We start from the raw sequence: 55081 nt of genomic DNA on the forward strand, positions 1-55081 counted from the left end.
GGACTACCCGAGCGGGTAGTCCGAAATCCCGCTTTCCGTGACTAGCCTTCTCGGCATGATCACTACCAAGGCCGGAAAGCCGGTTACGGACGCCGAGATATTCGCCGCACACGAGGGCGGAAAACTCGGCATCGAGATCACCACCGCATTCGAGGACGCGCGTTCCCTCGCCACCGCCTACACCCCCGGTGTGGCCAGGGTGAGCCGGGCCATCGCCGCCGATCCCGCGCTCGCCGCGCACTACACCTGGGCCGGACGGCTGGTCGCCGTGGTCACCGACGGCACCGCCGTGCTGGGCCTGGGCGACATCGGCCCGCAGGCCGCGCTGCCGGTGATGGAGGGCAAGGCCATGGCGCTCAAGAAGTTCGCCGGACTGGACGCCGTACCCCTGGTGCTCTCCACCACCGATGTCGACGAGATCGTGGAGACCGTCGTCAGACTGCGCCACTCCTTCGGTGCGGTGAGTCTGGAGGACATCTCCGCACCCCGGTGCTTCGAGGTCGAGGCCCGGCTGGCCGAGGCGCTCGACTGCCCGGTCATGCACGACGACCAGCACGGCACTGCCATCGCGGTCCTGGCCGCGCTGCGCGGCGCGTGCGCCGTTCTGGGCCGGTCCCTGCGGAGCCGCCGCGTGGTGGTGCACGGGGCCGGGGCTGCGGGCGTGGCCTGCGCCGCCATCCTGCTCGCCGCGGGCGTCCGCGACGTGACCGTGCTCGATTCCCGGGGCATCCTGGTGCCCGGACGCGCGGGCATGAACCCGGTCAAGGCCGCTCTCGCGGAGCGGACCAACCCCCGGCGGCTGCACGGCGGGGCCGCCGTCGCCCTGCGCGACGCCGACGTGTTCGTCGGCGTGTCCGGTTCGCGCGTGCCCCCCGAGCTGATCACCGGCATGGCTCCGGACCCCGTCGTGTTCGCCCTGTCCAGCCCGGACCCGGAGGTCGATCCGGATGCGTTGGGCGGGTACGCCGCGGTGACCGGGACGGGCGCGGCCGACCGGCCCAACCAGGTCATCAACACACTCGCCTCGCCCGGCGTCTACCTCGGCGCGCTGGACGCGGGCGCCCGGCGCATCACCGAATCCATGAAGATCGCCGCGGCCGACGCGATAGCCGAGGTGGCCGCCCCGGACCTCGCCCCGGACCGGGTGGTGCCCCATTCGCTCGACCCCCGGGTGACCCCTGCCGTCGCCCGCGCCGTGCGGGCCGCGGCCCTCCAGGAATCCCCGGAACCGGAATGGAACTTCAGGTGAACGAGATACGGAATTCGATATCCGCCCTGCCCGCACTGCAGCAGCCGCAATGGCGTGATCACCCCGTCCTCGCGGGTGTGCTGCGTGAACTGGAGAATTCCGCCCCGCTGGTCACGGCGGCCGATACCGCGGAACTGGCGCACCACCTCGCCGGGGCCGCCACGGGCCGGCTCCACGTGGTGCAGGCCGGGGACTGCGCCGAGGACCTCGCCGAGAGCAGCCCGTACGACGTCGCGCGCAAGGCGGGCCTGCTGGACGCCCTCGCGGGGACCATGGCGATGGCCTCGGGCCGTCCCGTCCTGCGCGTGGGGCGGCTGGCCGGCCAGTACGGCAAGCCCCGCTCGCGGCCCACCGAGACGGTGAACGGGCTGGAACTGCCGGTCTACCGGGGTCCCGCCGTCAACTCGGCCGAGCCCGACCCCGTCCTGCGGCGTCCGGACCCCGCCCGGCTGCTGCACGCCAACCGGGCGGCCCGCCGGGTCGTGGACGCGCTGGGCTGGAGCGGCCCGTCGGCCGCCCGGCGGAGGGTCTCGTCCCCGGTGTGGACCAGCCACGAGGCGCTGCTGCTCGACTACGAACTGCCGCTGCTGCGGACGCAGTCGGACGGCTCCCTGCACCTCGGTTCGACCCACTGGCCGTGGATCGGCGAGCGCACCCGGCAGATCGACGGCCCTCACGTGGCCCTGCTGTCCCTCGTCTCCAATCCCGTGGCCTGCAAGGTGGGTCCGGGCATGACACCGGCCGAACTGCTGGCGCTGTGCGAGCGTCTGGACCCCCGGCGGACCCCCGGGCGGCTCACCCTGATCGCCCGGATGGGCGCGGGCACCGCCGCGGACCGGCTGCCCGCCCTGGTCCGCGCCGTACGGGCGGCCGGCCACCCGGTGCTGTGGCTGTGCGATCCGATGCACGGCAATACCGTCAGCGGGCCCGACGGCCTCAAGACCCGTCTGGTGGGCACGGTGGTGCGTGAGGTCGAGGAGTTCCAGGACGCGGTCCCGGCGGCCGGCGGTGTGGCCGCCGGGCTGCACCTGGAGACCACGCCCGACGAGGTGACCGAGTGCGTGTGGGGCACCCAGGACATCTCCGTGGCCAAGACCAAGTACACGAGCCTGTGCGATCCGCGCCTCAATCCGGCGCAGGCCGCGGCGGTCGCCGCGGCCTGGCGCGGCTGACGCCCGGCGGCCCCGCCGGACACGCGCGCCCCGCCGCCCGCCCGCTCGGGCCGCCGCCCGCTCGCCCGTTCCCCCTTCCAGTCTCCTGCCCCCTGCCCCCTGCCCCCTGCCCCCTGCCTTCCGCGCACGGCTGCCAGCGCCGTGCGCGCCCTCCGTACGGAAAGAAACCGAGGACGACCATGCCGGGAATCCCCGCCATCGAGCCCTACCCCATGCCCACCGCGGACGATCTGCCCGCCAACACCGCCGCCTGGGAGCCGGATCCGGCCCGGGCCGTCCTGCTCGTCCACGACATGCAGCGCTACTTCCTCGAGCCGTTCCGGTCCGGCGGCTCCCCCGGCACCGAGCTGGTCTCCAACGCCGCCCTGCTCCGCCGCCGGTGCGCCGACCTGGCCATCCCCGTGGCCTACACCGCCCAGCCCGGCGGCATGAGCGAGAGCGAGCGCGGACTGCTCGCGGACTTCTGGGGACCGGGGATGCGCGTGGCCCCCGAGGACCGCGAGGTCGTCCCCGAGCTCGCCCCCGCCCCGCAGGACTGGCTGCTCACCAAGTGGCGCTACAGCGCCTTCTTCGCCTCCGACCTGCTCGCGCGGATGCGGGAGGCCGGCCGCGACCAGCTGATCCTGTGCGGGGTCTACGCCCACGTCGGCGTACTGATGACCGCGGTGGACGCCTTCACCCACGACATCCGCCCCTTCCTCGTCGCCGACGCCGTCGCGGACTTCGACGCCGCCTCCCACCGCCTGGCGCTCGAATACGCCGCGGCCCGTTGCGCGGTGGTCACCACCACCGGCGCCCTCGTGGCCGACCTCCGCACGGAAAGGGCAGCCCGGTGACCCCCGACCTCCTGGAGCACGTACTGCAGGGGCGCCGGCCCGCCTACGCACTGCTGCGCCGGCCCGATTGGACGGACGACCGACTGGAGGTACTGGCGGGGCCGTTCACCAGCGTCGCCGCGCTCGCCGACCTCCCGGTCCCGGATACCGCCGCGCCGCAGCCGGCGGCCCCCGGGCCGGCGGCCCCCTCCGGCGCCCGGCACGAACTCCTCGCCCTCATCCCCTACCGGCAGATCACCGAGCGCGGCTACGCCTGCACCGACGACGGCGAACCGCTCATCGCCCTGTCCGTGACCGAACAGGACTCCCTGCCGCTCCACGAGGCCCTGCGCAGGCTCCCCGACGAGCCGGTGGCACTGACCGGAGGCGGTTTCGACGTACCCGACGAGGAGTACGCGGAACTCGTGCGCCGGGTCGTCACGGACGAGATCGGCCGGGGCGAGGGCGCCAACTTCGTCATCCAGCGCTCCTTCACGGCCGACGTCACGGACTACACCTTCCGCAGCGCCCTGTCCTTCTTCCGGCGCCTGCTCCAGCGCGAGTCGGGCGCGTACTGGACCTACCTGGTGCGGGCCGGGGAGCGCACCTTCGTCGGCGCCAGTCCGGAGCGGCACATCAGCGTGTCGGACGGCACCGCGGTGATGAACCCGATCAGCGGCACCTACCGCTACCCCGCGTCCGGCCCCACCCTCTCGGGCGTCCTCGACTTCCTCGCCGACCGCAAGGAGACCGACGAGCTGTACATGGTCGTCGACGAGGAACTCAAGATGATGGCCCGGATCTGCGAGACCGGCGGGCGCGTCACCGGCCCGCACCTGCGGGAGATGGCCCGGCTCGCCCACACCGAGTACTACATCGAGGGGCGGACGGACCGGGACCCGCGGGACATCCTGAGGGAGACGATGTTCGCGCCCACCGTCACGGGCAGCCCGCTGGAGAGCGCCTGCAAGGTCGTCCGGCGGTACGAGCGGCACGGCCGGGGCTACTACAGCGGAGTGGTCGCCCTCATCGGCCGGGACGGGGCGGGCCGGCACAGTCTGGATTCGGCCATCATGATCCGTACGGCGGACCTGGCCGGTGACGGACGGGTCCGCATCGGCGTGGGCGCCACCCTCGTGCGCCATTCCGACCCGGACTCCGAGGTCGCCGAGACCCGGGCGAAGGCGGCGGGGCTCCTCGCCGCCCTGGAGAGCGGGCCGACGCGCTTCTCCGCGCACCCGCTCGTACGGGAGGAGCTGCGCCGGCGCAACGACGGCATCGCCGGCTTCTGGCTGCGCCCGGCCGCCGACCGGGCACGGCCCCTGCCCGACCTGGCCGGCCGTACCGCGCTGGTCGTCGACGCCGAGGACACCTTCACCTCCATGATCGGGCACCAACTCGCCTCTCTCGGACTGGTCGTGACCGTCCGCCGGCACGACGAGCCGTACGGCCTGGACGGCCAGGACCTGGTGGTCATGGGCCCCGGTCCCGGCGATCCGCGCGAGGCCGCGCACCCGAAGATCGGGCACCTGCGGGAGGCGACCGGCCGACTGCTGCGCGAGGGGCGGCCGTTCCTCGCGGTGTGCCTCAGCCATCAGGTGCTCGCCACGCACCTGGGGCTGCCGCTGGTCCGGCGGCCCGTCCCGAACCAGGGTCTGCAGCGGGACATCGACCTGTTCGGCGCCGGGGCCCGGGTGGGGTTCTACAACACGTACGCCGCCCGGAGCGACGCCGACGAGCTCGACCATCCGGAGTTCGGCCGGATCCGCATCAGCCGGGACCCCGCCACGGGCGAGGTGCACGCACTGCGCGGACCCGGCTTCGCCTCCGTGCAGTTCCACCCCGAGTCCGTCCTGACCGAGGACGGGGAGCGCATCATGGGCGGGCTCGTGGCCGGGATGTTTCGTACGCGTATCGGCTGACCGGTCTCGTTCCGCGCGGGCCGGGTCCGCATGGTTATGGTGGTGCGGAATGGAAACCGCCGGTCGGCCGAGGGGGCGGTTGCGAGGGCGGGAGGCACACGGATGGCTGCGGTGACGACCCTGTACGGGCGCGAGAAGGAGCAGCGCCGCCTCCTCCAGTTCCTGGACAGGGCAGCACACGGCCGTCCCGAACTCGTCGTCGTCGGAGGGCAGACGGGCATCGGCAAGAGCCGCCTGCTCCTCGACACCGCCGGCCACGCCCGCAGGCGGGGGTTCACGGTCCACGCGCTCGGCGACGCGGACCTGCACGCGCCGGCGCCGTCCCGGGCCCTGCGCGCGGCCCTTGGCGCCGAGCGGCCCCTCTTCGTGATCGACGACGCGGGCGCCAAGTCGGCCGAGGCACTGTTGTCGCTGGTGTGGGAGGGGCGCCCCGCCTCCGCGCGGCCCGTGCCCCTCCTCCTGGCGCGCAGCGCCAACGCGGCGGGACCGGACCTGGCCGCCTTCCCCGTCTGGGAGGACCCGCGCGCCGAGCAGGCCGTACCGCACACCGGGCTGGAGCTGGAGCCGCTCGGCGAGCAGGCGGTGCGCGAACTCGTCGGCGGACAGCTCGGGGTGGCGCCCCAGCCGGCCCTCCTGGACGTGATGGCCTGCGCCAACGGCAATCCGCGGCTGATCGTCGAGTTCCTCGAGGGACTGCGCGAGGAGGGGCGCATCGGGCCCGACGGCGACCTGGTCCGCCTCACTCCCGGCCGGCTGCCCGAGCGGGTCCGGGCCGCCGTCGGGGGCCTGTTGCGGGACATGTCCCCGGAGTCCGTCCAGCTCTTGCGGGTGGGCACCCTGCTCGGCCGTACCTTCCAGCTCTCACAGGCCGTGGCGATGCTGAACACGAGCACCGCCGCGCTGCTGCCCGCACTGGAAGAGACCCTGGCCATGGGGGTGTTGCGGCTCGCGGACGACGGGATCACCTTCGAGCACCCGCTCCTGTGGCGAGCCGTGTACGAGGCGATCCCCGCCGGGCTGCGCGGGGCCCTGCTGGAGGAGGCGCGGGTCCTGGCCCTCCGGTCGGCGCTGCCGCCGCAGGATCTCGCCGTGCTGGGACGCGGGGGCGCCGCGCGGCGCGAGCGGCCGGGCCCGGCCGGCGGGGGTCCGGCGAGCGGGGGCCCGGCGGGCACGGGCGGCCCGGGCGGCGGTGCGGGCGGCCCGGGCGGCGGTGCGGGGCTGCCGGGCGCGTTGGACACGCTCCTGGCTTCGGGCTACGTGGCCTCCGCTCTGGTGCTCGCCCGCAACGCCCTCGACCGCCCGCTGCCCGACCACGAGGCGGCGGCGCTGCGGCGCGTGCTCCTGGACCTGGTCATGGTCGGCGTCGGCCGCAGTGACCCGCTCCGCGGGGACACCGACCCCGCGGCCGGTCCGGCGCCCGACCTCGTCGAGGACGGCACCCAGGAGGCGCAGCGCGCGGCCGCCACGGCCTTGGCCCGCATCCGGTGGACGCAGGGCGACGCCGCCGGCGCCCTGCGCAGCGGTGCGGAGGCCGCCGAGCAGACCCTCACCCCGGACACCGCGGCGTCCCGGGCCTACCCGCGCATCGCGCACGCCCGTCGGCTGATCGCCGTGGGCGAGGTCCCGGCGGCCCGCGCCCTGGTCGGCCGGCTGCTGCGCGAGACGTCCGAGCGGGACCTGGCCACCTTCCGGCCGGCCGCGGATCTGGCGCTCGCCGAAGCCCACCTGCGGGCGGGTGAACTGGACGAGGCGGACGCCGCGGCGCGTGCCGCGCTGGCCGCCGCGGACCCGCAGGGCCTGCACACCCTGGCCGCCTGGGCGTCCGCCACCCTGGGCCGGGTGGCGCTGCGGCGTGCGGACACCGCCCGCGCCGCGGAGCACCTGGAGCGGCTGCGCGGGCTCCCGCCGCACATCACTCCCCTGGCGGCGGTCCCGGTGGCATGGCTGCGGCTGCTGCTGCTCGCCGCCGAGGACGAGCCCCGGGCCGCCCTGGAGCTGCTGCGCGGTGCCGACCGGGCCCTGCCGTCGCTGCGTACGCTCCACTTCTCGGAGCCCGGCGCCGCAGCCTGGTTCGTACGGCTGTCCCGGACGGCCGGGGATCCCGCTCCCGGCCGGCAGGCACTGCGTACGGTGGAGCACCTGGCCGCCGCCAACCCGGGCGTCGCCGGGCTGCAGGCCGCCGCCCTGCACGCCCGGGGGCTCTTCGAGTGCGATCCGGAAAGTCTGCGCCGGGCCGCGGCGGAGCACACGGACGCCTGGGGGGCCGCCACCGCTGCCGAGGACCTGCGGGCGCTGCTCGACGCGCGGGGCAGGGCGGACGAGCCCGCGGATGCCGCCGCGGCCGGCCGCTCCTGGTTGATCCGGGAGCACCCGGGCCGCTGCGTCCTGGTGACCTCGCCGTCCATGGTGGTCCCGGCCGCAGACCCCGCTCCGGGCTGGGAGAGCCTGGGCGAGACGGAGCGCACCATCGCCCGGCGCGTCGCGGACGGCCTGACGAACCGTCAAGTCTCCCGCGAGGTACAGCTGTCACCGCACACCGTCAACTACTACCTGCGGCGCATCTACGGAAAGCTGGGCATCCGCTCGCGCGTGGAGCTCACCCGGCTGGTGCTGGCCGAGTCCGAGCAGGAGCCGCGCCCCTGACCGCAGGGGGCGGAGCAGGGCCGATCCCTCGGCGCTCCGGCCACCGGGCCGGTGTGGCGGCTCCGCTCGGATACGGGCGTCGACCGACGCCCGACGACCGGTACCCGGAGAGGGCGCCCGTCCCGCCTCCTCCGGCTCACCGGCCCGATCCACCGCAGTCCGGCCCCGGGCATCGGCTACGGTCCTTGGCGTGAACCGTACCGAGCGTCTGTACGCCCTCGTGGAGGAGTTGCGCGCGGTCTCCCCCCGGCCGCGCAGCGCCCGGTGGCTCGCCGAGCGCTTCGGCGTCAGCACCCGCACCGTCGAGCGCGACCTCAGCGCCCTGCAGCAATCCGGCGTGCCGCTCTACGCCGAACCGGGCCGCAGCGGCGGTTACGTGGTGGACAAGGACCACACCCTGCCGCCCCTGACCATCACCCCCGCCGAGGCCGCGGCCCTGGCCGTCGCCCTGCACGGACTGTCCGGGACGCCGTTCGACGCCGATGCCCGATCCGCGCTGCACAAGGTGTTCGCCGTCATGCCGCTGCGCGACCGTCAGGTCGCGCGCGAACTCGCCGCCCGGGTGCGGCTCGCCGAGGAGCCCGTCCGGCCGTCAGCGCTCCCGCACACCCTGCGCGAGGCGCTGTCGGGCCGCCGTCTGCTGCACCTGCGCTACGCCGACGCGCAGGGCGAGGTCACCGACCGCACCGTCGAACCCCTGGGCTTCCTCGGCGGCGACCCCTGGCACCTCGTCGGATGGTGCCGGCTGCGCTCCGCCGTGCGGGGTTTCCGCATCGACCGCATACGCGAGGCGCGGGCACTGGAGGAGACGGTGGAGCCGCGTCCGGTGGACCTGTCCGAACTGGACCTCCCCGGACGGGATTTCGTCGCACTCGACGAGCTCTACAGTTTCGCTTGAGCCGCCGTCCGGAGGGTTAAACACCGACAGGGGGGTGTCGCCCCCGGCCCGGAGGCTGGGTGGCACGAACCGACCACGGAAGGCACCCATGTCTGTGACGACGACCCCCACCACCGACTCCGCACCGCTGACCCGGGAGGCCGGCACCCGGCTGGTGGAGGGCTGGACGGCGCTCTGGAACGGTGACGTCGCCCTCGCCGAGCAGATCCTCGCCCCCGGCTTCCGGCTGCACTTCGCGGACGACTTCGACGGCACCGGCTCCGCCAAGGCCTTCGGCCAGGACGAACTGACGGCGTTCATCTCGGTCAACAGCCTCGCCCTCACCGGCCTGACGTTCGCCGCCGACGCCCCGCCGCTGGTCGACTCCGAGCGCGGTGAGATGGCCTGCCGGTGGATCGAGAAGCACACCGACGGCGGCGGCGATGTCCTCGTCAAGAGCGGCATCGACATGTTCGCGGTCACGGACGGCAAGATCTCCGCCGTGTGGTCGCTCACCGGCAACCGCCGCTTCGCCGCCTGAGCGGTACCCGGCGCCGCCTGAGCGGCACTGGGCCGGTGCCGGGCGTCGGCGTGGGACGGCGCCCGAGCCTTCGAACGGGTTGCGGAACCGCTCCCGTCGGCGGCGGTCCTCGCACCGCCGCCCCCGGCCCCGTCCGGCGGTCCGGGGGCTCCGCGGGCCGCCTCACCCGTTCTCTTCCAGGAACGGGACGATCGCGTCGAGGAAGTGCTCGTTCCGATCGCCCGCCACCGTGTGGCCCGCGCCGGCCACATCGACCCGGCGCGCCCGCGGGACCCCGTCGCAGAACTGGTCGGCGACGTCCTCGCGCACCACGTCGCTGATCCCGCCGCGGACCAGCAGGATCGGCACGTCCGCGCGGCGCGCGGCGTCCAGGAGCCGCACCGCCATCCCCGGCGGGTCCATCCGGCCCTCGAAGCTGTCCAGCATCCGGGGGTCCCAGTGCCACACCCAGCGGTCGCCGCGGCGCCGCAGGTTGGCCCGCAGCCCGCCGGGGTCGGACGGTTCCGGGCGACGCGGCAGCTGCGCGGACACCACCGCTGCCGCCTCCCCCACATCGGCGAACCCGTCCGGGTCGCGGCGCATGAACGCGACGATCCGCTGGAACCCGCGGGGATCGGGTCGGTGGGCGACATCGACGAGCACCATGGCGCGGACCGACGCCTGTGGCGCCTCTCCGGCGGCGAGCAGGGATGCCAGACCCCCGAGCGAGGCACCGATGAGCACCGGCCGGTCGCCGAGCTCGGCGACGATCGCCCGGACGTCCTCGGCGAACACGTCGAGCGAGTAGTCCCCGTCGGCCGGCCACGCGCTGGCGCCGTGCCCCCGCAGATCCGGGGCGACGACCCGCCATCCCCGCGCCGCCATCCTGGGTCCGGTCCGGCCCCAGGCGTGCCGTGTCTGGCCGCCGCCGTGCAGCAGGACGAGAGGGGGCGAGGACGCCTCGCCCCACACGTCCGCGGCGAGCCGGAGCCCGCCGTGGCCCACGAAGCCGCGGGGTTGTGGCGGTACGGGGGCCGTCATGCCGTGCCGCGGGATCGCAGCGGCGCCAACAGCTCGTCCCGGTGGGAGTCCGCTGCCGCAGCGGCGAGCGCGACGTCCACCGCGAACAGGGCGCGTGCGAGGAACCGGTCGTCATCGATCAGGGCGGCGACCCACTGGTGCAGCGCACCCGCGCACGAGGCGCTGACCACGGCGGCCAGCGCATCGGTGTCGACGTCCGCGCGCAGGAGGCCTCCCGCCCGTGCGTCCGCCATCGCCCGGCGGAGGTGGACGAGCGGACCGCGGTCGAGCACGAGGCCGCTCTCCTGCCAGCCGCGCACCATGCGGCGGGACACGACCGGGTCGCCGACGAAGAGCTGGACGGTCGACCTGACGACCTCCCGCGGGCCGCCCGCTCGCCGCGCCGCCAGGCGCCCTTCGAGTTCTTCCGTGAAGGCGACGGCGAGGGCCTCCCAGATCTTCTCGCGCGGTCCGATCAGGTTGTACACGGTGGCCGGGGAGACCTCCGCCCGCTCGGCGATCCGCTCGGTACTGATCACCGATTCCGGGCTCTCCCGCAGGAGTTCACGCGTCGCGTCGAGAATCCGGGACCGCCTGCGGGCCTTGTGCCGCTCACGCAGCCCTCCTGTGGCGGTGTGCACGCCCTCGGGCTCCATGCGCCCGCCCTCCCCACAATATGGAGACTCTTCCAAACTTAGAGATGCCTCCAGATGTGGTGGGGCAAACCCGTGCACGGGTCAAACCGGTGCGCGACGCTTCGGGTACGGGACGCTTCGGGTACGCGACGCTTCAGGGAGCGGCGCCCTCCGGCCGGCCCGCCCTGAGCTCGTCGGCGGACGTCACCTTGGCGAGTCCGGCTCGCACCAGGGCGGCCGCCAGCTTCGGCAGGTCGTCGGCGGGGACGAGGCGCGCCAGGGCTTCGGGGGTCCTGGGGAGCCCCAGGTCACCGGCCGCGTCGCGGGCCCGGCGGTCGAACGAGGGGCGCAGCTCCGGCCATACGCCTTGGGCCTCGCGGCAGTAGATGTCGGCTCCCACCGGTCCGATTCGCGGGACTTCGCGGAGCAGTTCTCGTACCCGCCGCGGCTCCCCGCCCGCTTCCTCGCGCAACCGGCGCAGGTCACCGCGGTACCGGTCGAGGACGAATCGGGCGCCGGCGCCCAGTGCGGTGGCCGTGGTCTCGTCGTAGCGGCGGTAGTGCGCGCGGCCCAGCGCGTCCACCCTCAGCTGCCAGGGGGAAGCCGACATGGCCTGCGGCGTCAACAGCCCGGCCCCGGACAACTCGCGGGCCGCGGCGACCGCGATGTCCGCTTTGATGCGCACCGAGAACAGCACGCACAGGACGAGCAGTCGGTACAGCGGCGCGGGCGTGTCGCGCAGCGCGATACCGGCTTCCTCGGCATGGGTGCGCCCGTACCTCTCCATGAGGAGTTCCACCGTCGTGCCGGACGTGGTCATGGTCACCTCGGGCTGCGTCTGCTCAGTTCGGCGGGAAGGTGCCCGCGCTCGGAGCCGGGCCGCTGCCGGCACCGGCAGGCCCGCTCCCTCGCGGCGGGTGCGCTCAGGGTCTGCGCCAGCGGTCGTGGTCCAGGTGGGAACCCGCCATGGGGCCCATCCGGAGCATGCCGCCGTCCACCGCCCAGGACGCCCCGGTCACGTAGGAGGCCGCCGGGCCGGCGAGGAAGGCGACGACTTCGGCCACCTCGCGGGCGTCTCCCGGCCGGCCGAGCGGGATACCGGGCCGCTCGGCTCCGCGTACGTCCTGGTCCTCCTGACCGGTCATGGGGGTGGCGATCTCGCCCGGGGCCACGGCGTTCACGGTGATCCGGTGCTCGGCCAGTTCCAGGGCCATCACCTGGGTGAGCAGCCCCAGCCCGGCCTTGGCCGCGCAGTACGGGCCCGCCCCGACCCGCGGCTGGTGCTCGTGGACGGAGGTGATGTTGACGATCCTGCCGCCCCGGCCGCGCGCGATCATCCGGCGGGCGGCGCGCTGCCCGCAGAGCAACGGCCCCACGAGGTCGACGTCGAGGACCTCTCGTACCGTCGCGAGGTCCAGGTCGACGAAGGGGGTCGCCGTGCCGGTGCCCGCGTTGTTCACGAGGACGTCGATGCCGCCGAGTTCATCCGCCAGGTGGTCAACGACGTCCGCGGCGGCGGGCAGCGCCGTGAGGTCGAGGCGGGACACCACGGCACGTCGGCCGTGGGCCCGCACCTCCTCGGCCGTCTGCTGCGCCCCGCGCTCGTCCGAGTGCCAGGTGACACCCACGTCGATACCTGCCTGGGCCAGGCGGACCGCCACGGCTCTGCCGATCCCCGAGTCCGAGCCGGTGACCACCGCGGTCGCCGGCGTGAAGCCTGCTGGGCTGGTCATGTCTGCCACCTCGTGTCGTGCCGGCGATGGGACGCGTACGGGCCGACCGGTGCGGCGCTGCGGGGCACGGGCGGCCGGGTCGTCGGTCTGGCGCCTGCCCGCCGCCTTCCGGGGAAAACGCCCCGGATGGCGCCACCCCCCTCCGCAGCGGGTTCGAGCGCTCGGAGAGGGGGCGCAGGCCGATGCCGGCACTAGTCGACGGAGAGGGCCTGGAGGAGGTCTGCCACCTGCGGGTCGGGCAGGGCGCGTGCCACGTCGGCCTGGGCGACGATGCCGACGAGGCGGTGGCCGTCGATGACGGGCAGGCGCCGTACCTGGTGCTCGCTCATCGTCCGCAGGATCTCGGCGGCGTCGTCGTCGGCGCCGATGGTGACCGCTTCGCCCTGGGCGAGTTCGCCGGCCGTGACCCGGGCGGGGTCCTTGCCCGCTCCGAGGACCTTCACGACGATGTCACGGTCGGTGAGCATGCCCTTGAGCTTGTCGTCGGTGCCGCAGATCGGCAGGGCACCGACCTCCAGCCGCGTCATCTTCTTCGCGGCCTCGAGGACCGTCTCCTCGGCGCCGATGCACTCGGCGCCCTCCGTCATGATCTCGCGTGCCGTGGTCATCCGGCCGCTCCTTTCGGTGGGTGGCCGGGCGCAGGAGCGCGCCCGGCGTGGGGACACGAGGGGCGGGGGCCCGCCCCGTACCGGTCTGGATCAGGTGTGGAGGCGGCTGTTGGTGCCGTCGTGGCCATCGGCGTGGTCCTCGTCGAACCAGTAGTCGCCCGCGGCCAGGTAGCGGAAGGAGTGCACGCTCTTGCCGGGCAGGGCAACGGTGACCGCGCGCGTGCCGTCCTTGCGCGGCTCCAGGGTGTGCGTACCGGGCTGCCAGTCGTTGAAGTCGCCGACCACGCTGACGGGGCCGGGAGGGGCATCGGCCGGAAGGACGAACGTGACGTCGATGCGGTCCTTGAGCTGCTTGCGTTCCAGCACAGAGACTCCTGGTGACAGGGACGGATGGTCGCGCCATCCTCCAGCCGGCCGCCGCCGCGCGATGCCCGGACACGGCCGGGCAGCGTGAGCTTCACCCGCCCAGCACTGTCCGGGGGCTAGCGCGGGAGCGGTGCGGGCGCCACCGCACCGGAACGTCCGGGCGCACCAGCCGCGGGTGCGCATCACAGGGCCGCTCCGTGGGCAGTCGCGAAGCATGAAGCGACGATCCGATTCGAGCGACTCCTACTGGCTGCAGACGGTCGACATGCCCGCCTTCCCCGCGCTCACGTCGAGCGCCGAAGTGGACGTAGCCGTGGTCGGCGCGGGCATCGCCGGTCTCAGCACCGCGTGGGAGCTCTCCCGCGCGGGCCTGCGCGTCGCCGTTCTCGAAGCCGGCCGGATCGCGGCGGGCGTGACGGGTCACACGACGGGAAAACTCACCGCTCTGCACAGCGCCGTCTACAGCCGCCTGACGTCGCAACACGGCGAGGAGGCCGCCCGCCTCTACGCGACCTCGCAGAGCGCGGCGCTTCGCCACGTGGTCGAAGTGGCCGAGGAACTCGGTGTCGACTGCTCGTGGGAGCGTCGCCCCGCCTACACCTACTGCGAGGATCCCGACGGTGTACCGGCGCTGCTGGCGGAGGCGAAGGCGGCACGGGAGGCGGGTCTGAGCGCTTCCTTCGTCACCGAAACCGGCCTGCCCTACCCGGTGGCGGGCGCCGTCAGGGTCGATGACCAAGCGCAGTTCCACCCCTTGAGGTATCTGCGCGGACTCGTCGACGACGTCGTCGCGCGCGGTGGCCGGATCTTCGAGAACACCCGCGTCATCGGCCTCGACGAGGGTGATCCGTGCCGCCTGACCACCGTGACGGGGGCAGCCGTCACCGCCCGTCACGTGGTCCTGGCCGCCCACCACCCCGTCTTCGACCACGCGCTGCTGGCCGCACGCCTCACCCAGCACCGCGACCTCGTCATCGCCGGCCCCGTCTCCGCGGGTTCCGACCCGAACGGCATGTACATCACCAGCGAGAGCGGCAAGCGGTCCGTACGCACCGCACCGCTCGACAGCGGCAACGGCAACGGCAACGGCAACGAGCGCATGCTGATCATCACCGGCGAGGCCTTCACGCCGGGTACCGGTGAGGACACCGAGGCCCGGTACGCCCGGCTGCAGGCGTGGGCCGAACAGCGCTTCCCCGGCTTCGAGGTCACCCACCGCTGGGCGGCCCAGGACAACAGCGCCACCGACACCGTCCCCCTCATCGGGCCCCTGCGTCCCGGGACCGAAAACGTCTACACCGCCACCGGCTTCGCGGGCTGGGGGATGACCGGCGGTGTCCTGGCCGGGCAGCTCCTCACCTCCCTGATCACCGGGAACCCGCAGCCGTGGGCCGAGTTCTACGATCCCCGCCGCCTCGCATCGGGGCTGCGGGCGGCCCCGGAACTCCTCAAGGCGCAGTGGGACACGGGCAGGCACTTCGTGAAGGACCGCCTCGACGCCCTGGGAGACGGGTCCAACGGCCCGGCCGCCGACCTGCGCCCCGGCGAGGGCACGGTGGTGCGCGCCGACGGCAAGCCCTGCGCCGTCCACCGCGACGACCGGGGCGAGCTGCACGCGGTATCAGCCGTCTGCACCCACCTCGGATGTCTCGTCGCCTTCAACAACGCCGAGCGGACCTGGGAATGCCCGTGCCACGGCTCCCGGTTCGGCATCGACGGCGAGATCCTGCAGGGCCCTGCCCTGCACCCGCTGGAACAGCGGGACACCGACACGCTCTGACCGCTGCCGCGCGGGGATCAGGCAGGGCGCTGTGCGACGGCCTCGATGCGAGCTCGGAGGAGGGGCCCGTCGTAGGGTGAGAGGCGGCCGGAGGAGGCCGACGGCCAAGGGAGCCATGTATGCCTCGGTACCTGATCTCGTTCGACGACGGCGCGATGACCTTCCCCGAGGAGGAGTTGCCCGAGGTGGCCGAGGCCTCTTACGCGGTGGTGCGGGAGGCTCGGGAAGCCGCTGTATGGGTCTTCGGTGGTGGACTGGAGAGGCAGCGGGCGAGCGTCGTGGCCACCGACGGGACCGTCACCGACGGACCGTACCCGGAGACCAAGGCGGTCCTCGGCGGGTTTGCGGTCATCGATGTGCCCTCACGCGAGGACGCGCTGGAGTGGGCTGCCAAGATCGCCGCCGCATGTCGCTGTGCGCAGGAGGTCCGGGAGATCATGCACGACCCGACCGTCTGAACGAACCTGACAGCTCGGCCGTTCTGCCCGGGACCCCGGGTGCGGTGCGGGTTCAGTCGTCGCTTCCGACGCCGCGGTCGGGTGCGCTCATGTCCCCCGTCGCGGGAATGCCTCCGGCGAGCCCGTAGCGCAGGTACACGGCGCCCTTCGGGCCGGCCACCGGGGGCGCGAGGAGCGTGAGGTTGGCGGGCACCGCGCCGTCGTCGAAAACCTTCTTCCCGACGCCGAGCACGATCGGGTGCACCCAGAGGTCGAGGCGGTCGAAGAGCTTCTCGCGCAGAAGGGTCTGCACGAGGTTCAGGCTCCCGACGACCTTGACGTGCTCGTGCCGGTCACGGACCTCACGCACCGCGTCGGCGAGGTCCGGGCCGAGGTGCGTGGATCCGGCCCAGGAGAGGTCGGGCCTGCCGCGCGAGGCCACGTACTTCGGGACGCCGTTGAAGAGCGTGGCGATCTCGTTGTCCGCTCCTCCCTCCTGATGGGGCCAGTGGGCGGCGAAGATGTCGTACGTCCGCCGGCCGAGCAGGAGGGCGTCGGTCCCCTCGTACGCGGCGCCGATCTGCGCTCCGGCGACCTCGTCCAGCAGGGGCGCCTGCCAGCCCCCGAACGGGAACCCCACCGGGTCCTCGTCGGGTCCGCCGGGCGCCTGCCCGACGAGGTCGAGGGTCGCGAAAAGCTCGATGTGGATGAGTCCCATGGCTTACTCCCGGTGCAGCGGTTGTCCCCGTCAAGAGATAGACCTGCCAGCGTCGACGGAATCATCGCCACGACGGAACCCGGCTTCACCCGGTCGGGCGCAGTGGCCACCGCTCGCCTCACCGCAGCCGCGCCGACTCCTCACGGCAACCTGGGGTCCAGCCAAGATAAGCCCGAAAGGGGCAATGGGGTGATCTTGAGATCCGAGCCGCTGCACTTGCGGATCTACCACTGAGGGCCTGACCCTGTTGCCCATTCTGCGGTTCTGATCTTCCCCGGTTCGATTCCCCCGATGATCCGGCACGTGGACGCGTCCGTCCAGTGATGGGCCTCGGGTGGGTGGGATGACTTCGATCGAGCGGACCGCGTATCCGCGGTTCAAGCGGCTGATCACCGCGCGCGAGCTGCATGTGTTCTTCACTCCGGGCGAGGAGGAGCGGGCCTGGGCCGAGGAGGTCACGGACTCCGACGAGCATCAGCTCGCGTTGCTGCTGGCTCTGAAGTCGTATCAGCGGATGGGCTTCTTCCCGAAGCAGGAGGACGTGCCGGAGCAGGTCGTGGAGTTCGTACAGCGCGTGATGGAGCTGTCGGAGACCACCTTGCCGGTGTACGCCTCCCAGCGGACCGCCAAGAGCCACCGAAGCGTGGTGCGCGAGCGGTGCGGCATGCGCTACGACGGGCCAGCGGCGCGCAAGGTGGCTGAGCGAGGTCGGCCGGGTGATCCGCACGGTCCAGCTGCTGCGCTACCTTTCCGATGCCCCGCTGCGCGGCCGGGTGACGGCCGCGACCAACAAGGTCGAGGCGTTCAAAGGCTGCTCAGACTGGGTCCGCTTCGGACAGCGCGGCACCGTGAGGGCGAACGACCCGGTCGAGCAGGAGAAGGACGTGAAGTTCACCTCTCTGCCGGCCAATCTTGTGATCTTCCACAACACCCTGGACATCGCGGACGTGGTCCGCGAGCTGCAGGCTGAGGGCGAGGTCATCGACCCGCTCGACCTGGCCCAGATCTCCCCGTACCTGACCGAGCACATCATGCGTTTCGGCGAGTACTCCACCCACGAACTCGGCATCACCCCGGACGCCTACGACGCCCACCTCGACGTCGACTTCAGTGCGCTGGGCAAAGACGTGGCGGAGGCCGCCCGTTGAGTCGGCCTCAGACATCCCGGCGCCGCACGACCATCACGGCGACGGTCACCGAGACGAGCGCCCAGGCCGCGAGCGCGATCCAGGAACCCGTGATCGTGGCCGGATATTCGCCCAGGCTGGTGTGGCCGTCGGGGTTCAGCGCCAGCCGGGCCTGCGCGGCCAGCGGCAGGTGGTTGCCGATCTCCTTCAAGAGCCTGTACCTCTCGCCCCCGAAGAGCATGGGCAGGATGAAGAGCATCCCCACGACGGCGACGATCGAGGCCGTGGCGTGTCGCAGGACGGCGCCGAACGCCAGGCCGATCAGCGCGCAGACCGGGATGACCAGCGCGTATGCCGCGACGGCCCGCAGGCAGCCCGGGTCGTGAATGGAGAGTCCGACGTGGCGGGAGGCGAGCATCGCGTTGGTGGTGAAGAACGACGTCACGGAGACGATCACACCAAGGACGAGCGTGATCGCCGTGACGAGGGCCACCTTCGCCGTGATCACCGCGCGCCGGTCAGGGACGGCGGCGAGCGTGGTGCGGATCATTCCGGTGGCGTACTCGCCGAAGACCGTGATGGCGCCGAAGCTGGCCGCAGCCAGTGCCATGACATCGGCCGCGATGCTGCTCAGACCGTGGAAAAGCGGGTCGTACTTGTAGGGAGGGAGGCCGGGTAGTGGGGGATGCGGCTGGTCGATGTACGTCAGGTCGGAGTGAACGGCGTTCACGTTGATCGCGATGGCGACGACGGCGCTGAGCGCGAGCACCCAGTAGGTCGACCGTAGGGACCGCATCTTGATCCACTCGGAGGAGAGCAGGTCGACGAACCTAACCACCGGTTCGGCGGCGCTCTCGGACGGCCGGGTGCCGGAGAACATGGTGGTGCTCATCGGGCTTCTCCTGCGAGGTATTCGACGCTGTCGGCGGTGAGGGACATGAACGCCGACTCCAGGGACGAGGTGTGGGTGGCGAGCTCGTGCAGCACGATGCGGTGCCGGTGGGCGAGGTTGCCGATCCGGGCTGCGGTCAGGCCGGTGACCCGGCCCGCCTGGTCGCTCTCGCGGCGCACCGACGCGCCCTCGGCGATCACCAGGCTCTCCAGGGCCGCCAGGTCGGGCGTGCGCACGGTCACGCCCAGGGAGGCGTGGCGGGCTGAGAAGTCCTCCAGGCTTTCGTCGGCGATCAGCCGGCCCTGCCCGATGACGATGAGCCGGTCGGCGGTGTGCTCCATCTCGGCCATCATGTGACTGGAGACGAACACGGTGCGGCCCTCGGACGCCAGACGGCGGAAGAGGCCGCGCACCCACAGCACGCCCTCGGGGTCCAGACCGTTCAGGGGCTCGTCGAACAGGAGCACCGGGGGATCGCCGAGCAGGGCGCCCGCGATGCCGAGACGCTGTTTCATCCCGAGGGAGAACCCTCCGATCCGGCGCCGCGCCGCCTTGGCCAGCCCGACCTCTTGGAGGACCTCGTCCACGCGGGCCGGCGGGATGCGGTTGCTGCGCGCCAGGGCGGACAGGTGCGCCTGTGCGCTGCGTCCGCCGTGGACGTCCTGGGCGTTCAACAGCGCGCCGACGTGGCGCAGTCCGCGCGGGCGGTGCGAGAAGGGAACCCCGTCCACGGTGACGGCCCCGCTGGTGGGGGCGTTCAGGCCCAGGATCATCCGCAGTGTGGTGGACTTGCCGGCGCCGTTCGGGCCGAGGAAGCCGGTGACCTTGCCCGGTTCCGCAGTGAAGGTCAGGTCGTCGACGGCGACGGTGTCGCCGTACCGCTTGGTCAGCCGGGTGGATTCGATCATGGGTCCACGCTGCCGGGGAGGGCAAGGAGCCGGCATCGGCCGGTGGTTCACACTCGTGAGCCCTGCTGGTAGCCCGGGGGATTACGCCCGTGGGCCAATGCCCTGGTGGGAGCGCGTCGATAGGATCGGCTGATGATCGCCACTCCTCATCCACCCCTGTTCAAACGCGTGCCACCGGGTGTGTGGGTGGCGGCCTTCTGGTCGGCCCTCATCCTGGTACGCACGTTCCAGCGGCCGGACGAGCTGCAGCGTCTGCTCCGGTACAACGGCAACATCGAGGACGCACCGCTGCTGGTCACCGCCGTCGTCACGACCCTGGGCGCGCTGCTGCTGTTCCGCGCGCCGCTGGCGGCCGTGGCCATCGCGCTCGCGGGCGCCGTGTTCTCGCTCGGGATGCCGGTGCGGGCGACGCCGGTCGTGCTCTTCCTGTTGGCCGACGCGGCCGTGGGCTACACCGCGGCGACCCGCTCACGGCGGGTCTCGGTCTTCGCGGCCGTGCTCCCGGTCGGTGTGCTGGCCGCGTACACGGTCTGGCGGCTGGGACGCGGGTACTTCTTCAACCTCTCCGTGCCGGCCGCCCTCGCGTCGACCGTCGTCATTGCCTGGCTGATCGGCAACACGATCCATCAGGACCGGGCACACGCGGACACGGTACGCACCCAGGCCACGCAGCAGGCGGTCACGGCCGAGCGGCTCCGGATCGCCCGGGAGCTGCACGACATGGTCGCCCACAACATCGGCATCATCGCCATCCAGGCCGGCGTGGGCAGTCTGGTCATGGACACCCAGCCCGCCGAGACGCGCAAAGCGCTGGATGCCATCGAGGCCACCAGCAGAGAGACCCTCGCCGGCCTGCGGCGGATGCTCGGCGCACTGCGCCGCAGTGACCAGGAGTCCGCGCCGCTGGATCCGCTCCCTGGTCTGGCCGCCCTCGGTCAGCTGGTCGGGAAGACCGCGGCCGCCGGTGTCCGGGTCGACGTCCGGTGGCGGGGGGAACGCCGCGACTTGCCCTCCGATGTCGACCTGGCAGCCTTCCGCATCGTCCAGGAGGCGGTCACCAACGTCGTGCGGCATTCCGGCACCCGGGACTGCAGCGTCACGGTCGACTACCGCCCCGACGAACTGGCCGTCGATATCGTCGACCTCGGCGCGGGTGGCACCGTCGCAGAATCCGGATACGGCATCGCCGGAATGCGCGAACGGGTCAGTCTGCTGCACGGCGAGTTCAGCGCCGGGCCGCGTCCGGAAGGCGGCTTCCGCGTGGCGGCTCGGCTTCCGGTGCCTGTGGAGGCAGGCCGATGATCCGTGTCGTTCTGGTCGACGACCAACCCCTGATCCGTTCCGGCCTGCGCGTCCTCATCGCCGACACCCCCGACCTGGAGGTAGCAGGGGAGGCCGGGGACGGTGCCGAGGCGGTGGAACTGGTCCAACGGCTCCGGCCGGACGTCGCCATCATGGACATCCGCATGCCCGGTACGGACGGCATCGAGGCCACCCGCCGGATCAACGCGGATCCGGAGTCGAAGACCCGCGTCCTCGTCCTCACTACCTTCGACGACGACGAGTACGTCTATGGAGCGCTTCGCGCCGGAGCGAGCGGCTTCCTCGTCAAGGACATGCCGCTGAAGACCATCCTCGACGGGGTCAGGGTCGTCGCCGCCGGAGATGCCCTCATAGCTCCGAGAGTCACCCGTCGTCTCATCGAGGAGTTCGCGGCACGGCCCGAACCCGCCGCCACTACCCGCCGGGCGGTGGTCGACGGCATCACCGACCGGGAACGAGAGGTCCTGACCCTCGTCGGCCGCGGCCTGTCCAACGCCGAGATCGCCGAAGAGCTCACCATCAGCGTGGCAACCGCCAAGGCCCACCTCGCACGGCTCTTCACGAAACTCGACGCACGTGATCGGGTGCAGCTCGTCATCCTCGCCTACGAGAGGGGCCTGGTCGCGCCCCCACGGTGAGGTTTGCGCGCGCGATCAGGCCAGCGACGGGCCACCCTAGGCGGCGATGAAGATCGCTGTAGCGGCCGGCTTCGCTCCCCATGCTTCAGCAAAACCAACGCTTATTGAAGATCGCTGGGCGGACCGCCAGGAGACCCCCAGGGCCTTCCCTCGCCCCGGGCGACACCCTGGTGGTCCCCGCCCTCGACCGCTACGGCCGCTCCCTGCAGGACCTGATCGCCATGGTCGGCGAACTACGCAAGCGGGAGATCGGGTTCACCTCGCTGCACGAGAACCTGGACACCACAACCCCCGGCGGCCGACTCGTCTTCCACGTCTTCGCCGCGCTCGCCGAGTTCATCCGCGAGCTGATCGTCTCCGGCACCCGCGAGGGCCTGGCCGCCGCCCGCGCCCGGGGAAAGGTGGGCGGGCGGCCCAGCGTCGTCAACGCCGACATCATCCGGGCCGCCCGCGACATGCTGCCCAACCCCGACCACTCGATCGCCTCGATCGCCAAGCTCCTCGGCGTGAGCCCCGGCACGCTCTACAACCACATCCCCGACCTGCAAGAGCTGCGGGTGGCCGCGTTCCGGCACAGCTCGAAGCGGGCACCCGGTGATCCCCGGACCGCGCCGGACGAAGGGCGGAGCCCTCCAGTTCGGAGCCGGGACCGATCAGGACGGACAGGAAGACGAGCACGACCCGGCCGTGGATGCTTTCGCCGAACCGCACTGGTGATTCGCCAAGATCATCCCACTGCCCCTTCTGGGCTCGCCTTGGCTGAACCCCAACCTCGACCGCAGCCTCGATGTCTCGGGTGACCCGCTCGGCACCGGTGGTGGTAGCGGCTGTAGTCCTCCGCCTCCCGGTCGCCCCGGCAGCCGGGGTCCTCCGCCGGGGGGACTGCAAGGGGTTTGCGCCGACGCGCCCCCCGCACCGGCGGCTTCCGGCCAACCTCCGCCGGCCGCCGCCCCGGCAGCCCGGCGGGAGCCCGGATCGATCAGTGGCCGGGCCGGGGCGGCCCCTGCCGCGAGGTCGGCCAGATCCCGTTCCTCCGGCCTGCGGCCTGCGCTGTACTCACTGCCTCCAGCGACACGACCTCCGGAGGACCTCATGCATCCTGCCGCTGCCGACGACGCAGCCTGGGCCCGCCGTTCGACCCGACCGGTGACGGGGTGGGGGGCATGACGGACGACCAGGAGCCCACCCCCTCGAACACCCCGGCCGCACCGGACACGCCGGATACGCCGGATACGCCGGCCACGCCAGACGTGTCGGACTCCGAGCGGCTCCTCTTCGGCGGGGAGCTGGCGTACGACATCGGCTGGGGGCAGCACGAGGGCGCCTGGCTGAAGCTCGGCCTGTGGACGATGGCGACGGGCCTGCCGCGCCTGGTCGGGATGGGGGTGCGGCTCGCGCACCTCGCCGACGCCCGCGCGCTCCGGGTGGTCGTCGCCGCCGAGTTGGGGCGCGGCATCGCCCAAGCCGTCGGGCTGGTCGCCGTCAACAGCGTCCTGGGCCACGTCCTGGCCGCCGGCCCGACGAACGAACGCCTCACCCGCGCGGTGCCCGCGCTGGCGGTGGTCGCCGTCACCGCGCTGTTCGGCTCGCTGCTGCGGTCCGCGTCGACGGCGGCGACCGGCACGCTGGAGCCCAAGGTGCAGCGGGTCGCGACGGAGCGGTACCTGGGGCTGGTGCACCGGGTGGAGCTCGCGGCGATCGAGGACGACGAGTTCCACCGGCTGCTCGACGCCGCCCGGTACGGAGCCGATTCGGCGCGCCGGATGATCCGCTACTGCACCAACACCCTGAACTCGGCGATCTCCCTGATCGCGGCGGCGGGTGTGCTCACCGTGCTGCACCCGGCGCTGCTGCCCCTCCTGGTCCTGATGACCCTGCCGAGCGCCTGGAGTTCCCTGACGATCTCCAAGCAGCGCTACATCTCCTTCCACACCTTCGTCCAGCACGCCCGGGCCGGACACCTGCTCGGGCAGCTGCTGACGGAGCAGGACGCCGCTGCCGAGGTCCGGGTGCACGAGGTCGGGCCGTTCCTCCTCTCCCACTTCCGGAACATGGCCGAGACCAGCGAACGCGAACAGACCCGCCTGGCCCGCAGGGCCGCCCGGATCGGACTGATCGCCGACGGCGCCGGCGGCCTCGCGACCCTGCTCACGTACGGGGCGTTGGGGCTGCTGCTGTGGAGCGGGTCCATGGAACTGGCGGTCGCGGGCACGGCCGTCCTGGCGATCCGCACCGGTGCGTCCAGCCTCGACTCCCTGGTCCTGCAGATCACCGACCTGCACCAGGAGTCCCTGTTCGTGGCCGACTACGAGCGGCTGTGCACGGAGGCCGAGGCCCGGGCCATTCCGGCCGCGGGCGAAGCGCTGCCGGAGCGGCTGCGGGAGGTGCGCTTCGAGAACGTCACGTTCACCTACCCGGGCAGTGCCGGTCAGACCCCCGAGCCGACCCTGCGCGGAGTGTCCCTCGCCTTCCCGATGGGCAAGGTCATCGCCCTGGTCGGGGAGAACGGCTCGGGCAAGTCCACCCTGATCAAGCTCTTGGCCGGGCTGTACCTGCCCGACGCGGGAGCCGGCACCATCTGGTGGGACGGCGTCGACGCCGCCAGGGCCGACCGCGGGCAGATCTTCACCCGGGTCGCGCTGATGTCCCAGTCCTTCTACCACTGGCCGTTCACCTTCCGGGTGAACGTCGGCATCGGGTGTCCCACCAGCCCGATCGACGACCCGGCTGTGGAGGCGGCGGCCGCCTACTCCGGTGCCGACACCGTCCTCGCGGGTCTGCCGCGAGGCATGGGCACCCTCCTCGCGCGCGGCTACCGGGGCGGGCACCAGATCTCCGGCGGCCAGTGGCAGAAGATCGGGATCAGCCGTGCGAAGTACAAGGACGCGCAGATCCTGATCGTCGACGAGCCGACCAGCGCGCTCGACGCCGTCGCCGAACAGAAGGTCTTCGACCAGATCCGCGCCCTCGCCGCGACCGGTCAGACCATCGTGCTCATCACCCACCGGCTCCACTCCGTCCGGCACGCCGACGTCATCCACGTCCTCAAGGACGGCCGGGTCGCCGAATCCGGGACGTTCGCCGAGTTGATGGACGCGGGGACCGGCACCGGCGCCTTCCGCGACGCGTACCTCGTACAGGCGGCGGCCTTCGCCGACAGCCTCCCCGCCCAGCGCGACGGCGCCGCGGAAGCCAGGGCGGCGGAGCCTTGGTGACCTCCAGGACCGGCGCCGAGGGCGACGGCCGCCTCCGTCGTCCCGAGCGCGCACCAGCACCCCTGCGCGCCCCCGGCGCATCAGTTGAGACGTCGCTCACACACCGCCCTGTCCCGGGCGCACCCTCCGGCGGGGCAACTCGCCTCCTCGCGCCGTGCGGTCAGGCGCCGGGGCGAGGGGCGGGGGCGTTTCGCGACTCCTCGAGACACCTCACAAGCAATGACAAAAGGGACGTACAGGCAATATGACCCATTCAACCTGCTTTGGTTTCATATGCCTCTTGAGGGTGTGTCAGCCACAAACGCGCCGGGCATAATCGCGCCCGGTCGTCTCCGGAGCCAAGTGGAGCCATCGGGGCACCGGCCCACCCCCCTTCGCGGAATTCCGCACCGGACCGATCCCCCAAGGCGTTCTCGATGTCCCTGGCCAGCCGCACCCGTCTCGCGGCCCTGCTCGCCGCGCTCACCGTCGGCGCCGCCGGGGTGACGACCTGGGCCTACGGGAACGAGAACGCACCGCAGCCGAAGGCCTCAGCGGCGGGCCTGAGCCCGAGCGTGACCGAGGGCGCGGTCCTCCAGGTGGTCGCGCATCCCGACGACGACCTGTTCTTCATGAACCCCGATGTGAGCCGCTCCATATCCGCCGGCGTCAAGGTCGCCACCGTCTACCTGACCTCCGGCGAGTCCGACGGCAGGAACGAGGCCCACGGCCCGCACCTGGAGGACCCCGCACGCCCCGCCGACCACGCCGCCTACGCGGAGGCCCGGCAGAACGGCATACGGGCGGCCTACGCGCAGATGGCCACCGGGGAACGCACCAGCGCCTGGCGGCGCACCTCCCTGCCGACCGCCGGAGGGGGAAGCGCCGAGGTCGACGTCCTCGTCGCCAGGCCCGAGGTCAACCTGGTGTGGATGCAGCTCCGGGAGGCGCGCAGCATCTCCGGCGACAACCCGGACAGCCTCCGCGGCCTGTGGGACGGCAGGGTGCCGGCCCTGGGCGCCCAGCTGTCCTCCGGGACCCCGGTCGAGTCCTCCTTCTCGTACACGAAGGAGCAGGCCGTGGACGCCATCGCCGGCGTCTTCGCGCGGTACCGCCCGACCACCATACGGACGCAGGACCCCACCCCCGGCCGGTCGCCCGGCGGCGGCGCCTTCCTCGACCACCAGGACCACATGTACGGTGCCCGCTTCGTGCAGGCCGCGGCCGAACGCTACGCGGGGCACCCGGGACGGCCGCACTTCTCGGTGCAGAACTACGTGAGCTACCCCACCAGCTCCCTGCCCCCGACGCTCGGCCCGCAGGCCGCCGAGGAGAAGCTCGGCTACCTCAAGACCTACGCCTGGACGGATCACCAGGACTGGTGCGGCAGCCCCGCCGGCTGCGGCGACCGCAAGACCGCGACCCGGCCCACCGGCGCCGGGTGGAACCGGACGATCCGTTACAGCCGCGGCGACGGCACCTCCTGGATGACCGAGGGCGTCGCCGGCCGGCTGTGGGCCTTCGCCGTCCTCGACGGCCGGATGGCGTACTGGTCGCGCGGCGGGTCCGGGGCCGCCTGGCAGGGCCCCCGCTTCCTCCCCGGCGCCGGCATCGACGCGGGCGCGGCGGCCACCCGGCTCCCGGACGGCAGGATCGCCGTCCTCGGCACCCGCACCACCCTGGGGTCCGCGCCCGGGGAGTACGCGCGCGACCTCGTGTACGCGGTCCAGGCCACCCCCGACGGCGCCTTCGGCCCCTGGCGGTCGCTGGGCACCCCCGACACGGAGGACCTCTCCGGCACCTCGGCGATCAGCGCACCGTCGGTCGCCGCGGACCGCGCGGGCCGGACGACCGTGTACGTACGCGATTCCCGGGGCGCCCTGCGCGCCCGCGCCCAGGACACCCCGGACGGCCCCTTCGGCGCCTGGCAGGCCCTGGGCGGCAGCGGTCTGCTGGGCGAACCGGTGACGGCGACCGACGCAGCGGGACGGCGGCACGTCTACGCGGCCACGGACCGCACCGTGCTGGCCTGGGTCCAGCCGGCTCCGGGCGCCCCGCTCGGCGGTCCCTTCCCGACCGGGCTGCCGGCGACCACCGGTCCGCTCTCGGCGACCCCGCAGGGCGACGGCGTCCGCCTGTACTTCCGCCGCCCCGGCACGGGCGCCGTCGGGAGCACCCTGGCCACCGCGGGCAGCGGCCCCGCGCCGACGTTCTCCCCGGCCACCGAGGCGGGGGGCGAGGGCGGCTACGGCGCGGTCGGCGTCGCGGGCCCCCTCCTCGCGGGCCGCGCGGGGACGGGCGCGATCGGCGTGTCGGGCGCGGGCCCCGGCGGTGCGCCGTCCTGGTACGCGTCCCGGATGCTCTACACGGGCGCGCCCTCGGCCGTGGCCGCATCGGACGGCACCGCCGTCGCCGCCGCCCTCGGCCTGGACGCCGGCCTGCACGTCATGACCGCTCCCCCGGCCGGGGCGGAGCCGGCAGGCAACCTCCCGCCCTCCTCGCCGTGGCACCGGGCGGTCCAGCCGCCCGCGGTCGCGCAGGCCGGGCGCGCGGGTTCCGGGTGGCAGCGCTGACCGGCGCGGGTGACGATGGCGGCCGGACCTGCGCCGGGCGGCGGGCCGCGTCCGACTCCTGACCGCGCGGCACGTGCGCGCGGGACGCGTACCCGGGGCGACGTACCGGGTGGCGAGCCGGTGACGAGCCGGCCCGCGGAACCCCTGCCCCCTGCCCCCCCTCCCTGGCCACCGGCGATCGGGACTCCCATGACCGCTTGCTCCACCGTGCGCGGCCGTACGGGACCGGGAACGGTCCGCGCCGCGGCCGCCGTCGCCGTACTGGCGGTCCTCGCCACCGGGTGCAGGAACGACGCCGCGCCGGCCTGGGGGTACCCGGAGCTCGGGGCGGCCCTCGGCTCGCTGTCCCGGGCCCTGGAGGGAGGCTGTTCCGGGGCGCCGCAGGCCTGCGCCGGCGACCTGGAGCGGCTCGACGCCCTGGCGGAGCGCGCCTTCGTCGAGGTGCTCGACCACGAGCTCCTCGACGGCGCGTACGTCGGAGCGAGGAACGGGGTGGAACGGGCGAGGGAGGTCCGCCTCGCCGCCGCGGCGCGCGCCCGGGCGCTCCGCGATCCGCACCACCTCCCCCTGGAGCGGGCGGTGGCGGCCGAACGGCTCGCCTACCGGCACCTCCTGGCGGAGCTGGAGCGGCTGCGCACCGCTCCGCCGCCGGGAGACGGGACCGAGCCCGTCTGAGCCGCTGTCGGGTCTGAGCCGCCGTCGGCCGCGCGGCGCCGCTACCGCGGCAGGGGCGGTGCGGGCAGCGGCGTACCGTCGAGGGCCACGAGGGACAGGACGACGATCGAGCCCGTCCACGCCAGCGGGGCGACCGAGTCGGGCCTGCCCTCCCTGTCCACCTTCTCCGGCAGCTCACCGAGCGCGTTCCTCTTGGAGAGGACCCAGTCCAGGACCCGTTCCGCCTTCGCGGGCCTTCCGGTGGCGGCCCAGGCGAGGGCGAAGAAGGCCGTACTGGGCGTCCAGGCGTTCCCGCCCCAGGGCGCCGAGCGGTCGTTCCCCGGGGTCAGCCCGCCGTTGGGCAGGAGCAGCGCCCGGTACGTGGCGTCCAGTGCCGCGGGCAGGTCGGCGGGGGCCTCGTTGAAGGGGGGCGCCATGAACGCCACCGCGCTGTCGCGGCCGTGCCGTCCGTCGACGGTGCGCTGGTAGCCCAGGGACGCGAACCGCGCGGAGATCCCGGAGGAGAGCCGCTGCGCCGCCCGGGCCCAGCGTGCCGCGTCGTCCGGCCGGCCCATCTCCCGGGCCAGGTCCGCGGAGGCGTTGAGTCCGGCGAGCAGCGGCGCGGCCGTGCCGATGTTCGCGCTGGACGTCATCAGCTCCCAGTAGTCGGGGGAGGCCGGCGGCAGCCCGTCCGCCCGCAGGGAGCCCGCCGCGCGGTCGGCCGCCTTGCGGATCATCGGGTACAGGGCGGTCAGCCGCGGGTGGCGGGTGGCCTGCGGGGCCGTCCGGTACCACTGCCAGGCGGCCCAGGGGACCCAGCCGTTGGCGTCGAGCTGCCACCGCCTGCCGTCGGGCGGGCCGGAGCCGTCGAGCTTCGTCCGCGCCTCCCAGGTGCCGTCCTCGCGCTGGGTCGCGGCGCTGTAGCGGAGGATCCGGTAGGCCTCGGCGTCGTGTCCGGTGCGTGCGAACGCGGCGGAGGCGAAGCTGGAGTCGCGCGGCCAGGAGTACTTCCAGCCGGGACTCCACCCCGCCGCCATGGCGCCGTTCGGCCGGAGCAGCGCGCGCATGGCCAGGAGGGCCCGCTCGGCCGCCGTGCGCTGGGCGGGCGACCTGCCCGGGATGCGGCCGGAGGCCAGCCAGGCGCGGCTCCGGGCGATCTGCCACCAGGCCGGCAGGTGGTCGGGTGCGACGACGGTCGCCGCCGTCCTGGCGGTCGGGAGGAACATCCACCGGCCGGAGGCCAGGCGCAGGACGTTGCTCCCGGCGACGTACCGCGCGCCGGTCGCGAGGGAGGGCGGGACGCCTTCGGCGGCCGTCGCGTTGGACAGGAGGCCGACGGCGGGAACGGCGGCCATCGGCTGGGGCGCGTACCGGCCCTCGGCCTCGCCGCGGCTCTGGTGGCCCACGGGCCGGACCAGTACCGGCCGCGGTTCGCCGGAAGGCCGCCCGCCCTCCTGGCCCGCGGCGCACAGGGGGACGGCGACGCCCGCCAGGACCGCCGTGACGGCCGCCCAACGGCCGAGCCGGACTCCGGGCATGGCCACTCCCTCCGCAGGGCCCGCACGAGCGGACCCCGGTTCCCCATCCTGGGAGAGCCGTGCGGAGGCCGCCACGGAACGCCCGCCGCCCGGGTGAGCGGGTCGTTCGGGCGGCCGGGTCCTGCTCGCGGCCCGCCCGGCGGCAGCCGCGCCGCCGCCTCCGCGTCCCCGGCCGGCGTCCCCGGCCTGGCGCACCCGGGATGCCGGTGCCCGCGAACCGTGCACATCATGGGTGCTCGCGGGCCGTGGGATCACCGCGGTCGGCGAGCACCCGCGCCGGCCCTGCGGTCCGGACCCGCTGCGAAGGGGTGGCGAATGAGCACTGCTGCGGTCGAGGACGAGGACGAGGACGTCCGCCCCCCTCCCTCAGCGGCGGGCCGGAGATCCGGTCGCCGCCCCCTCCTGCGCGGGGTGCTCCCGGCGGCCGGGGCGACGCTCGTCGCGGCGGCCGGAGCCCTGATCGCCGTCGGGTGCTTCCTCGGTCTGTACGTACGACCCACGTCCGACGACTGGTGCGCCGCGTGGAAGGCCCGTGACCTGGGGGTCCTCGGCATCACGTCCGACTTCTACCTGACCCAGAACGGCCGGATCGCCAACGCCTTCCTGAGCGGTGTCGTCTACGGCGGCGGGCCGGCCGGGACCAAGATCCTTCCGACGGTCATCGCCGTGGCCTTCACCGCCGCACTGGTGCTGCTGGGGTGCCACTTCGTCCGGCTCCTCGGCGGGCGGCCCCGCGTCCTCGTGCTGACCGCCTGCGCCCTCGTCGTCCAGGCGCTGATCTACTTCGGGGGCACCCGCAGCTACCAGGTGCTGCTGTGGGCCCCCGCCACGATCTCCCACACGCTGCCGAGCGTCATCGGCCTGTGGGCGCTCCTGCTGGCCGTCCGGACGGTCCCCCATCCCCGTGCCGACGTCCGTGCGGCCGGCCTCGTCTCGGCCTTCCTCACCGCCTTCGCACTCGGCACACTGAGCGAGCCGTTCGCGCTCGTCAGCGGGCTGCTGGCCGCCGGGGTCGGGCTGCTCTCCCTGCCGCGCCTCGGCCTGGCGCGGAGCCGGCGTCCGTTCACCTGGTGTCTGCTGTGGTGCTCCGGCCTCCTCTGCGGTCTGGTCGTGCTCTACACCTCACCGGGCGCCCGGTGGCGCCGGTCCCAGCAGCCGGAGAAGGCGTCCCCGCTCTCCGCGGGCGAGCTCGGGGGCGCCGCGCAGGACTGGCTGCACATGTGGGGCTCCGTCACCGGCCAGTGGGCCTATCTCGGAGCCGCCGCCGCGGGTGTCCTGCTCGGCCTGGCGAGCGGGCTCCGCGGGCCGGGCTCCGCACGGCGGGAGCCGGGGCGTCCGGTCCCGCGCAAGACGCTGGTCGCTCTGCTGCTGCTCCCGGTGCCCGTGGTGGTGCTCGGCTCGTTCGCCGTGGTGGTGGGCCTGCGCAGCGGGTACGGCCCGAGCGGGTGGACGTACGCCCGCGCCTGGACGAGCTACCTGGTGCCGATGGAGCTGGCGCTGTGCGGCTACGGCGCACTGCTCGGCGCCAGGGGCGGCCGCGCGCTGTGCGGCTACGACGCGCTGTTCGGCGCCCGGGGCGGCCGCCGGCTCCCGGCCGGCCGCACGGACGCGGTCCTCGCGGCCGGCGCCCTGGCGGCGGGCTGCCTGGCGCTGGTCTCGACGGCCGCGCTCGTCCCCACCGTCCAGCGGTTGACGACCGCCACGGTCGCCCGCTCCGCGGCCTGGGACGCCCAGGACGCGCGCATCCGCTCCGAGACCGCCCGGGGCGCCGCCGACGTGGGCTACCGGCCCCTGCACATCGCCAGCCTCGCCGAGCCCTTCTTCACGCGGAGCCAGGACCGCGACTGGGTCGCCGCGTGCGTGGCCCGGTGGTACGGCGTCGAGCGCATCCACCGCCGCTGAGCGGTGCACCGGCCGACGGGCGCCCGACGACGCGTCCCCCTCCGGGGTGGGCGGGAAAAGCTTCGGGGCGCTCGGGAAAAGGTGACGTGGACTGTCACCTTTGGCGTGGACGGTGGTGACATGCGAAACGACACAGACACAGGCACAGACACAGGTGCAGGCGCAGACCTGGACACCGGCACCCGGCGCGTCCGTACCGAATCCCCGCTCCGCGGCCGGATCGCGCTCGTCGCCGGCGCCACCCGCGGGGCGGGGCGGGCCCTCGCCGTCGAGCTGGGCCGCGCCGGCGCCACCGTGTACGTCACCGGCCGCACCACGCGCGAGCGGGTCAGTGAGGTCGGGCGGGCCTCGGAGACCATCGAGGAGACCGCGGAGCTGGTCACGGCGGCCGGCGGCACCGGCATCGCCGTTCCCACCGACCACCTCGACGAGGGCCGGGTGCGGGCCCTCGTCGAGCGCGTCGACCGGGAACAGGGGCGGCTCGACATCCTCGTCAACGACCTCTGGGGCGGCGAGCACCTGCTCTCCGACTCCGTCTTCGGCAAGAAGAGCTGGGAGACGCCGCTCGCCGACGGGCTGCGCATCCTGGAACTGGGGGTGCGCTCGCACGTGATCACCGCGGCGCTCGCCCTCCCCCTCCTGGTCCGCTCGGACGCCCCGCTGCACGTGGAGGTCACCGACGGCACGGCGGTCTCCAATCGCCGCTACCGCGAGAACCTCTACTACGACCTCGCCAAGAACGCCCCGATCCGGATCGCCTTCGGCCTGGGCGAGGAGCTGGCGGAGTACGGGGGCACGGCGGTCGCCGTCACCCCCGGCTTCCTGCGGTCGGAGCAGATGCTCGGACACTTCGGCGTGTCCGAGGAGAACTGGCGCGACGCCGTCGCCCGGGAGCCCGCCTTCGCCGTCGCCGAGTCGCCGCACTACCTCGCCCGCGGGGTCGCCGCGCTCGCGGCCGACCCGGACCGGGCAGCCCGGTGGAACGGGAAGTCCACCTCCAGCGCGGAGCTCGCCCGGGCCTACGGCCTACGGGACGTGGACGGCAGTCGGCCGGACGCCTGGGGCTACTTCGAGGACGTGGTGTACGGCGGGAAGGGGGGCTCGGCCGACGACTACCGCTGATCCTCCGGCGCGGTCCCGTACAGGGCGGCGAGGGCCCGCGCGTGCTCGCGGAAGCGGACGCGCAGGCCGGCCGGGGCCAGCACCTCCACGTCCGCGCCCAGGCCGGTCAGTTGGCCGAAGGCGACGTCGTGGGACTCCACCGGCAGGTCGAGCGTGACGCGCCCGGCGGCGTCGGGTGCGGTCGCGGAGGCCAGCGCCTCCGCGACCCCGGCCGGGTCCACCGCGGCGGGCAGGCGGCGCAGACCGCGCTCGGTCAGGCGTACGGTGACGGTCGCCCGCAGCAGGGCGCGGGCGAAGCTGGCGGAGTGGGCCCGCCAGTGCGCCGCCAGGTCGAAGGCCGGGACGCGGTCGAAGGGCCCGTCGCCGCCGGGGGCCGGGCCGAGCGCCGTGACCCGGTCGACGCGGTAGGTGCGCCAGCCCCCGTCACGCCCCGCCGACTCCTCCGGGAGGCGGCCCACGACGTACCAGACCCCTGCTTTCAGCACGAGTCCGTACGGCTCCAGCAGGCGGGTGACCGTGCGGGGCGGCGCGCCGTCCCGGCCCGGCCGTGCGTAGGCCAGCTCGACGGTGCGGTCGGACCACACGGCGCGCGCCAGCTCCGACAGCAGTTCGGGCGCGGACGGCTCCCGGAACCAGGCCGGCGCGTCGAGGTGGAAGCGGCGCGCCGACGCCTCGGCCGCCGCGCGCAGGGACGGGAGCATGGTGGCCGCCAGCTTCAGCCGGGCCCCGTCCGCGGCGTCGGACAGGCCGAGGTCGCGCAGGGCCGTGGGAAGTCCCGAGAGGTAGAGCGTTTCCGCCTCGGTGGGACGGAGGGTGGTGAGCCGGGTGCGGTAGCCGGGCGCCAGGCGGTAGCCGCCGGTACGGCCGCGCTCGGCCCGGATGGGAACGCCCGCGTCCTGCAGTGCCTGCGCGTCGCGGATCACCGTGCGCTCGGAGACCTCCAGTTCACGGGCGAGGGCGGCGGCGGTCAGGCCGGGACTCGACTGGACGAGGAGGGCCATGCGGATCAGGCGGGCGGCGCGCATGGCTCAAGCATCGCGGACCGGGCGCCGGGCGCCACGGCGAGTGCCTCGCCCACCGGCTCTCCGAGCACCGGGTCGCCCAAGCGTCCATTCGGTTCCGCACCGCACCCCGTGCGGGTGACGGTTCGGAACGGTGTACGGATATCCGCGTGCCGGGCGTGGGAGGTTCACTTCCGAACACGGGCCGACGCGGACGCCGTCCCTCTGAAATCCCTCCGCCCAAGCGGCTTCCCGGCCTGGTCCGGTTGCCACGGGGTGCGGATCGGCGCCGGTCGGACCCGGACACCATGAACTCGCCCTCCGCGGGTCGGGGGGCGGGCTCGCACTCACCGGAAGGAAGCACATGAGGACGTTTGCTGGGGTTGCGCGGACCGTCGCCGCTCTGTCGGGAGCCCTGCTCCTGGGGGCACTCGCCGTACCGTCCGCGGCCGCTCAGGGCCCGGACCCCAAGGGTGCCCCGGCCAAGGCCCCCGCCAAGGCCCCCGCCACCACTCCGGCCGGGTCGGACAACCGCGGATGTTCGACGGAACGCGACGTCAGCTCCACCGTGGTCGACTACTCCAGCAGCGGCCTCTTCGAGACCGTGTTCCGCGCGGCGACCGACCGCCAGGGCCACGCGTTCCTCAACGACAGCCGCAACCCCGGAGTCTGGATCAACCTCGGCCTCCTCGACGGCGCGCCGAGGTGCACCTTCGACACCTCCGTCGCGGTCACCGAGGAAGACCCCGGCAACCTCTTCATCACCCTGCTGTCCAGCGACGGCACGCTCCACCAGGCCCGCTGCACCACTGCCAGCGGGACGCCGTTCACGCCGTCGACCCTGCCCACCGCGTGCGCCCCCGGCTTCACCGAGATCCCGGGTACGCCCGTCTGACCACCCCACCCGTCCCACGTCCGGCCCGGACAGCCGCCGGCCGTGTGACGAGCGTTCGCACATGGAGGCCGGCCGCATCCCGCGGCCGGCCTCCACGCCGTGGTCCGTCACCACACCGGCTCCGGCGAGCGCCCCCGAAGCGGTTCGTTCGGTTGGAGCAGTGTGGCCGCCCGAAGAAGGGGAATACGGGCGTCGGCCGTGTAGCTCACCCCCGGAGGCCCTGTTGCTGTCCCGTGTGTCCGCCCTGATCGCCGTCCGTCTGCACACGGCCGACGGGGGCGGCGTCCCCCTCCTCGGCCGCTTCTCCTACGACCGCACCGACCCGTTCGCGGTGAGCGCCCAGTTCTTCACCGAGCACACCGTCCTTCCCCACTGGTGCTTCGACCGCCAGATGCTGGCCGAGGGGCTGCACCACCCCGTGGGCGAAGGAGACGTCACCTTCCGTCCGCACCGGACGGAAGGCGGCGAAGCCCTCCGGATCGGGCTGCGCGACTCCGCCGACGGGACGAGCGCGGTCCTGATGGTCGACGCCCCGGCGGTCGCCGGCTTCCTCGACGAAACGTACGCCGTCGCAGCCCCGGGCTCCGAGTTCTTCGACGCCGACGCCTTCCTGGCGGAACTCCTGTCACGCTGACAAACGGCGGCCCCCGACGGGGCGCCTGCGCCGAAGACCGGATGCGCCACAACGGTCCCGCAGCTCAACCGCACCCCGCGCCGGGACGCGCTGCCCCGGTCAGCGCTCCGTGGCCGTCAGGACGCCGATCTTGTCGAGGCGGTGTTCCGGGTTGTTCTGCGCGTCCCGCCAGAAGTTGCCCGCGGCGTCGTCCTCCGGTGTGAGGCACGTGGTCACGGTGATCATCGCCCGGGTGGGCACGGCACCCGGTGAGCCCGGCACCGCCGCGCGCTGCGCGGCCTTCGACGCCTCGGACCGGAAGGACGTGGTCCGGGTCGTGGTGATCGTGTACCGGTAGGTCACGCCGTCGGCGGTGACGTTCACCGACGCACCGACCGGCAGCGACGGAAGCGCCCGCAGCGGGCCGCCCGCGGTGACGCGGTGCCCGGTGACGATGTAGTTGCCCACGTCCCCGGGGCCGACCCCGCCCGCGGGGCCGTACGGGCTCGCGGCCGCGCCCCGGTCCTGGATACGCGTGCCCGGAGCGTCGTCGGGGCTGCCCGGGTACGGGACCACGGGCAGCCCGGACACACCGATGGCGGGTATCGACAGTGTGGCCGCCTGGACGCCGGTGACGGCGCGGGCTGGAGCCGCGGCCGGGCCGGACGCGGAGGCCGGCGCGGCGGGAGACACCAGCAGGACGCCGAGGGCGGCGCATGCGAGCAGGGTCGGTGCGGTACGGAGGGCGGGGCGCTTCGTCATGGCGACATCCGGGGGGATAGACAGGCCCACGCGGGGCGAACCCGGCGCGGGTTGGCTCTCGTTCCAGCCTGGCACACGGCGGTGCGCGCGGCAGCCCGGGGCGTGGGTGGAGGAACTCAACCCTGGTACAGGCGCTCTTCGTACTGCGGGCCGTAGTGGCGCTCCAGGTCTTCGAGTGCCTCACCGGGGCGCTCGATGCTCTTCGCGATCCTCGCCCGGGACGGGACCGCTCCGGGCTGCCAGCTCTCCGACTTCCACAGTGCGGAGCGGATCAGGGACTTGGAGCAGTGGAAGAAGACCTCCTCGATCTCGACCACGAGAGCGAGTACGGGTCGGTGTCCCTTGACCACCATCCGGTCGAAGAACGGTGCCTCGCGGACCAGCCGTGCCCGGCCGTTGATCCGCAGGGTGTCTCCGCGTCCCGGTATCAGGAACAGGATGCCCACCCGGGGGTTGGCGAGGATGTTGTGGAAGCTGTCGGCACGGCGGTTGCCCGGCCGGTCCGGGATGGCGATCGTCCTGTCGTCGAGCACGTGCGTGAAGCCGGGCGGATCGCCCTTGGGCGACGCGTCGCACCAGCCGTCCGACCCCGCCGTGGCGAGCAGACAGAACGGGGACCGCGCCAACCACTGCTTGTCGTGCTCGTGCAGTGAGGTCCGCGTCTTGCCCGCGGCAGTCGCCGTGGGTGGACCGAGCAGCTCCCGCAGCTCAGCCTCACTGCCGATCTCCACCATTCCCGCCGTGTCCACGGCGCCACCCCCATGTGTCACTCGTCCGCCTGACTGATGCTCAGGATGTTGCCACCCTACTGCTCGCCCTCCGTGCGCCGGTCTGACACGGCACCTGCGGAACGACGGCGGCGCGCCCCGCCCGTGTGCTCGGCGCGAACACCCCGGAGGAGCACGGGGCACAGTACGCCTCCGCCGCCGCCTGCCGGGTGGAGTGGACGGCGTAGAGCTCCTCGTTCCAGGTCGGCCGAGGTCTGCACACGGCGCACGCGGCGTCCGGCGCACCGCACCGCTTGCACGTGCCGCGTGCGCGTGCTGCCCCTCCCCCGCCTGTTGTCTCCTGGGCGTCTCCACCGCCGCGTGCCTCCACCGCCGGGCGCTCGCCGCGGGACAGTAACCGCACGTGCCCCGTGCCACGCCCTGCGAAGATCGGCGGCGCGAGGAGTGGCCGGCCCGGGCGGGGGTAGTCGCCCCCTACGGATGCCACGGCGTGAGCGCGCCGCAGGAGGCGTCCCGATCTGGAGGTGACCGTTGTCCAGTACCGCCCTGACCAGGGGAACGACCACGCAGGCGATCATCTCGCTGCCCGGGGTGTACCGGCCGCAGGCCGACACTCGGCTCCTGAGGGACGCCCTCGCTCTGGAAGACCTCGGCCCGACGACGCAGCTCCTGGAGATCGGCACCGGCACGGGCGCCCTCGCGCTCGCCGCGGCCGCCGAGGGAGCCCGCGTCACCGCCGTCGACGTGTCCTGGCCCGCCGTGGCCACCGCCCGGCTCAACGCCCTGCGACAGCGGTTGCCGCTGCAGGTGCTGCACGGCGATTTCGCGGTCCGCACGCGCGGCCGCCGCTTCGACATGGTCCTCGCCAATCCGCCCTACGTCCCCTCGCCCCAGGCCCGGATCCCCTCGCGCGGCCCGGAGCGGGCCTGGGACGCGGGCACGGACGGGCGGCACGTCATCGACCGGATCTGCGCCGACGCCCCCGCCCTGCTCCGCCCCGGAGGTGTCCTGCTCATGGTGCACTCCGGTATGTGCGGGGCCGAGAAGACGCTGGACCACCTGGAGCGGGCCGGTCTGGCGGCAGAGGTGACCGCCCGCGCCTCGGTGCCCTGGGGCCCGGTACTCCGCTCGCGCCGGGCCTGGCTGCAGGCCCGGGGCCTGGCCGACAGCGGGGACGAGCAGGAGGAGCTGGTGATCATCCGTGCCCGGAACAACTGACCGCACCCCCGGCCCCGAGCCGGCCGGGCCCGGGCGCCGGGAGGCCCGCCGGGTGTCCGTAGAGCGCTCCGGGCCGGTCCTGGTGGAGGGCCCGGTGGAGATCGTCAGGGAGGACGGGACGCTGGCCCGCTCGGACCGCTTCGTGGTCGCCGTCTGCACCTGCCGCCGCAGCCGCACCTACCCCTGGTGCGACACCAGCCACCGCCCCCGCGAACGCACCGCGCCCACGCCCGCGGCCGCGCCGACGCACACACCGACGCCCGCACCCGCACCCGCGCCCGACGACAGGAACCCGCGATGAACCGGGCCGGCCCGACCGCCACCGCCACCGCCGCCGTCGGCCCCGCCGCGACCTGCACCGTCCCCTCCGCAGCCCGCGGCCCCGAACTGGCCGAGCCCCGCGGCGGCCTCTCCGCCGCGGTCGTGGAGGCCCTGCGCACCGGCGCGCCGCCCGCCTACGCCACCGCGTCCGTCCTGAGGGCCGACCCCTGGGGCGAGGACCTGCAGCTGGCCCTGTACCTGCTGTACGAACTTCACTACCGGGGCTTCCGCGACGTCGGCGACGACCGCGAATGGGACGCGGACCTGCTCCGCCTGCGGCAGGCCCTGGAGGCCCGGTTCCTGCACGCGCTGCGGACGGACCTGGCCGACGCCCCCCGATCCGTGGAGGAGGCCTTCGCCCCGCTCCTCGTCGAACCGGTCGACCTGGGCGGCAGCCTCAGCCACCGTCTGGAGAAGGAGGGCGAACTCTGGCACCTGCGCGAGTACGCGGCGCTGCGGTCGCTCTACCACCTCAAGGAGGCCGACCCGCACATCTGGGTCGTCCCGCGCCTGACCGGGCGGGCCAAGGCCGCGATGGTGGCCATCGAGTACGACGAGTTCGGCGCGGGGCACCCCGAGCGCATCCACGCGCGGCTCTTCGCCGATCTGATGGCGGACCTCGGCCTCGACACCGCGTACGGGTGCTACCTCGACCAGGCGCCCGCGCCCCTGCTGGCCACCGTCAACCTGATGTCCCTCTTCGGCCTGCACCGGGCCCGGCGCGGGGCGCTCGTCGGGCACTTCGCCTGCGTGGAGGTGACCTCCTCCCCCGGCTCCCGGCGCCTGGCCGCAGCCATGCGGCGCTGCGGAGCGGGACCGGCGGCCGAACACTTCTACGCCGAGCACGTGGAGGCGGACGCCGTCCACGAGCAGGTGGTCCGCCACGAGGTCATCGGCGGCCTGCTGGCCGACGAACCGCACCTGGAGGCGGACGTCGCCTTCGGGTGCGCGGCGACCCTCCTGCTGGAGGACCGCCTCGCCGACCACCTGCGCGCCGCCTGGGACCAGGGCAGGTCGGCCCTGCGCAAGCCCCTGCCCACACCCGCGCCCGCGCCCGTACCGCCGTCCGCCCCGTGACACGGCCCGGTCGGCCGCGCTGCGGATGCCGTGGCCGGCGGAGTGCACCAGTCTGGCGGACACGGCCGATGTGGCGGAAGCACGCGTGAAGGAGGTCGCGGTGGCGGCTGGTACCGACCCCCGGCAGGACCCCGGCCCCGGCGGCGGCCCCCCGGAGCCGGGCGGGGCGACTGCTCCCCCGGCGTCCCGCGTCGCCCTGAAGGTCAACGGCGCGGAACACGTGCTGCACCTGGACCACCGCGTCACCCTCCTCGACGCCCTGCGCGTACACCTGGGCCTGACCGGGGCGAAGAAGGGGTGCGACCACGGCCAGTGCGGCGCCTGCACCGTGCTCGTCGACGGGCGCCGGGCCAACAGCTGCCTGCTCCTCGCCGTCGCCCAGGACGGTGTGGAGGTCACCACCGTGGAAGGGCTGGCTGATCCCTCGGGCGCCGCACACCCCCTCCAGCGGGCCTTCCTGGAGCGCGACGCCCTCCAGTGCGGCTTCTGTACGCCGGGCCAGCTCTGCTCGGCCGTCGGGGCCATCGCCGAAGCCGCGGCCGGCCACCCCTCCCACGCCACCGACGCCGACGCCCTGGCCGACCCCGGGCCCGTCACCCTGACGGCCCCGGAGGTCCGGGAGCGGTTGAGCGGCAACATCTGCCGCTGCGGCGCCTACCCGCGCATCGTCGAGGCCGTGACGGACGTGGTCGCGTGAAGCCGTTCGACTACGTCCGGGCCGCGGACCTCGCGGAGGCGGTCGCCGCCCACGCCGGGCGGCCCGGCGCCCGCTACCTCGGCGGCGGCACCAACCTCGTGGACCTCATGAAACTGGGCGTAGAGAGCCCGACCGTCCTCGTCGACATCTCACGGCTGCCGCTCGCCGCCGTGGAGGAGGCACCCTCGGGGGCGCTCCGCATCGGCTCCACGACCCGCAACAGCGACATCGCCGCCCACCCCCTCGTACGGGCCCGCTACCCCGTCCTGGCCCAGGCCCTGCTGGCGGGCGCCTCGGGGCAGCTGCGCAACGTGGCCACCACCGGCGGGAACCTCCTCCAGCGCACCCGGTGCTCCTACTTCCAGGACGTCTCCAAGCCCTGCAACAAGCGGGAGCCGGGGACCGGTTGCGGCGCACGCGACGGGCTGCACCGCGACCACGCCGTCCTGGGGCACTCGCAGGAGTGCATCGCGACCCACCCCTCCGACATGGCGGTCGCCCTCGCCGCCCTCGACGCCGACATCGAGCTGTACGGAACGGACGGCGCCCGTACGGTGCCCGCGGCGGCCTTCCACCGGCTGCCCGGCGAGCGGCCGGAGCAGGACACCGTCCTGCGCGACGGGGAGATCGTCACCGCGGTCGTCCTGCCCGCCCCCGGCAGCGGGGCCGTCTCGCTGTACCGCAAGGCGCGCGACAGGGCCTCGTACGCCTTCGCGCTGGCCTCGGTCGCCGCCGTCCTCGAACTCGACGGCGGTCGCGTGCGGCGGGTCTCCCTCGCCTTCGGAGGCCTGGCCCACCGCCCCTGGCGCGCCACCGCGGCCGAAGCCCTGCTGGCCGGGGCGGAACCGACCCCCGCGGCACTGCGCGAGGCGGTCCGGGCGGAGCTGGCCGCCGCCCGGCCCCTGCGCGACAACGGCTACAAGGTGGCCCTCGCCGCCAATCTCGCCGTCGACGCGCTCACCACGCTGGCCGGCCCCGCGGGCACCCCGCCCCGCACGCGCACGCCGTAGCCCACGCACGGCCCGACCTGCCACCAGCGCAACACACGGCCCGACCACCAGAGGAGCTCCCATGCGGCACGCCGCCCTCGGCACCCCGGCCCACCGGGCGGAGGGCCCGGACAAGGTCACGGGCGCCGCCCGGTACGCCGGGGACCACGCCCCGGCCGACTGCGCCCACGCCTGGCCGGTGCCGGCGACGATCCCCCGGGGGCGCGTCGTGTCCGTGGACACGGCGCCGGCCCTCGCGCTCCCCGGAGTGCTGGCCGTCCTCACCCCCCACGACGCCCCGCGGCTGGGCCCTTCCGACGACCCCACCCTCCAGCTGTTGCAGGACACCGCGGTCCCGCACCGCGGCTGGTACGTCGCGCTGGCCGTCGCGCAGACCCCGGAGGCCGCCCGCGCGGCCGCAGCGGCCGTACGGGTCGCCTACGCGGCCGAGGAGCACGACAGCGTGCTCCGCGCCGACCACCCGGACGCCTACACGCCGCAGGAGGCGAACGGCGGGCACCCCGCGCACCGGGAGCAGGGCGACCCGGACGCCGCCCTCGCCGCCGCGCCCGTCCGGATCGACTGCACGTACACGGTGCCGCCGCTGCACAACCACCCCATGGAGCCGCACTCCGCCACCGCCGTCTGGGACGCCGCGGAGGGCCACCTCACGGTGTACGACTCCAGTCAGGGCTCGGGGGCGGTCCGCTCCGCGCTCGCCGGCCTGTTCGACCTGCCGGAGGACCGCGTCACCGTCGTCTCCGAACACGTGGGCGGCGGATTCGGCAGCAAGGGCACGCCCCGCCCCCATGTCGTGCTCGCCGCCATGGCCACCCGCCAGACCGGCCGCCCCGTCACCCTGGCCCTGCCCCGGCGCCACCTGCCGGCGGTGGTCGGGCACCGGGCGCCGTCGCTGCACCGCATCCGTCTCGGCGCCCGCCCGGACGGCACGCTCACCGGGCTGGTGCACGAGGTCACCACGCACACCTCCCGCGTCCGGGAGTTCGTCGAGCAGGCCGCCGTCCCCGGCCGCGTCATGTACGCCGTCCCGGACAGCCGCACCACGCACCGGGCCGTCGCCCTGGACGTGCCCACGCCGTCCTGGATGCGCGCCCCCGGAGAGGCCCCCGGCATGTACGTGCTCGAATCGGCCATGGACGAGCTGGCCGACGCGCTCGGGATCGACCCCGTCGAGCTGCGGGTCCGCAACGAGCCGGCGACCGAGCCGGACAGCGGCCGCCCCTTCAGCAGCCGGCACCTCGTGGAGTGTCTCCGGGAGGGCGCCGAGCGCTTCGGCTGGGCGTCCCTGCGCACGGCACCGCGCCGGGAGGGGCCGGTCCTCTCCGGCGTCGGCGTGGCCGCCGCGACCTATCCCGTGCTGATCGCGCCCTCCTCCGCCAGGGCTCATGCCCGGCCCGACGGGTCGTACCTCGTCGAGGTGAACGCCACCGACATCGGCACCGGGGCGCGCACCGTCCTGGCCCAGGTGGCCGCCGACGCCCTCCACGTGCCGCTGGACGCCGTCACGGTGGTCATCGGGCACACCGGCCTGCCCCCGGCCCCGCTGGCCGGGGGTTCGTCGGGGACCGCGTCCTGGGGGTGGGCCGTGCACGACGCGTGCGAGGCGCTGACGGCGCGGGTGGCCGGCCACCCGGGGCCACTGCCCGCCCGGGGCCTGTCCGCGTCGGCGGACACGACGCAGTCGGCGGGGCAGAGGTCCCCGTACGCCCGGCACGCGTTCGGCGCGCAGTTCGCCGAGGTCCGGGTGGACACCGTGACGGGTGAGGTGCGCGTCCACCGGCTGCTCGGCGTCTTCGCGGCCGGGCGGATCCTCAACCCGGTCACGGCGCGCTCCCAGTTCGTCGGCGCCATGGTGATGGGCGTGGGCATGGCGCTGACGGAGCACAGTACGGTCGACCCCGTCCACGGGGACTTCGCCGAGAGCGACCTGGCGGCCTACCACGTGCCGGTCAGCGCCGACGTGCCCGACGTCGAGGCGCACTGGATCGACGAGCACGACAAGCACCTCAACCCGATGGGCAGCAAGGGGATCGGCGAGATCGGCATCACCGGTGCGGCCGCCGCGATCGGCAACGCCTTCTGCCACGCCACGGGCAGGCGGCTGCGCGGCCTGCCGCTGACGCCGGACCGCGTGCTGGACGTGCTCGGCTGACCGGGCCGGCCGGTGGGCCCCCGCGCCGGCCCGGCCGGCCGAGCGCCGCCGAGCACCGCCGAAGGCTGGTCCGCGCAGCTCCGTCCGCGCAGGTCCGGGGCCCGACCGGTCCGGTCCGGCGGGGCTGAAGTAGCGTTCTGGTCATGACCATGCCGCCGCCGCAGTCCCCCGGCTCCTACGGGCCCCCGCAGCCACCCCCTCCGCACGGCGGACAGCAGTACGCCCCCCGGCCCGGACAGCCGCCGTACCCGCCGCAGGCCTACCCGCCGCAGCCCTGGCCCGGCCACGGCGGCTGGGCGCAGCCGCCGATGGCGCCGCCACCGCGCAAGAGGCGCACCGGCCTGGTGGTCGGGATCGTCGCGGGCTCGCTGGCGGGGCTGTGCCTGATCGGCTTCTCCGTGAACGTCCTCATGGACGCGCAGGACGTGGCGAGCGGATCCGGCTTCCCCGAGGCCCGGTACCGGCTGACCGTGCCGCAGACGATGCTCGACGGCAGGTTCACGCTGGCTCAGGACCTGTCGCAGACCCAGGGCAAGGCGGCCCTCGACGGGACCTACGACCCGAAGATCCGCGCTCCGAAGCCGGCGGTGGGCCAGTACACGGCCGGATCTGCCGAGGAGCTGAGCGCGTTGGTCCTCTCGGGCATGTACGGCCAGTTCAAGGACCCCGCGAGTGCCCGCAGGAAGATGATGGACGGCGCCGCGGAGAGCCAGGGCGCGACGCTCGCGGTCCCCGCCAGGGAGATCACGCCGGCCGGCTCCGGCATCACGGTGACCTGCCAGGTCCTGACCTCCTCGCAGGACGGCGCCACCACCACCCTGCCGATGTGTGCCTGGGCGGACGAGAACACGGGGGCGTCGGTCGCCGTCGTCACCCCCGAGACCGCGCGGCAGAGTCCCGGCTCGGTGGACCTCGACAAGATCGCGGCCACCACGCTCCAGGTGCGCGAGGAGGCCCGCCGGCCGCTCGGCTGAGCCGCCGGGCCGGGCGGATCGATCCGCCCGGCCCGGCCCGTTCGACCGCTCAGCGCTCCGCCAGCTCCGACGGGGCCTCCTGGACCACCCAGCCGTTCCCGTCCGGGTCCTCGAAGGACATGAACGAGTTCCAGGTGTCGCCCTTGCCGTCCTCCCATCCCGTCGCACCGACGTGGCGGACCGGCGATACGTCCACGCCGCGGTCCACCAGCTCCGCGCGGGCCGCCTCGATGTCGGTCACGCAGATCTGGAGGCCCTGCAGGGTGCCGGGCTCCATCGCCCGCATGCCGGGCGCCGCGGGCATCCCGTGGAGCATCGCGATCGAACACCGCGAACCGGGCGGGGTCAGCTGGATGACGCGCATGCCGGGGGCGACCTCGTCGTCGAGGTCGACCTTGAAGCCGACCTTGTCGGCGTAGAACTCCTTCGCACGGTCCATGTCGGTGACGGGAACGGGGACGACTTCGAGCGTCCAGTTCATGGAGGGCCTCCTCAGATGCGCCAGCGGGCCTGGGCAGGTCCACCGTCCCCCACCCGCGGGCCGCCGCGCACGCGGAAACGCCGATCCGCTGATCCCGCGATCCGCCGATCCCGCCGTGCGCGTCGGCCCCGGCGGCCGGTGTCAGGGGACGAAGACGCTCCTGTTGCCCTGAGGCCGGTGGGTCTCTCCCGGTTCGATCAGCCGCTCGACCCGCCCCGAGCAGTCGTCCCCGGACCACAGCGCGACGACCGAGTCCGTGTGGTTCGACACCACGGGCGGGGCGAAGTCGCCCAGCGGGTAGCAGCCGCCCGGGTCGAGGTGGGCCGCGCCGTCGATGACCAGGAGCCCGTGGGCCGCGTGGGCGGTGCCGGGCACCGAGAGCGCGAGCGCCGCGGCCGCCGCCACGGCTCCTGCCGCCGTCGCCGTACGTCGCATCATGCAGACACCTCTTCCAGACCGGCCCGTTCGGGGCACGTACGATGTCGCCGGTCTAGCGCGCCCGGCCGGGCCGCGCCAGCCCGCGCGCCCCGCGTCACCCGACCGGGCGCAATGATTCACCGGCGCAGGGCACGGCCCCGTCGGAAAGAACGCCGGACCCGCCCGCGTTAGGCTCGGAGAAGGCCGAGAAGGGGATGGTGCGGATGTGTCGCTGGCTGGCCTACATGGGGTCGCCGATGTTGCTGGACGCCCTGCTCTACCAACCGGAGCACTCGCTGATCAACCAGAGCCTGCACGCCCGGATGGGCGTCGAATCGACCAACGGCGACGGTTTCGGCATCGGCTGGTACGGCACGGACGGGGACGGCACCCCCGCTATCTTCCGGGACATCGGGCCCGCCTGGAACAACCGCAATCTGCGCGAGCTCTCCGCGCACGTCCGCTCCCCGCTGTTCTTCGCGCACGTGCGGGCCTCGACCGGTTCGGCGATCCAGCAGACCAACTGCCACCCCTTCCGGCACGGTCGCTGGCTGTGGATGCACAACGGGGCGATCGCGGACTTCCAGCGGCTCCAGCGTGACCTGTGCATGGCGGTCGACCCGGCGCTGTTCCCGTCGATCGAGGGCTCCACCGACTCCGAGGTGATGTTCTACCTGGCCGTCACGTTCGGCCTCGACCAGGACGTGCCGGGCGCGGTGGCCCGGATGGCCGGCCTGGTGGAGCGGCTGGGCAAGGAGCACGGAGTACCCGAACCCCTGCAGATGACGGTGGCGGTCAGCGACGGCGAGCGGGTGTGGGCCTTCCGGTACTCCAGCCAGGGGCGGTCCCGGTCGCTGTTCTACAGCAGCAGGGCCGAGACCGTACGGCACCTCTACCCGGAGGTGGACTACCTCCAGGAGGTCTCCGACGACACCCGGATCGTGGTGTCCGAACCCCTGGGGGACCTTCCCGGCGTGTGGAACGAGCTGCCCGAGGCGAGCTATACGGTGATCCCGTCCGGGCCGGACGGGGACTACCTGCCGTTCATCCCGGAGCACGCCTAGGAGGCGGCGCCATCGCCCACCGGATCGTGCGCGTCACGGCGTGCCCGGACAGGCGTACGCAGGCCGCCCCCGGGCCGGTCGCGGGCTCCAGCCCCAGCATGGCGGGCGCCCACGGGGGCAGGAGGGCGACCGCGTTCGCGGCGAGCAGGGCGTACGGGGCCCGGGCGGGCAGCGGCAGCGGCGGGTGGCGCAGGATGAAGCGCGCCGCGTCGAGGGCCTCGGGCGTGGCCCGCAGCTCCGGCCGGTACTCCCCCAGCAGTGATGTCAGCCCGGCCCGGTCCAGGGGCGGGTCCGCCACTCCGAGGGCCTTCGCCACCCGCGCGGTGTCCGCGACGTAGGCGTCGCAGGCTGCCGCGTCCAAGGGGTGCGCGCCGAACCGCTGGTGCGCCCGCAGGAAGCTGTCGACCTCGGCCGCGTGCACCCACCCCAGCAGGTGGGGGTCGCCCGCGTGGTACGGCTCCCCCGCCGCGGTGGTGCCGCGTACCCGCTCGTGCACCGCGCGGACCCGGTCCACGGCGAGCTGCGCGTCCTGCGCGGTGCCGTAGGTGGTGACGGCCAGGAAGGTACTGGTGCGCTGGAGCCGTCCCCACGGATCGCCGCGGAAGCCGGAGTGCGCCGCGACGGCCGCCATGGCGAGCGGGTGCAGGGACTGGAGCAGGAGCGCGCTCAGGCCGCCGATGAACATCGAGGCGTCGCCGTGCACCCTGCGGATGGGCCGTTCGGGGCCGAACCAGCGGGGCCCGGGAGCGGTGTGGATGCGGGCCCGGTTGGCCGGGCCCGACGGGCCGGCCACCCGGCTGAAGAGCGTCGAGCCGAGCCGCTCCCGCAGGTTCCGGCCTCCGGCCGCGGGCTTGTCCATGCTTGTGTCCTGCCCAGCGGACGCGCGCTTCACCGCGGGGCGCGGGCGCCGGATCGGCCGGCGCCGTCCACGGGGCCCGTCACCTGCCCGTCGGGTGTCCGCGGCGCGGTCAGGTGGCTCCCGGTCGTCTGCCAGCGCCGCGGCGCCGGCGGTATCCCGTCCCGGCCCCGGTGACGGACGCCGTCCGCGTCAGGCGCCCACGAGGCGCCGGACGTTCTCGACGCTGCCGCAGTCGGCCGCCAGCAGCCTCTTGCGCTCCCGCAGGAACGCCGCACCCAGCTCGACCCTGCGGTCGTCGGGAACACCCTCCCGGGCGCCGTTGAGGATCGTCCGCTCCTCCTCGTCGAGGTGGTGGGAGACCGCCTTGACCAGGTCCTCCAGCCGCGCGTCCCACTCGTCGGAGCCCACCTCGGAGACTTCGAGCAGGGCCAGCAGCGCCTTGTTCCCCTCGGTGTGCTCCTCGCTCCCGTGCTCCACCTCTTCGTTGTCCACGTCCTTGAACCGCTTCAGCGCGCCGTAGACCTCGGCCTCCTCGGCCTCGCCGTGCGCGACGAGCAGGGCGGAGAACTCCGCGAGGGCGCCCGCCCGGTCCGCCTCCACGCTCCGCATGCGGCGGAACAGGTCCTCCATGGTCCGGTGGTCGTCGAGGATCAGCGCGACGACATCGCCCTGCTGCTGCTTGTCCGCGGCCATGCCACGTCCTTCCTGTGCCTGGTGATCCGGTCACCCGGCGCGTGCTCGGTGACGACGCGTTCAAACCCTGCGGTCACCACCGGTCACGCGCGGCGGCGTGCGGGTTTGTGGTGCGGAGGGGCGGGCAGCCGCGTGAACGAATACGAAGAGCCCCCGGACGGAGGCCAGGATGTCAACCAACGCACTGATAGCCGTGATCGTGGTGGCGGCGGTCGTGGTGCTCGCCCTCACCGCACTGCTGTGGATGCTGGCGCGCCGACGCCACCTGCGCGAGCGGTTCGGTCCGGAGTACGAGCGCACGGTCGAGCAGGAGGGCGGCAGGAAGGCCGCCGAGCGGGACCTGCGCGCCCGTGAGCAGCGGCACGACGGCCTCGACATCAAGGAGCTGTCGGCCGAGCGCCGACACCAGTACGCGCAGGAGTGGAACGGGGTCCAGCAGCAGTTCGTCGATCGGCCGGAGGCTTCGGTCGTCGAGGCGGACGAGCTCGTGACCCGGCTGATGGGCGAGCGCGGCTACCCCACCGACGGGTACAGCGGACAGGTCCGCGACCTGTCCGTGGAGCACGGACGCACGCTCGAACAGTACCGGGCCGCCCATGACGTCAAGGTGCGCAGCGGCGAGGACCAGGTGACGACCGAGGAGCTCCGCGGGGCGATGGTGCACTACCGCGCCCTGTTCGAGGAGCTGCTCTCCGACCAGAGGAGCCGATGACATGCACACCCCCGAAGAGAACGCGGACCGTACGTCCGAGCCGGCCCTGACCACGCAGGACCTGGCCCGTCCGGCGCCGTCGGGCGGCGGGCACGCGTCCGCCCGCCCGGACGAGGCCGTGGGCGAACCCGCCGCCTACCCCGACGACACCGCCCGTGAATCGGCGGCCTACCCGGACGGGACCGCGGCCGGCGAGACGGCCTCCGTCCCGGACGAAGGCGCACGCGGGCCGGCCGTCTATCCGGGCGAGGCCACCCGCGACGAGGACTACCGCCCCGAGGACACCGGGACGGGCCGCGCGGCCGACGGCTCCCCGGCCGACGGCGCCGACGGTGACGGCCGGCCGGGCGCCGGGCGGGAGGCCACCACCGACTCCGAGCCGCTCCTCGGCGCGGCGCAGGCGGAGGGCTACCGCACCACGTGGAGCGAGATCCAGGGGCGGTTCGTGGACGACCCGCGGGAGGCGGTCCGGTCGGCGGACACCCTGGTGGCCGAGGTGATGCAGGCCTTCGCCGGCACCCTGTCCGAGCACAGGAACGGGTTGGAGAAGCAGTGGGACCGCGGTGAGCAGGTGGCCACGGAGGACCTGAGGCTGGCGCTCCAGGCCTACCGCTCGCTCATCAACCGGCTGCTCAACACCTGAGCCGCTGAGCCGTCGAGTCGGACGGACAAGGCGGGCCGGACGGGCCGACGCGTCGCACGGCGACGGGTCGGCCCGTCCGGCATCTGCCCGTCACGCCCCGGGCGGTGCGGCGGGCGCCGCGTCGGGCGGTACGTGTACGTCCAGGACGCAGATGTCATCGCGGTGGCCCGGCCGCAGCGCCGCGAGGGAACGGCCGAGCGTGTCGCCGAGGCCGTCCCGCAGCAGCCCGGCCGCGGATGCGGCCAGCCGGGCGAGCCCGTCGTCGATGTCCTCGCCCGGCTCCTCGACCAGGCCGTCCGTGTAGAGCAGCAGGTGGTCCCCCGGCAGCAGGTCGATCACTGCCTGGCCGTACGCGGAGTCGAAGACGGCGCCGAGGAGCCTGCCCCCGGGCTGCGGCAGGAAGGTGGCCTCGCCGCCGCGGACGAGCAGGGGCGGCAGGTGGCCGGCCCGCACCCAGACCAGTCGGCGGTCCCAGGGCTGGTAGCGGGCCATGACCATGGTGGCGGTGGCCCCGGCCGGCTCCGAAGAGGTGTGCAGCAGGAGGTGGTTGAGTCGGCTCAGGACCTCCGGCAGAGGCGATCCGGTGACGGTCATCCCCTTCGTGGTGAACCGCAGCTGGGCCATGGTCCCGACCGCGGCCAGGCCGTGTCCGGCGACGTCCCCGACGACGAAGAGCGCGCTGCGGTCCGGGAGTTCGATGGCGCTGTACCAGTCTCCGCCCACGTTCACACCGCTGTCGGCCGGCACGTAGGCGACGTCGACGCGCAGACCGGCCAGTTCCAGTGACTGTTCGGGGATCGGCAGCAGGGTGTCCTGGAGCCGGGCGGCGAGCGCGTGTTCCGCCTGGAGCATGCCGCGCTGGACGAGGTTGGCGCGCTCGCTGGCGAGCAGGGCCAGTTCGGTGCCGCGCTGTTCGGTCAGGTCCTGGAAGAAGCCCTGCACCTCGACGGGTACGCCGTCGCTGTCCACCTGTGCTTCGGCGACGATCCGCAGGTGCCGTATCCCGTGCGCGGTGCCGATGCGGAACGGCTGGTCGACGGCCTCTCCCGCGACCAGCAGCCGTTCGACGGCCGCCAGCAGGCCCGGACGGTCCTCCGGCACCGGATGGCGGGGCAGTTCCCCGAGCCCGACGGGTCCGAGGGCCGGGTCGCGGTCGAAGACGGCGTACACCTGGTCGGACCAGCTGACGGTGCCCGCCGTGAGGTTCCACCCGGCCCAGCCGAGGTTGCCGAGCCGCTGCATGTCGGCCAGTCGGCGCGCCTCGCGCTCGCCGGTGTCGTGGCGCACCCACGAGACGACGAGCGCGTCCCCCAGGCGGGTGGCGCGGACCGAGTGGACGGACCGCTCCGGGAGGTCGGCGGCGGCCCCCTCCCGGGGGGTGGATGGTTCCCCCTCGTACGCCGTGCCGGTGGTCAGGGCGTCCAGGTACCCCTCCCAGAGCGCACTGCCGGCCACGGCGGGATAGGTCTCCAGGACGTGTCGGCCCACGAGCTCCTTGCCGCGGCGCCCGGCCGCGTCGACCGCGCCGGGCGTCGCCGCGTCGATGCGGAAGTCCGCCACCTCCCCCGTCTGCGTGCGCACCGGGGTGAGCAGGACGGCGGCGCCGGGCAGTGCGTCGAGGATTCGCTGGACGGCGTCCACGGCCGCGCGGCCCGCGCCGGTCCCGGAGGCGGGGCGCGCGGGGCGCAGGGCGGGGCGGCACATCCGTACCGCACGCTCCAGCAGCCGCCGGGTGGGCGGCTCGAAGGTGCCCCGACAGGTGCGCAGGAAGCCGACGACGGCACGGGCCGAACCGTCGCCCTCGGCGGGGAGCCAGGCGCGCGAGGCCCACCGGTCGGGCGGACCGCCGACGGGCGGGTGCGGGTCGGCGTCCTGCTCCGGTTCCTCCAGCCACCGGGCGCGGCCGTCCTGGACGGCCCGCCGGGCCGCGCCCCCGCGCATCGGCGGGACGTGGCGCCACCGGTCGGCCAGTGCCTCGTCGATGCCCGCGTGGCCGACCAGTTCCAGGCCCCCGCCGGAGAGGGCCGCGTAGACGATCACGGCGTCCACCCCCGCCTCTCGGCCCAGGACGGCCCGCAGGAGCTTCGCCGCGTCGTCGGGGCCCCGCACGGTGGCGAGGCCCGCGGCCAGCCCGGCCAGCGCGGCGCGCCGTGCGGCGTCGCGGCCGCCGGTACGGGGCGGCGCCGACGGGTCGCGCCGCCCCCGGGCCCCGCCGGGTGCGGCCGGCATCACCGCGAGGGGCGGGCAGGGCAGCGGGGGCCGGCGCACGCCGGTCCGGCCCAGCGTGATCCAGCACTCCTCCAGGAGGGTCCGGCCGCGCCGGGCGGCGTTCTCCATCAAGGTGTCGTAGGCCGCGTCGGCCGACACGCCCGTCCGGGCCATCAGGACGCCTTTGGCGCGCTCCACGACGGCGGTGGTCGCGACGACGCCCTCCAGGTCCGCAATCTCGGACCGCAGCCTGGCGACGACCCCGGACAGTGCGAGCGCCTCTGGCACGGGGCCGTCGCCAGGGCGGGCGGCGTCGCTCTTCACCTTTCGAGCATGCCACGCGGCACGGGAGGCGGCCGGGGGAAGGCGTCCGCGGCGGCGCGGGCGGCGGTTTGCCGTGCGTCGGCGTGGGCACACGGTGGTGCATGTCCGAATTGACGGGGTCGAAGGCGGGGACGGTCACCACGAAGGTTCCGGCGCGGCTGGACCGGTTGCCGTGGTCCCGGTGGCATTGGATGATCGTGATCGGGCTGGGGACCGTCTGGGTCCTCGACGGGCTCGAAGTCACCATCGTCGGGAACATCGCGAGCCGGCTCTCCGAGGACGGCAGCGGCCTGTCGATCACCGACGCCCAGGTCACCGGTGTGGCCGCCGCCCTCTACGTGGCGGGCGCCTGCTCGGGAGCGCTGTTCTTCGGCCGGCTGACCGACCTCTTCGGCCGCAAGAAGCTGTTCATGATCACGCTCGGCGTCTACCTGGCGGCCACGGCGCTCACCGCCGTGTCCTTCTCCCCCTGGTGGTTCTTCCTCTTCCGCTTCCTCACCGGTTTCGGCATCGGCGGTGAGTACGCGGCCATCAACTCCGCGATCGACGAGCTGATCCCCAGCAAGTACCGGGGCCGCGTCGACCTGATCATCAACGGCAGCTTCTGGCTCGGTGCGGTGGCGGGCGCGCTGCTCTCGGTCGTCGCCCTGGACACCGACATCTTCCCGGCGTGGCTGGGCTGGCGGCTGACCTTCGCCCTGGGCGTCGTGCTCGGCCTGGTCATCCTGCTCGTCCGGCGCCACGTCCCCGAGAGCCCCCGCTGGATGTTCATCCACGGCCGGGCCGAGGAGGCGGAGGAGCTCGTCTCGGACGTCGAACGGCAGGTGGAGGCGGAGAAGGGCCGTCCGCTGCCCGAGGTGGACGAGGCCATCACCGTGCAGCAGCACCACAGCATCGGCTTCGGCGAGATCGCGAAGACGGTCTTCCGGTCGTACCCGCGCCGGGCCGTCCTCGGCCTGTCCCTCTTCGTCGGGCAGGCCTTCCTCTACAACGCGATCACCTTCGGCTTCGGCTCCATCCTGGTGCGGTTCTTCGACGTCTCCAGCGGCGTGACCGGCTACTACTTCGCCGTCATCGCCTTCGGCAACTTCCTCGGCCCACTGCTGCTGGGCCGCATGTTCGACACCGTGGGCCGCCGGCCGATGATCTCCGGCACGTACATCCTGTCTGGGCTGCTGCTCTTCGGGACCGCCTGGCTCTTCGGCGCCGGACAGCTCACCGCCCTGACCATGACCGCCTGTTGGTGCGTGGTGCTCTTCTTCGCCTCCGCCGGAGCCAGTTCGGCATACCTGACGGTCAGTGAGATCTTCCCGATGGAGACCCGTGCGATGGCGATCGCCTTCTTCTACGCGATCGGCACGGCTGCGGGCGGCATCTCGGGCCCGCTGATCTTCGCCAGCCTCACCTCCAGCGGCGTGGTCTCCGACGCGGTGCTGGCGTTCTGCATCGGGGCCTCGCTGATGGTCGCGGCCGGGGTGGTGGCCGTGTTCTACGCGGTCGCCGCAGAGGGCCGCTCCCTGGAGGAGCTCGCCACCCCGCTGTCGGCCCGCCCCCACCCCGACTCCCCCGCCTCCTGACGGCCGGGCAGCCTCGCCCGCTACGCGGCCAGTCGTCCGGGCGGGGCCCCCGCCTGGGTCATACTGCGTTCGCGCGGCACAGTGACTCCCACAGACGAGCAGGGTGAACATGTTCGAACCGGTACGGGGCAATCCCTATCCCGACAGCCACGTCCAGGGCGACGGCCCCGCCCCCCACCCGCTGCTGGAGCCGGTCCTGCCGCTGCTCGGCCGCTGGCACGGCCGCGGGCAGGGCCAGTACCCCACCCTCGACCAGAACTTCCGGTACGAGCAGGAGGTCGACTTCAGCCACGACGGCCGTCCGTTCCTCCACTACGAGGCCCGCGCGTGGCTGATCGACGCCGCCGGGGCCCCGGTCCGCCCGGCGAGCCGGGAGACCGGCTGGTGGCGCGTGACGCCGGACGCCTCGCTGGAAGTCGTACTGGCGCACCCGACCGGCATCGTCGAGACGTACGTCGGCCGGGTGTCGGGCACCGGCTTCGAGATCGAGACCAGGGCCGTGGCCCTCACCCCGCTGGCCAAGGAGGTCACCGGCACCCGGCGCCACTACTCCCTGGACGCCGGGGAGCTGACCGTGGTCCACGACATGGCGGCGGTCGGCCAGCCCCTGCAGCACCATCTGACGACGCGCCTGCGCCGTCGTCCGTCCTGATCACCGGGGCGCCCGGTCCGGTGGTCGGGAGCCCGCTCCGCGTGGCGTAGAGTGAGGTCTACCGACGCGGGGTGGAGCAGCTCGGTAGCTCGCTGGGCTCATAACCCAGAGGTCGCAGGTTCAAATCCTGTCCCCGCTACTGCACGGTGTGGCCCGAGTCTGCGGACTCGGGCCACACCTGTTTCCGGCGGTTTGCGCCGTTCGAGCCGGACATTTCGCTCGGACGGGTATCCGTGCTGCTCGCAGGGGGTGAAAGCGGGGTGCGGCTCGTTCCCGCCTCCGGCTCGGCGGCGTTGGACACGGCGTGAGCACATCGAGCACCGCCCCGATACTGTCCCGAGCTCCCTCGATACCGGCCCGTCCCGGCCCGCCCGTCCCGGCCCGCCCGCTCCGCGCGATCCCGCTCCGGGCGGCACCCTCCCGGCGGGGGCGTCATGACGTTCGCGCTGCTGACCTGTACGCCCATGGTCGCCGCGGTCCTCCTGCTGCTGTGGGAGCCCCGGGCCCCCCCGGCACCGCCGAACCGCCCGTCCGGCCCGGCGGCCCGCGCGCCGCCGGACCCTGATCCGCTGCCACCTGGCACCCCCGCTGCTGAGCGCCCTGACGTAGGGCCGGCCGGGGTGGGTCCGCGGCCCGGTCGCGGGTCCACCCCTCAGGGCCGACTGGGTGTGCGGCTCAGGAACTCCAGCCGCTGCCGGGCCAGCCGCAGGTGCCGCGGGTCGAGCGAGGGCAGGAGGCCCAGCAGCCGGATGAGTTCGGGGCCGGCGTCCAGGGCGGCGGCCGGGTCCTTGAGCTGGGTCCAGCAGTAGAGGGCGCCCGCCGCGGCGGTCCGGACCTCGACGGCGTCCGGCGGCTGGCGGGCGAGCCGGGCCCGGCCGGCGTTGGTCCACAGCTGTGTCGCGAGGCGGAAGTCGCCCGCCATCCGGGCGAGGTCGGCGCGGATCTCCTCCCACTCGGTCGCCTCCCGCGAGGCGTACCCGGAGTTCTGCAGCACGTACTGCTCCCACGCCTGGGCGAGCGTGGCCGCCTCCAGGTGGCGGCCGGCGGTGGCCAGGGAGTGGATGTGGGGCCGCGGGTCCGGGCCCGCGGCGGCCGCGGCCGGTGGGGACGCCGCGATCGGGTGGGGACCCCGTACCGGCTCCTGCCTCCCGCCGGGCGCCGCCGCGGAGCGCGTGCCCTCGGGGACGTGGCCCGCCGGCGCGGGCTCCTCGCCCGACCCGGAGGAGGCATCCGGGAGGGGCGACGCTCCTGCCTGTACGGCGAGTTCCCTGGCGGTGGGCAGGACGAGGGACCCCGGGGGCAGGGCCGCCGCCCCCACCGTGAGGGCGTGCAGCCGGAGGTTGTCCGGGCGGCGGGTGCTGCGGCGGAGCTGGTCGACCCAGTGCCGCGTGTAGCCGCTGACGACGTTGCCGCCTCCGGCGAATCCGGGCGGCGAGACCACCCCGTACACCTCGGCGGACGGGGAGGCGGGCAGGCTGCCGTACTCCCGGAGCAGCGGCCAGGCGACCTTGTCGGCCGCGAGGTCGAGCAGCACGGTGGTGAACCCGGCGGGACGGCCGCGCAGTTCGGCACCGAGCCACTCCCAGGGCAGGGCCGTGTAGCGGACGGAGCCGGCCGTCGTCCCCGCCAGGGCGAGG

At 74.0% G+C, this 55081-nt stretch carries 51 protein-coding genes, 1 tRNA gene and 1 pseudogene (1 of these 53 cut by a window edge); 34 read left to right on the forward strand and 19 right to left on the reverse strand.

Annotation, left to right across the window (positions count from 1 at the left end; translation table 11 throughout):
• The first annotated feature begins 55 nt into the window (after positions 1-55).
• The 7 genes from ACFWU6_RS13555 (at position 56) to ACFWU6_RS13585 (ending at position 9219) form a co-directional block, all read left to right on the forward strand.
• Positions 56-1249: an NADP-dependent malic enzyme gene (locus tag ACFWU6_RS13555; protein WP_383980902.1), complete on the forward strand. Its 1194-nt coding sequence runs from the start codon at positions 56-58 to the stop codon at positions 1247-1249.
• Positions 1234-2421 (forward strand): 3-deoxy-7-phosphoheptulonate synthase, encoded by a 1188-nt coding sequence (locus ACFWU6_RS13560; protein ID WP_383980904.1) that lies wholly within the window; start codon positions 1234-1236, stop codon positions 2419-2421. Before ACFWU6_RS13555 ends, ACFWU6_RS13560 begins: the two co-directional genes overlap by 16 nt.
• A gap of 179 nt (positions 2422-2600) precedes the next feature.
• Positions 2601-3257, forward strand: coding sequence for an isochorismatase family protein (locus tag ACFWU6_RS13565; RefSeq protein WP_383980906.1), 657 nt, complete (start codon positions 2601-2603; stop codon positions 3255-3257).
• The gene (locus ACFWU6_RS13570) at positions 3254-5158 is read left to right on the forward strand and encodes an anthranilate synthase family protein (protein ID WP_383980908.1); all 1905 of its coding nucleotides are present in this window, start codon (positions 3254-3256) and stop codon (positions 5156-5158) included. The genes ACFWU6_RS13565 and ACFWU6_RS13570 overlap by 4 nt, the downstream gene beginning before the upstream one ends.
• A gap of 102 nt (positions 5159-5260) precedes the next feature.
• Positions 5261-7801 carry a LuxR C-terminal-related transcriptional regulator gene (locus ACFWU6_RS13575; RefSeq protein ID WP_383980910.1) on the forward strand — a complete coding sequence of 847 codons (2541 nt, stop codon included), beginning with the start codon at positions 5261-5263 and terminating at the stop codon, positions 7799-7801.
• Positions 7802-7991: 190 nt separating this feature from the next.
• Positions 7992-8699: a helix-turn-helix transcriptional regulator gene (locus tag ACFWU6_RS13580; protein WP_383980911.1), complete on the forward strand. Its 708-nt coding sequence runs from the start codon at positions 7992-7994 to the stop codon at positions 8697-8699.
• 88 nt (positions 8700-8787) lie between these two features.
• Positions 8788-9219 (forward strand): hypothetical protein, encoded by a 432-nt coding sequence (locus ACFWU6_RS13585; protein ID WP_383980913.1) that lies wholly within the window; start codon positions 8788-8790, stop codon positions 9217-9219.
• Positions 9220-9381: 162 nt separating this feature from the next.
• Here ACFWU6_RS13585 and ACFWU6_RS13590 read toward each other — a convergent pair whose 3' ends face one another.
• From ACFWU6_RS13590 to ACFWU6_RS13615, 6 genes are all read right to left on the reverse strand, one after another.
• Positions 9382-10239: an alpha/beta fold hydrolase gene (locus ACFWU6_RS13590; protein ID WP_383980915.1), complete on the reverse strand. Its 858-nt coding sequence runs from the start codon at positions 10237-10239 to the stop codon at positions 9382-9384.
• Positions 10236-10874, reverse strand: coding sequence for a TetR/AcrR family transcriptional regulator (locus ACFWU6_RS13595; RefSeq protein WP_383980917.1), 639 nt, complete (start codon positions 10872-10874; stop codon positions 10236-10238). The genes ACFWU6_RS13590 and ACFWU6_RS13595 overlap by 4 nt, the downstream gene beginning before the upstream one ends.
• A 133-nt stretch (positions 10875-11007) precedes the next feature.
• Positions 11008-11673 carry an endonuclease gene (locus tag ACFWU6_RS13600; RefSeq protein ID WP_383980993.1) on the reverse strand — a complete coding sequence of 222 codons (666 nt, stop codon included), beginning with the start codon at positions 11671-11673 and terminating at the stop codon, positions 11008-11010.
• A gap of 103 nt (positions 11674-11776) precedes the next feature.
• On the reverse strand, positions 11777-12586 hold the full coding sequence (locus tag ACFWU6_RS13605) for an SDR family oxidoreductase (protein WP_383803754.1): 810 nt from the start codon (positions 12584-12586) through the stop codon (positions 11777-11779).
• Positions 12587-12777: 191 nt separating this feature from the next.
• Positions 12778-13194: a CBS domain-containing protein gene (locus ACFWU6_RS13610; protein WP_383803753.1), complete on the reverse strand. Its 417-nt coding sequence runs from the start codon at positions 13192-13194 to the stop codon at positions 12778-12780.
• Positions 13195-13284: 90 nt separating this feature from the next.
• On the reverse strand, positions 13285-13560 hold the full coding sequence (locus tag ACFWU6_RS13615) for an isoamylase early set domain-containing protein (protein WP_383803751.1): 276 nt from the start codon (positions 13558-13560) through the stop codon (positions 13285-13287).
• Between the two features lie 214 nt (positions 13561-13774).
• Here ACFWU6_RS13615 and ACFWU6_RS13620 point away from each other — a divergent pair, with 214 nt between their 5' ends.
• Both ACFWU6_RS13620 and ACFWU6_RS13625 read left to right on the forward strand, forming a co-directional pair.
• Entirely contained in the window at positions 13775-15340 is a 1566-nt protein-coding gene (locus ACFWU6_RS13620) for an FAD-dependent oxidoreductase (protein WP_383803749.1), read from the forward strand.
• 119 nt (positions 15341-15459) lie between these two features.
• On the forward strand, positions 15460-15798 hold the full coding sequence (locus ACFWU6_RS13625) for a YciI family protein (RefSeq protein WP_383803747.1): 339 nt from the start codon (positions 15460-15462) through the stop codon (positions 15796-15798).
• A gap of 52 nt (positions 15799-15850) precedes the next feature.
• On the opposite strand, the gene ACFWU6_RS13630 is transcribed toward ACFWU6_RS13625, so the two are convergent.
• Positions 15851-16495, reverse strand: coding sequence for a dihydrofolate reductase family protein (locus tag ACFWU6_RS13630; protein ID WP_383803745.1), 645 nt, complete (start codon positions 16493-16495; stop codon positions 15851-15853).
• 343 nt (positions 16496-16838) lie between these two features.
• Here ACFWU6_RS13630 and ACFWU6_RS13635 point away from each other — a divergent pair.
• Together ACFWU6_RS13635 and ACFWU6_RS13640 are read left to right on the forward strand one after the other, a co-directional pair.
• Positions 16839-17129 (forward strand): annotated as a pseudogene (locus tag ACFWU6_RS13635) (DUF4158 domain-containing protein); the annotation flags it as partial.
• Positions 17130-17211: 82 nt separating this feature from the next.
• Positions 17212-17643 carry a Tn3 family transposase gene (locus ACFWU6_RS13640; RefSeq protein WP_383803743.1) on the forward strand — a complete coding sequence of 144 codons (432 nt, stop codon included), beginning with the start codon at positions 17212-17214 and terminating at the stop codon, positions 17641-17643.
• A 7-nt stretch (positions 17644-17650) separates the two neighbouring features.
• On the opposite strand, the gene ACFWU6_RS13645 is transcribed toward ACFWU6_RS13640, so the two are convergent.
• Both ACFWU6_RS13645 and ACFWU6_RS13650 read right to left on the reverse strand, forming a co-directional pair.
• Positions 17651-18514 (reverse strand): ABC transporter permease, encoded by an 864-nt coding sequence (locus ACFWU6_RS13645; protein ID WP_383803741.1) that lies wholly within the window; start codon positions 18512-18514, stop codon positions 17651-17653.
• Positions 18511-19422 (reverse strand): ABC transporter ATP-binding protein, encoded by a 912-nt coding sequence (locus tag ACFWU6_RS13650; protein ID WP_383803739.1) that lies wholly within the window; start codon positions 19420-19422, stop codon positions 18511-18513. Before ACFWU6_RS13650 ends, ACFWU6_RS13645 begins: the two co-directional genes overlap by 4 nt.
• Positions 19423-19554: 132 nt before the next feature.
• Here ACFWU6_RS13650 and ACFWU6_RS13655 point away from each other — a divergent pair, with 132 nt between their 5' ends.
• From ACFWU6_RS13655 to ACFWU6_RS13680, 6 genes are all read left to right on the forward strand, one after another.
• Positions 19555-20724 (forward strand): sensor histidine kinase, encoded by a 1170-nt coding sequence (locus ACFWU6_RS13655; protein WP_383803737.1) that lies wholly within the window; start codon positions 19555-19557, stop codon positions 20722-20724.
• Positions 20721-21383, forward strand: a complete 663-nt coding sequence (locus ACFWU6_RS13660; RefSeq protein WP_383803735.1) for a response regulator — start codon at positions 20721-20723, stop codon at positions 21381-21383. The genes ACFWU6_RS13655 and ACFWU6_RS13660 overlap by 4 nt, the downstream gene beginning before the upstream one ends.
• Before the next feature lie 104 nt (positions 21384-21487).
• The gene (locus tag ACFWU6_RS13665; protein ID WP_383980919.1) at positions 21488-22183 is read left to right on the forward strand and encodes a recombinase family protein; all 696 of its coding nucleotides are present in this window, start codon (positions 21488-21490) and stop codon (positions 22181-22183) included.
• 363 nt (positions 22184-22546) lie between these two features.
• Positions 22547-24598, forward strand: coding sequence for an ATP-binding cassette domain-containing protein (locus ACFWU6_RS13670; RefSeq protein ID WP_383980921.1), 2052 nt, complete (start codon positions 22547-22549; stop codon positions 24596-24598).
• Between the two features lie 416 nt (positions 24599-25014).
• On the forward strand, positions 25015-27150 hold the full coding sequence (locus ACFWU6_RS13675; RefSeq protein WP_383803730.1) for a PIG-L family deacetylase: 2136 nt from the start codon (positions 25015-25017) through the stop codon (positions 27148-27150).
• Between the two features lie 189 nt (positions 27151-27339).
• Positions 27340-27825 carry a hypothetical protein gene (locus tag ACFWU6_RS13680; RefSeq protein WP_383980923.1) on the forward strand — a complete coding sequence of 162 codons (486 nt, stop codon included), beginning with the start codon at positions 27340-27342 and terminating at the stop codon, positions 27823-27825.
• Positions 27826-27866: 41 nt separating this feature from the next.
• Here ACFWU6_RS13680 and ACFWU6_RS13685 read toward each other — a convergent pair whose 3' ends face one another.
• A complete protein-coding gene (locus ACFWU6_RS13685; RefSeq protein ID WP_383980925.1) occupies positions 27867-29342 on the reverse strand; it encodes a hypothetical protein in 1476 nt (491 codons plus the stop codon).
• 315 nt (positions 29343-29657) lie between these two features.
• Here ACFWU6_RS13685 and ACFWU6_RS13690 point away from each other — a divergent pair, with 315 nt between their 5' ends.
• Both ACFWU6_RS13690 and ACFWU6_RS13695 read left to right on the forward strand, forming a co-directional pair.
• A complete protein-coding gene (locus ACFWU6_RS13690) occupies positions 29658-31244 on the forward strand; it encodes a DUF6056 family protein (protein ID WP_383980927.1) in 1587 nt (528 codons plus the stop codon).
• Between the two features lie 120 nt (positions 31245-31364).
• Positions 31365-32366 (forward strand): SDR family oxidoreductase, encoded by a 1002-nt coding sequence (locus ACFWU6_RS13695; protein ID WP_383980929.1) that lies wholly within the window; start codon positions 31365-31367, stop codon positions 32364-32366.
• On the opposite strand, the gene ACFWU6_RS13700 is transcribed toward ACFWU6_RS13695, so the two are convergent.
• Positions 32357-33391: a helix-turn-helix transcriptional regulator gene (locus ACFWU6_RS13700; protein WP_383980931.1), complete on the reverse strand. Its 1035-nt coding sequence runs from the start codon at positions 33389-33391 to the stop codon at positions 32357-32359. The genes ACFWU6_RS13695 and ACFWU6_RS13700 overlap by 10 nt on opposite strands.
• A 340-nt stretch (positions 33392-33731) precedes the next feature.
• Between ACFWU6_RS13700 and ACFWU6_RS13705 the strand changes: the two genes are divergently transcribed.
• Both ACFWU6_RS13705 and ACFWU6_RS13710 read left to right on the forward strand, forming a co-directional pair.
• Positions 33732-34262: a hypothetical protein gene (locus ACFWU6_RS13705; protein ID WP_383803719.1), complete on the forward strand. Its 531-nt coding sequence runs from the start codon at positions 33732-33734 to the stop codon at positions 34260-34262.
• 235 nt (positions 34263-34497) lie between these two features.
• On the forward strand, positions 34498-34896 hold the full coding sequence (locus ACFWU6_RS13710) for an SsgA family sporulation/cell division regulator (RefSeq protein ID WP_383980933.1): 399 nt from the start codon (positions 34498-34500) through the stop codon (positions 34894-34896).
• 99 nt (positions 34897-34995) lie between these two features.
• Here the strand turns inward: ACFWU6_RS13710 and ACFWU6_RS13715 are convergent, their stop codons facing one another.
• Entirely contained in the window at positions 34996-35637 is a 642-nt protein-coding gene (locus ACFWU6_RS13715) for a sortase domain-bontaining protein (RefSeq protein ID WP_383980935.1), read from the reverse strand.
• A 116-nt stretch (positions 35638-35753) separates the two neighbouring features.
• Positions 35754-36371, reverse strand: a complete 618-nt coding sequence (locus ACFWU6_RS13720; protein ID WP_383803762.1) for a pyridoxamine 5'-phosphate oxidase family protein — start codon at positions 36369-36371, stop codon at positions 35754-35756.
• Between the two features lie 525 nt (positions 36372-36896).
• Here ACFWU6_RS13720 and ACFWU6_RS13725 point away from each other — a divergent pair.
• The 7 genes from ACFWU6_RS13725 to ACFWU6_RS13755 all read left to right on the forward strand — a co-directional run bounded on the left by ACFWU6_RS13725 (position 36897) and on the right by ACFWU6_RS13755 (position 43814).
• Positions 36897-37583: a HemK2/MTQ2 family protein methyltransferase gene (locus ACFWU6_RS13725; RefSeq protein WP_383980937.1), complete on the forward strand. Its 687-nt coding sequence runs from the start codon at positions 36897-36899 to the stop codon at positions 37581-37583.
• Positions 37567-37884, forward strand: coding sequence for a CDGSH iron-sulfur domain-containing protein (locus ACFWU6_RS13730; RefSeq protein WP_383803711.1), 318 nt, complete (start codon positions 37567-37569; stop codon positions 37882-37884). Before ACFWU6_RS13725 ends, ACFWU6_RS13730 begins: the two co-directional genes overlap by 17 nt.
• Entirely contained in the window at positions 37881-38981 is a 1101-nt protein-coding gene (locus tag ACFWU6_RS13735) for an iron-containing redox enzyme family protein (RefSeq protein WP_383980939.1), read from the forward strand. Before ACFWU6_RS13730 ends, ACFWU6_RS13735 begins: the two co-directional genes overlap by 4 nt.
• 100 nt (positions 38982-39081) lie before the next feature.
• Positions 39082-39678: a 2Fe-2S iron-sulfur cluster-binding protein gene (locus ACFWU6_RS13740; RefSeq protein ID WP_383980941.1), complete on the forward strand. Its 597-nt coding sequence runs from the start codon at positions 39082-39084 to the stop codon at positions 39676-39678.
• Complete coding sequence (locus ACFWU6_RS13745; protein WP_383980943.1) at positions 39675-40688, forward strand: FAD binding domain-containing protein; 1014 nt, start codon at positions 39675-39677, stop codon at positions 40686-40688. Before ACFWU6_RS13740 ends, ACFWU6_RS13745 begins: the two co-directional genes overlap by 4 nt.
• A 61-nt stretch (positions 40689-40749) precedes the next feature.
• On the forward strand, positions 40750-42840 hold the full coding sequence (locus ACFWU6_RS13750) for a xanthine dehydrogenase family protein molybdopterin-binding subunit (RefSeq protein ID WP_383803705.1): 2091 nt from the start codon (positions 40750-40752) through the stop codon (positions 42838-42840).
• Positions 42841-42983: 143 nt separating this feature from the next.
• Positions 42984-43814, forward strand: coding sequence for a hypothetical protein (locus tag ACFWU6_RS13755; RefSeq protein ID WP_383980945.1), 831 nt, complete (start codon positions 42984-42986; stop codon positions 43812-43814).
• Positions 43815-43863: 49 nt separating this feature from the next.
• Here the strand turns inward: ACFWU6_RS13755 and ACFWU6_RS13760 are convergent, their stop codons facing one another.
• Positions 43864-44295 carry a VOC family protein gene (locus ACFWU6_RS13760; RefSeq protein ID WP_383803701.1) on the reverse strand — a complete coding sequence of 144 codons (432 nt, stop codon included), beginning with the start codon at positions 44293-44295 and terminating at the stop codon, positions 43864-43866.
• A 141-nt stretch (positions 44296-44436) separates the two neighbouring features.
• A complete protein-coding gene (locus tag ACFWU6_RS13765; protein WP_383803699.1) occupies positions 44437-44733 on the reverse strand; it encodes a hypothetical protein in 297 nt (98 codons plus the stop codon).
• 203 nt (positions 44734-44936) lie between these two features.
• Here ACFWU6_RS13765 and ACFWU6_RS13770 point away from each other — a divergent pair, with 203 nt between their 5' ends.
• A complete protein-coding gene (locus ACFWU6_RS13770) occupies positions 44937-45776 on the forward strand; it encodes a class II glutamine amidotransferase (RefSeq protein ID WP_383803760.1) in 840 nt (279 codons plus the stop codon).
• Here the strand turns inward: ACFWU6_RS13770 and ACFWU6_RS13775 are convergent.
• Positions 45757-46635 (reverse strand): oxygenase MpaB family protein, encoded by an 879-nt coding sequence (locus ACFWU6_RS13775; RefSeq protein WP_383803698.1) that lies wholly within the window; start codon positions 46633-46635, stop codon positions 45757-45759. The two genes, ACFWU6_RS13770 and ACFWU6_RS13775, sit on opposite strands and share 20 nt — an antisense overlap.
• Positions 46636-46824: 189 nt before the next feature.
• The gene (locus ACFWU6_RS13780; RefSeq protein WP_383803696.1) at positions 46825-47328 is read right to left on the reverse strand and encodes a hemerythrin domain-containing protein; all 504 of its coding nucleotides are present in this window, start codon (positions 47326-47328) and stop codon (positions 46825-46827) included.
• Positions 47329-47497: 169 nt separating this feature from the next.
• Between ACFWU6_RS13780 and ACFWU6_RS13785 the strand changes: the two genes are divergently transcribed.
• A complete protein-coding gene (locus tag ACFWU6_RS13785) occupies positions 47498-48040 on the forward strand; it encodes a hypothetical protein (RefSeq protein WP_383803694.1) in 543 nt (180 codons plus the stop codon).
• A 1-nt stretch (position 48041) separates the two neighbouring features.
• Positions 48042-48683, forward strand: a complete 642-nt coding sequence (locus ACFWU6_RS13790) for a hypothetical protein (protein WP_383803692.1) — start codon at positions 48042-48044, stop codon at positions 48681-48683.
• Between the two features lie 90 nt (positions 48684-48773).
• Here the strand turns inward: ACFWU6_RS13790 and ACFWU6_RS13795 are convergent, their stop codons facing one another.
• The gene (locus ACFWU6_RS13795; protein ID WP_383980947.1) at positions 48774-51215 is read right to left on the reverse strand and encodes a SpoIIE family protein phosphatase; all 2442 of its coding nucleotides are present in this window, start codon (positions 51213-51215) and stop codon (positions 48774-48776) included.
• Between the two features lie 101 nt (positions 51216-51316).
• On the opposite strand from ACFWU6_RS13795, the gene ACFWU6_RS13800 reads away from it, so the two are divergent.
• The 3 genes from ACFWU6_RS13800 to ACFWU6_RS13810 all read left to right on the forward strand — a co-directional run bounded on the left by ACFWU6_RS13800 (position 51317) and on the right by ACFWU6_RS13810 (position 53583).
• On the forward strand, positions 51317-52792 hold the full coding sequence (locus ACFWU6_RS13800; RefSeq protein ID WP_383980949.1) for an MFS transporter: 1476 nt from the start codon (positions 51317-51319) through the stop codon (positions 52790-52792).
• 109 nt (positions 52793-52901) lie between these two features.
• Complete coding sequence (locus tag ACFWU6_RS13805; RefSeq protein WP_383980995.1) at positions 52902-53444, forward strand: FABP family protein; 543 nt, start codon at positions 52902-52904, stop codon at positions 53442-53444.
• A gap of 65 nt (positions 53445-53509) precedes the next feature.
• Positions 53510-53583 (forward strand) — tRNA-Met (locus tag ACFWU6_RS13810).
• A gap of 513 nt (positions 53584-54096) precedes the next feature.
• Here ACFWU6_RS13810 and ACFWU6_RS13815 read toward each other — a convergent pair.
• A protein-coding gene (locus ACFWU6_RS13815) for a hypothetical protein (protein WP_383980951.1) crosses the window boundary here: on the reverse strand, positions 54097-55081 show its 3' portion. Its footprint extends 299 nt past the window's final position; 985 of the gene's 1284 nt are visible here — the last part of the coding sequence; its start codon lies beyond the right edge, outside the window — the gene reads right to left on this strand; the stop codon is at positions 54097-54099.

The organism is Streptomyces sp. NPDC058674, assembly GCF_042716505.1.
GTDB lineage: Bacteria > Actinomycetota > Actinomycetes > Streptomycetales > Streptomycetaceae > Streptomyces.

What these genes read in the sequence shown, in the direction of transcription:
- ACFWU6_RS13555 (WP_383980902.1), top strand. Translation starts at nt 56, where the DNA reads ATGATCACTACCAAGGCCGGAAAGCCGGTTACGGACGCCGAGATATTC.
- ACFWU6_RS13560 (WP_383980904.1), top strand. Translation starts at nt 1,234, where the DNA reads ATGGAACTTCAGGTGAACGAGATACGGAATTCGATATCCGCCCTGCCC.
- ACFWU6_RS13565 (WP_383980906.1), top strand. Translation starts at nt 2,601, where the DNA reads ATGCCGGGAATCCCCGCCATCGAGCCCTACCCCATGCCCACCGCGGAC.
- ACFWU6_RS13575 (WP_383980910.1), top strand. Translation starts at nt 5,261, where the DNA reads ATGGCTGCGGTGACGACCCTGTACGGGCGCGAGAAGGAGCAGCGCCGC.
- ACFWU6_RS13585 (WP_383980913.1), top strand. Translation starts at nt 8,788, where the DNA reads ATGTCTGTGACGACGACCCCCACCACCGACTCCGCACCGCTGACCCGG.
- ACFWU6_RS13590 (WP_383980915.1), bottom strand. Translation starts at nt 10,239, where the DNA reads ATGACGGCCCCCGTACCGCCACAACCCCGCGGCTTCGTGGGCCACGGC.
- ACFWU6_RS13595 (WP_383980917.1), bottom strand. Translation starts at nt 10,874, where the DNA reads ATGGAGCCCGAGGGCGTGCACACCGCCACAGGAGGGCTGCGTGAGCGG.
- ACFWU6_RS13600 (WP_383980993.1), bottom strand. Translation starts at nt 11,673, where the DNA reads ATGACCACGTCCGGCACGACGGTGGAACTCCTCATGGAGAGGTACGGG.
- ACFWU6_RS13605 (WP_383803754.1), bottom strand. Translation starts at nt 12,586, where the DNA reads ATGACCAGCCCAGCAGGCTTCACGCCGGCGACCGCGGTGGTCACCGGC.
- ACFWU6_RS13610 (WP_383803753.1), bottom strand. Translation starts at nt 13,194, where the DNA reads ATGACCACGGCACGCGAGATCATGACGGAGGGCGCCGAGTGCATCGGC.
- ACFWU6_RS13620 (WP_383803749.1), top strand. Translation starts at nt 13,775, where the DNA reads ATGAAGCGACGATCCGATTCGAGCGACTCCTACTGGCTGCAGACGGTC.
- ACFWU6_RS13625 (WP_383803747.1), top strand. Translation starts at nt 15,460, where the DNA reads ATGCCTCGGTACCTGATCTCGTTCGACGACGGCGCGATGACCTTCCCC.
- ACFWU6_RS13630 (WP_383803745.1), bottom strand. Translation starts at nt 16,495, where the DNA reads ATGGGACTCATCCACATCGAGCTTTTCGCGACCCTCGACCTCGTCGGG.
- ACFWU6_RS13645 (WP_383803741.1), bottom strand. Translation starts at nt 18,514, where the DNA reads ATGAGCACCACCATGTTCTCCGGCACCCGGCCGTCCGAGAGCGCCGCC.
- ACFWU6_RS13650 (WP_383803739.1), bottom strand. Translation starts at nt 19,422, where the DNA reads ATGATCGAATCCACCCGGCTGACCAAGCGGTACGGCGACACCGTCGCC.
- ACFWU6_RS13655 (WP_383803737.1), top strand. Translation starts at nt 19,555, where the DNA reads ATGATCGCCACTCCTCATCCACCCCTGTTCAAACGCGTGCCACCGGGT.
- ACFWU6_RS13660 (WP_383803735.1), top strand. Translation starts at nt 20,721, where the DNA reads ATGATCCGTGTCGTTCTGGTCGACGACCAACCCCTGATCCGTTCCGGC.
- ACFWU6_RS13670 (WP_383980921.1), top strand. Translation starts at nt 22,547, where the DNA reads ATGACGGACGACCAGGAGCCCACCCCCTCGAACACCCCGGCCGCACCG.
- ACFWU6_RS13675 (WP_383803730.1), top strand. Translation starts at nt 25,015, where the DNA reads ATGTCCCTGGCCAGCCGCACCCGTCTCGCGGCCCTGCTCGCCGCGCTC.
- ACFWU6_RS13680 (WP_383980923.1), top strand. Translation starts at nt 27,340, where the DNA reads ATGACCGCTTGCTCCACCGTGCGCGGCCGTACGGGACCGGGAACGGTC.
- ACFWU6_RS13685 (WP_383980925.1), bottom strand. Translation starts at nt 29,342, where the DNA reads ATGCCCGGAGTCCGGCTCGGCCGTTGGGCGGCCGTCACGGCGGTCCTG.
- ACFWU6_RS13690 (WP_383980927.1), top strand. Translation starts at nt 29,658, where the DNA reads ATGAGCACTGCTGCGGTCGAGGACGAGGACGAGGACGTCCGCCCCCCT.
- ACFWU6_RS13695 (WP_383980929.1), top strand. Translation starts at nt 31,365, where the DNA reads ATGCGAAACGACACAGACACAGGCACAGACACAGGTGCAGGCGCAGAC.
- ACFWU6_RS13700 (WP_383980931.1), bottom strand. Translation starts at nt 33,391, where the DNA reads ATGCGCGCCGCCCGCCTGATCCGCATGGCCCTCCTCGTCCAGTCGAGT.
- ACFWU6_RS13705 (WP_383803719.1), top strand. Translation starts at nt 33,732, where the DNA reads ATGAGGACGTTTGCTGGGGTTGCGCGGACCGTCGCCGCTCTGTCGGGA.
- ACFWU6_RS13715 (WP_383980935.1), bottom strand. Translation starts at nt 35,637, where the DNA reads ATGACGAAGCGCCCCGCCCTCCGTACCGCACCGACCCTGCTCGCATGC.
- ACFWU6_RS13720 (WP_383803762.1), bottom strand. Translation starts at nt 36,371, where the DNA reads ATGGTGGAGATCGGCAGTGAGGCTGAGCTGCGGGAGCTGCTCGGTCCA.
- ACFWU6_RS13735 (WP_383980939.1), top strand. Translation starts at nt 37,881, where the DNA reads ATGAACCGGGCCGGCCCGACCGCCACCGCCACCGCCGCCGTCGGCCCC.
- ACFWU6_RS13750 (WP_383803705.1), top strand. Translation starts at nt 40,750, where the DNA reads ATGCGGCACGCCGCCCTCGGCACCCCGGCCCACCGGGCGGAGGGCCCG.
- ACFWU6_RS13755 (WP_383980945.1), top strand. Translation starts at nt 42,984, where the DNA reads ATGACCATGCCGCCGCCGCAGTCCCCCGGCTCCTACGGGCCCCCGCAG.
- ACFWU6_RS13760 (WP_383803701.1), bottom strand. Translation starts at nt 44,295, where the DNA reads ATGAACTGGACGCTCGAAGTCGTCCCCGTTCCCGTCACCGACATGGAC.
- ACFWU6_RS13765 (WP_383803699.1), bottom strand. Translation starts at nt 44,733, where the DNA reads ATGATGCGACGTACGGCGACGGCGGCAGGAGCCGTGGCGGCGGCCGCG.
- ACFWU6_RS13770 (WP_383803760.1), top strand. Translation starts at nt 44,937, where the DNA reads ATGTGTCGCTGGCTGGCCTACATGGGGTCGCCGATGTTGCTGGACGCC.
- ACFWU6_RS13775 (WP_383803698.1), bottom strand. Translation starts at nt 46,635, where the DNA reads ATGGACAAGCCCGCGGCCGGAGGCCGGAACCTGCGGGAGCGGCTCGGC.
- ACFWU6_RS13780 (WP_383803696.1), bottom strand. Translation starts at nt 47,328, where the DNA reads ATGGCCGCGGACAAGCAGCAGCAGGGCGATGTCGTCGCGCTGATCCTC.
- ACFWU6_RS13785 (WP_383803694.1), top strand. Translation starts at nt 47,498, where the DNA reads ATGTCAACCAACGCACTGATAGCCGTGATCGTGGTGGCGGCGGTCGTG.
- ACFWU6_RS13790 (WP_383803692.1), top strand. Translation starts at nt 48,042, where the DNA reads ATGCACACCCCCGAAGAGAACGCGGACCGTACGTCCGAGCCGGCCCTG.
- ACFWU6_RS13800 (WP_383980949.1), top strand. Translation starts at nt 51,317, where the DNA reads ATGTCCGAATTGACGGGGTCGAAGGCGGGGACGGTCACCACGAAGGTT.
- ACFWU6_RS13805 (WP_383980995.1), top strand. Translation starts at nt 52,902, where the DNA reads ATGTTCGAACCGGTACGGGGCAATCCCTATCCCGACAGCCACGTCCAG.